This window comes from Mycobacterium sp. URHB0044, from assembly GCF_000620625.1.
Lineage (GTDB): Bacteria > Actinomycetota > Actinomycetes > Mycobacteriales > Mycobacteriaceae > Mycobacterium.
In genome coordinates this window covers 1-57,671 of record NZ_JIAW01000032.1, presented here as the reverse complement: position 1 = coordinate 57,671, position 57,671 = coordinate 1, and the positions used below count along the sequence as shown (strand labels likewise).

Sequence of the window (57,671 nt, the reverse complement as noted above, 5' to 3'; positions counted from 1 at the left end):
GATTGCCCGGGCGCACGAAGACCTCGTTGCCGCCGAACCCGACACGACCACCGCTACCGCCGTTGCCCGTAAGTGGGGCTTCGGGCATTACGGCCGATTCGCCGCCGACTATCGACGTCGATTCGGCCGCAAGCCATCTGAGACTCTCCGGGGAGGGTGATGGCGGGTCACCGACTCAATGCAGCCCGGCCATGAGTTCAGCCAGATCGTCGGGCTCGATCAAGGACGGCGGCATGGGCGGACCCCAGTGGTTGGGATCCTTGTCCAGGCCCCAGATCCCCGGATCCCAGATCTGGTCGTCGAGTATCTCGTCCATGTCCGAGTAATACTCCGACATGTTCCCGGCGGGATCCCGAAAGTACCAGAAGTAGTTCGATCCGACCCAATGCCGGCCGATCCCCCACACGTGCCGCTCGGGATGATCGGCGAGCAGTTCGTGTGCGCCGCGACCGATCTCGTCGATGTCCTCCACTTCCCAAGACGTGTGGTGCAGGAACGGCACCGGGGCCGCCTGCACCAGAACGTTGTGATGATCGGGCGAGCAGCGCATGAACGCCCCGATGTCGGCGACCTCGTCGCTGAGCTTGAGTCCCAAACCATCCATGAAGAACCGCTTCGACGTCGCGTAGTCGGTCGACCCGAAGACCACGTGCCCCAGCTTGCGCGGCCGCACCGGCGCTTCACGAAACAATGCGGGTGCCCGCACATCGGGGCGCCGTATATCGCCCGGATAGTTCTGATCGGCCACCACGATCTTCTGTTGCAGTGGCTCCACCACCGATAATTTCACCGCAATCCCGGTCGCCGGTTCCGCAGCGCGCAGCATGTCGCCGTCGATTCGCGCGTCGACATCCTGATGTGCCAATCGTGATTCGATTCGCCCCAGGTCGTCGCGATCCTGCACCCCGATTCCGATCTCGACGAGCTGCCGAATCGGCCTTTGCACCAGGATCAGCTGTTCACCGCCGTCGACGGTGCTGAACCGCCGTGACGAACCATCGGCGGTCGATTCGATTGGAGTCAGGCCGAAGTCGGTATAGAACCGCGCGGTTTCATCGAGACTTGGGACTCCGATTGTGACGTGGGTTAGCCGGTGTACTGACACCTCACGCCTCCTTTCCTGTTAATACGGCCGCACCGACGTGGTGCGCCTGGCCTCGCCCTGCCCCCGCGGCGAGGATCTGATCGAAAACTGAGTTCAATACCGCGACCGGATCATTGACGGCCTCGACTGCGCGGAACGCCACGAATCGGTCGGGGCGGACCAGTACCGCGCCATCGGGGCGGATGCCGCGGTGCTTGAGCCACGAAAGTCTCACATCGACGTGGTCGACGTCTCCGAAGCCAACTCGTGTGGCATGGAGCGGAATACCGCGCTCTGCAGCGATTTTCATCGCAGCGTCAATCCATTCCATGCCGTCTTCGCCGGCGATCAGCACGAAGTGGCCACCGTGGACAAGCGATCCCAGCGCGAGGCGTTCACCTTCACGTTCCACCCAGGCGTGCGGCAAGGAGCTTCCCGGCCGTGTGCTGGGTTCATAGATCCGTACTGGGTCGATGGGTTCCGGTACGGGCGAACCGTCGTCAACGATGGCCGCCGAGTGGTAGGTGTAGCCGAAATCGACGCCGTGTTGCCGGAATTCGAAACTATGTGAAGCCACGGCCTGGCTGAGTTGATGGCGGCGTCGTGGCGAATCGGGCAGATCGTTCCACAATGGCCTCAGGGCTTCCCAGTTCTCCTCCGCCGACTTCGCCGACGAGAGCCCCAGGGCGTTGACCACGGTGCTGTGGTTCATCGCTGCGCCGACCGCGGTGTTGACGTTGGCTTCGTCGACGGGCCGGCGCTCGGAGTCGTAGGTGTCCAGCAGGGCAGCGCCTGCCCGCCCTTGCAGCACTGCCGCCAGTTTCCAGCACAGGTTGTAGGCGTCGTGGATGGCGCTGTTGAGGCCCAGCCCTCCCGTGGGTGGATGGCGGTGGGCCGCGTCACCGAGGAGGAAGACCCGGCCTTCGGAGAACCGTTGTGCCAGTAGTCCTTCCATGACCCACTTGCCAACGTTGTAGGTCGCCTCCGGTGAGAAGTCGGGTATGCCGAGGGATTCGCCCACTCGCTGCATCACCTTTGCCGGATCAGCGGCATCGGGATGCTCGTACGGATAGGGCAGGATGGCAACCCACTCGTCGGACTGGTGCCCCCAGTGGTCTGGGCCGACGCCGATCAACACACAGCCGTAGTCGAGATGCTCAGGGCGGTCGGGGTTGTAGACCCAGCGGATCATCGGCTCGGGGTCGCTGAAGTACCTCGACAGGTCGGCCCTCATGTGAACGTTGACGACGTGACGCAGGTTGGTCATGCCCTCCACGGGAATACCGGCGAGCTCGCCGACGGTGCGGCCCCCGTCCGCGCCCAGGAGATACGAGCACCGAACACGGTATCGCCGGTCGGTGGCCCGGTCGAGAACCGTGGCGGTCGCGCCGTCGGCGTCCTGCTCAAGATCGACCAGCTCGTGGTAGAAGCGTACGGTCGCCGCCGGGCTTGCTTCCGCGTGAGCCTTCAGGATCGGCTCCAGCCGGATCAGCGGCAGGTTAGCCGAAGCGCACGGGCTGGCGGCGATGTAGTCGGGGTCGGTGTAGCCGCCACCCCAGCCCTCCGCGATCGCCAGCCGCCGGCCGTGCCGCTGCGGTGGCCCGTCGCCTGCCAAACCGGAGTACCAGGCGACATAACGCATGTTCTCCAGCGGCGTGCTACGGGTCAGGATGTCACTCGCTACACCGACGTCGGTGAAGATCTCCATGCTGCGCTGGTTCAAGAGGTGGGCCTTGGGCAGCTGCGACGTCGCCGGGTAGCGCGAAACCAGCAGACTCTCGACGCCTAACTGCGACAGCAGGATCGATGCCGTCAGGCCCGCGCCACCGCCCCCCACTATCAGTACGGGGACAGTGATGTCGTAGGTGACCATGTGGTTCTCTCCTTGGCTGAATCGGGTAGCAAGACGGGTAGTGCGGCGCTCACAGCTGCCGGGCGAATCCGACGATGTCGCGGACGGTGGCGGCGTAGACATCCGGCATTGCGGCGCGGAAGAACACCTCGGCCGCGTGAACCGTGCCCGCCACGGTGCGACCGACGGCGCTGACGCCGTTGGCGAGCAGACGACGGCAGTAGGCCAGCCCTTCATCGCGGAGCGGGTCGAGCTCGTTGACCGAAATGACATGTGGCGGCAACCCGTGCAGATCGATGTCGGCGGCGTGATACGGCCAACAGAATGCGTCAGTGCCGTGGGCGCCAAGCGGGTCGTAGACGGTTCCCATGATGGCCAACAGTGCACAGCTGATGAAGTAGCCATCATTCTCGCGCCGGGACGGAAGTGCCGCTGGCTTCTCCCAGGGGCTGGCAATCATCGGCGCCATCGCATAGACACCGTGCGGCCGTCGGCCCCACTGCTCCCGGTTGGCCTTGAGGGCCACCCCCAGCGCCAGGTTTCCACCGCCTGACTCGCCAGACACGACGACGTTGCCGATATCCAGATCGGATTGGCGGGCCAACACCCATTCCGTCGCCGCGACGCAATCGTTGAGGCCTGCCGGATAGGGGTGGCTTCCGAGTTTGCCTCCGGCGTTGCGGAATTCCACTCCAACTACCACGGTGCCATGCGCGGCGAGCTCGTCGCGCCACCGGACATAGCACGAGTCGTCGGCGCTGAGGATGACTCCACCGCCGCCGTGGAGGTGCACCACACACGGCAAGCTGGCGCCGACGTGCCAGGCGGGACGGTGGATCTGCAGCGGGATTTGGTTCCCGTCCGGACCGTAGATGGTGACGGCATCGCGTGAAACCCCGGTGACCGGTTCAAGACCCGACGCCAAGGCGTCGAACACCGCACAGAAACCTACCTCGGCGTCGGCCACGTAGCTCAGCAACTGCTCGCGTGACGAAGACGGCGACACATCGGGCTGTGGTTGCCCACGGTCCAAACCGAACGCGGCCATGGCGGCCACCATGCGCGGGTCCGCACGCGGGTCATCTCGTAGGTCAGCCATGGCGTGCGTCGACTGCTTCGGACTCTGAAACGGACTCCGCTGCGCCCGATCCGAGGTGCAGGTCCCGCTTGATGCCGTCCGCCCGCCAGGTCTCGAGTAGTTTGAGATACTCGAGCGGACCACCGCCGTACGCGGTTGCGAACACCCCTGGTGCTGCTTTCTCGTCGGCTTCGTTGTTGTAAGCGCCGGGGGTGCAGCTACGGCTGGTCTCGGGGTTGAAGTTGGATTTCTCAGCAATCACCTCGCCCCACCGCTGTTGCGCCTCGGGCCGGACTTCCGCGGTGCTGGCGCCTTGGTCCAATGCGTACTTGACGATGCTCGCGACGTGGCGTGCTTGGTCGCCGAACACCAGGGGCGAGTTGATGGACAACCCCGCTTGGTGCAGCCCGCCGATGATGAACAAGTTGGGGAATCCGTGGATGGAGATTCCGTGCAGAGATCCGAGGCTCTGCGTGCGGCGCTCCGAAAGCGTCTCCCCGCTGGGCGAATACACCTCAAACCCGCCTGACCGAGTGACGGCCACGGCGAACTCGAATCCAGTGGCGTAAACGATGCAGTCAACCGGATACTCGTGGCCGTCGAACACGATCCCGCCTTCGGTGATGCGGTCCAGGCCCCTGCCGTCGGTGTCGATGAGGGTAACGTTCGGTCGGTTGAACGTCGGCAGATAGTCGTCATTGAAGGTCGGCCGCTTGCAGAACCTGCCGTAATAGGGTTTGAGCGCCGCAGCCGTGACGGGGTCGTCGACCAGTTGGTCCACACGCGCCCGAATCCGCTCCATCTCCGCGACGTCCATCTCTTCCATCAAGGCCGCGGCAGCTTCGGGGGATTCCGCCGTTCTGGCCTGTCCGGCGCCACCCCAGATGGCAGACCACTTGTCGCCGACCATGTCGGTGTCTCGCGGGTCCCCGCCAAGGAGGACGTCGAAATTCTCCATCCGCCGACGCTGCCAGCCAGGGTCTTGGCGATCCACCCATCCCGGCTCGAGCGGGGCATTGTCCCGGCTGTCGACGACGGACGGGGTGCGCTGCACCACATACAGATGATGTGCGTAGCGCGCGACCACCGGCACGATCTGCACGCCGGTTGATCCGGTGCCCACCACCGCGACGCGTTTATCGCGCAGCTTGTCGAGCCCACCGCGCGGTCCACCGCCCGTATACCCGTAATCCCATCTGCTGCTGTGGAATTGCTTGCCCTTGAAGTCCTTGATGCCAGGAATCCCCGGGAGCTTGTGCCGGTGCAATGGACCGCCACTCAGCACGACGAACCGGGCCCGAGTCTGATCACCGTGATCGGTGTTGACCATCCACCGGTCATCCGACGCCGACCAGTGGATCTCCGTCACTTGTGTTTGGAAGTGGGAGTTTTGGTACAGGCCGAACTTCTCACCGATCCGGCACAGATGCGCCGCAATCTCCTCCCCCGGCGCGTATTTCGCCGACGGCGTGTAACCAAGCTCTTCCAGCAACGGCATGTAGATCAATGATTCGCAGTCGCACGCAATGCCGGGATAGCGATTCCAGTACCACGTTCCGCCGAAGTCGCCGGCTTTCTCGACGATACGAAAGCTGAAAACGCCGGCCCGTCGCAGCTCCACTGCCGTCAACAGGCCGGTGATACCGCCGCCTACGATCACGACGTCGACCGACTCCGACGACGGCGTTCGGGAGGGTGGGCTCTCGACGTAAGGGTCACGGCCGAACTCGGCGAACTCACCGTCGACGCTGATGTATTGCGCATTGCCCTTCGACGAAAGTCGCTTGGTCCGCTCTACGCGATACTTCTCGGCCAGCTGACGCTTGCGTTCCTCGTCGATTGCTGAATCTCCTGGACTATTGGACAAGTCCCCTCCTGATGACGTCGTTGCCGTGGCAGACCCGCAGCCCACTGGGATCTCAAGCTAGGACGCGCGAGTTTGAGGAGCCAGCCAGATTGAGCCATACATAGTCCGGGACTGGCCACGTCGATCAGGGGGCATCAGGACCGCACGGCCATGCCAACGACGGATGAAACGCGGCGGAATCCGGCTGTTCCTCCGGGTTCGTCACGCCCTACCTTCGCCAGAAGTCAGCGCATGCTGGCACGGAGGGAAACGTAGTGATGACCCGTTTCGACGACGAGGTGGTCGGCACCAGCGACATTGCGAGTGACGAAATTCCCATCGGCGGCTTCGGTCTCGACACTGAGTCATCGCACGCAAGGGTTTCGCTGCTTGAGCAACCACAGACCACACCCGACGGGCGTACCGTCGACGGATCTGGTTCCTCCTGGTCCGCTCGCTTTGACGACGGTCTGACAAGGGTCTCGGACGCGAGGGCCGCCAAACCGGTTCGCGCGATGGGCGGTTTCTTCGCGATGGCGTTGGACACGTTGGTGTTGATCCCACGCAGACCATTTGCGTGGCGAGAGTTCCTGTTGCAGTGCTGGTTTGTGGCCCGTGTGTCGCTACTTCCCACGATGCTGCTGGCCATTCCACTCGACGTCCTACTGATCTTTACGTTCAACATTCTGATAACGGACTTCGGCGCAGCCGACTACTCCGGCACCGGCGCCGCATGGGGCACCGTCACCCAAGTCGGCCCGGTCGTGACGGTGCTGGTCGTCTCTGGAGCGGGCGCCACGGCCATGTGCGCTGATCTTGGTGCCCGCACGATTCGCGAGGAGCTCGACGCGCTCAGGGTGATGGGTGTCAATCCGATTCAGGCGCTCGTCGTGCCCCGGGTGCTGGCCGCTACCGTGGTCGCAACCCTGTTGTCCTCCGTGGTCATCCTGGTCGGGTTGGTCGGCTGTTTCGTCTTCTCGGTATACGTACAGAACGTCACGCCGGGTGCGTTCGTGGCCAGCCTGACGACCATCACCCACGGCGCCGACGTCGTCGTCGCCTGGATCAAGGCCGCGGTGTTCGGACTGTCAGCTGGCCTAATCGCTTGTTACAAGGGAATTTCGGTTGGCGGTGGACCCGCGGCCGTCGGGATCGCCGTCAACGAAACGGTGGTGTTCACGTTCGTGGCCTTGTTCGCAATCAACATCGTCGCAACCGCCGTGGGCGTGAAGGTCACGATATGACAGCGAGCGTTCCCAGCAGGCGATACCCCCGCCTGCGCAGCGCAGTTGCGAGCCCGCTCGACACCTTGACCGTAATCGGAACGCAGGCACAGTTTTACGCCAAGATTCTGCTTTCGATGAAAGACGCGTTCTTGCACTACCGAAGCGAGATGGTGCGGCTGGTCGCTCAGATGAGCCTGAGCTCAGGGGCACTGGCGCTCATCGGCGGAACGGTCGCCGTCGTCGGATTTCTGACCCTGTCGGTAGGCAGCCTGGTCGGCATCCAGGGTTACAACCAATTCTCCAGCTTCGGTACCGAGGCGCTGACCGGCTTCGCGTCCGCATACTTCGTCACCCGGTTACTCGCCCCGGTGATCGCCGGTATCGCACTGGCCGCAACGATCGGCGCCGGCGCAACCGCTCAGCTTGGTGCGATGCGCATCAACGAGGAGATCGATGCCTTGGAGGTGATCGGTATTCGATCGATCGCCTACCTGGCGTCGAACCGGGTCGTAGCCGGGGTGATCGTGGTCGTCCCGTTGTACTGCGTGGCGATGTTGACCGCATACTTCTCCGCCAGGTTCACCACCACCTTCGTCTACGGACAGTCGACGGGTGTCTACGACCACTACTTCCATACGTTCTTGAATCCGACAGATCTGATTTGGTCCTTCTTTCAAGCGATTGCGATGGCCGTCGTGATCATGATGGTCCACACCTATTACGGATTCACCGCCTCCGGCGGCCCGGCAGGCGTCGGCGAGGCCGTCGGTCGATCCGTTCGCACCTCTCTGATCGCCGCGGTGTTCGTCGTCTTGTTCCTCTCACTGGCCATCTACGGCCAGTCCGGCAACTTTCACTACGCGGGTTAGCCAATGGAGGCCATGAGACGCTTTCGGGGAATACACCCAGCGTGGTGGGCTCTCGCCCTCTTCGCCCTGGTCGCGTCGATCGTCATGGTGTGTTCGGCGTTCTTCGTCGGATCGTTCAACGCTTACGTGCCAGTGACTTTGACATCGGATCGCACCGGACTCGTAATGGAGCCCGGCGCGAAGGTCAAGCTGCACGACGTCGAAGTGGGCCGTGTTGCCGCGGTCACCGGGGGTACGGGCACGACCAGCCTGAAGCTGGACATGTTCCCCGACCAGATGCGCTACATCCCGGCCAATGTGCAAGCCGAGATCAAGGCCACCACCGTGTTCGGCGCCAAGTACGTCGAGCTCACCCCTCCCGATGCGCCCACCCCGAACAGGCTGGCCGCGGGGGCGGTGTTGGTGTCGCGCAATGTCAGCACCGAAATCAACACGGTATTCGAGAACCTGGTCGGGCTGTTGGGTGAGATCGACGTGTCCAAGCTGAACGCCACGGTGACCGCGCTCGCCGACGGCGTGCGCGGGCAGGGCGAACGGATCGGCGAAGCAACGACCGCCGCCAACCAAGTGCTGCTCGCGATCAATCCACGAATGGACACCATCACGCAGGACTGGCGCTCCTTCAAGGGATTCAGCGACACCTATGCCGCTGCAGCCCAAGACATTCTGGCCACACTGGACGCGGCCAGCACCACCAGCACGACCATCACGAACCACGCCAAGGATCTGGATGCCTTCCTGCTGAGTGCGATTGGATTGTCCAATAGCGGCGTCGAACTACTCGGGCAGAACAAGGACAACGTCGTCAACGCCATCAACGGGTTACAGCCGACCACCGACCTGCTGATGAAGTACAACCCGGAGTACACCTGCCTCCTCGTCGGCGCCAAGTACTACCTGGACAACGGCGGATACGCGACCACCGGAGGCAACGGCTATTCGTCGGTCGTGGACGCTGCCGTGTTGCTCGGCGACGACCCGTACCAGTACCCGGACAACCTTCCGATCGTGGCCGCTAAGGGCGGCCCGGGCGGCAATCCCAGCTGCGGTTCACTACCCGATGTCGCGAAGAACTTCCCGGTGCGCTCCACGGTGACCAACACCGGCTGGGGTACCGGGCTGGACTTACGGCCCAACCCCGGTCTCGGGCACCCGTGCTGGGCCGACTACCTCCCGGTGACGCGCGCCGCGCCGCGACCGCCCACCATCCGCCAGTGCCTACCGGGGCCAGCCCCTGGGCCGATCCCCTACCCGGGGGCGCCTCCGTACGGTGCCCCGCTGTACAGCCCGGACGGAACGCCGCTGTGGCCCGGCGTGCCTCCAGCACCCACCCCCGAGCCGTCGCCGCCCGGGCCGCCCCCGGCCGAATCAGCGCCACCGGCGCCGTGAACAGCCCCATCCGACCGAATAGGCATCGAGGAATATGGCCATGACGAAGAGCTTGCGACGCGCCGTCATCGGCTTCGCCGTGTTCGTGGTCGTCTGCGTGGTGAGTGCGGTCTCATTGATGGCGGTCTTTGCTCAGGTGCGGATCCAAGCCGAGCGGACGTACCACGCTGAATTCACCGACGTCAGCGGCCTGACCGAGGGTGACTTCGTGCGCATCGCGGGGGTCGAGGTCGGCAAGGTCAAGAAGATCTCGATCAACCAGAACAACCTCGCAGTCGTTGAGTTCTCCGCCGACCCGACGGTGGTGCTCACTCAGGGCACAAAGGCCGCGCTGCGGTGGGCCGACCCGATCGGCACCCGTTACATGGCACTACTAGAGGGCGCCGGCGGTGTGGAAAGACTCAACCCGGGGGGCACCATCGCGGTAGATCGAACCGAACCGGCGTTGGATCTCGACGTCCTGCTGGGCGGCTTCCGGCCGCTGTTTCGTGCGCTCGACCCCCAACAGGTCAATGCCCTATCCAGTCAGCTCATCCAGGCCCTTCAGGGCGAGGGCACCACGATCGGATCGTTTCTGAGCCAAACGGCGGCGGTGACCACTACCCTCGCTGACCGCGACGAGCTCATCGGACAGGTCATTACGAGTCTCAACGCGGTACTCGGAACGCTGGGCGCCCAGCGCGACCAGGTCCGCAAGACAGTCGACTCGCTGTCGGAGATCGTCAAGGGCCTGGCGGAACACAAGACGGACATCAGCAACGCGGTGGCCTACACCGATGCCTCGTCGGCGACGATCGCCGATCTGCTCCTGCAGGCCAGGCCGCCGTTCAAGAACACCGTCGCACAAACGGATCGTGCCGCTTCGATCGCGGTCGCCGACCACGACTACCTCGACGACCTACTCAACACGCTGCCAGATTCATACAAGGCACTGGCCAGGATGGGCATGAACGGTGACTACTTCAGCTACTACCTCTGCGACATGTCCTTAAAGCTCAACGGCAAAGGGGGACAGCCCGTCTACATCAAACTCGTGGGTCAGTCTTCGGGACGGTGCACACCGAAATGAAGTCTTTCGCTGAACGAAGTCCATTCGTCATCGGAGCGATCGGCATCTCGCTCGTAGCGGGCATCGTCGCGCTTGCATTGACCTACGACAAACTGCCAATCGTTAACTCCGAGAAGCACTACTCGGCCTACTTCGCCGAAGCCGGCGGCCTGAAAACCGGAGCTCCGGTACAGGTCGCGGGGCTTCGGATAGGACAAGTGTCGTCTGTGAGGCTAGACGGTTCGCAGGTTTTGGTCGCGTTCGATGTCGATGACGGTGTGCGCCTGGGCGAGAGCAGCGAAGCCAACATCCGGACCAAGACGCTACTGGGTGCGAAGGTCTTGCAGGTGACCCCACGCGGTGGCGGCGAGCTATCTGCACCGATTCCATTGGAGCGCACCAGGTCTCCCTACCAGCTGCCCGATGCCCTCGGTGATCTGTCGACCACCATCACCGGACTGAACACCACCGCGGTATCCGACGCGCTGGCCACCCTGTCGCAGACCTTCCACGACACGCCGCCGGATCTCAAGGCGGCGGTCGACGGTGTGGCGCGCTTCTCCCAGGTCCTGGATACTCACGATCAACAGCTCCGCGATCTCTTGACCAACGCCAACAAGGCCACCTCCGTGCTCTCAGAGCGCGCCGACCAGATCGCAGGCCTCGTCGCCGACACCAACGCTCTACTCGCTCAGCTGCGATCACAAAGCGGTGCGTTGGACGAGGTTTCGGGCAACCTGTCGGCGTTTGCCAAACAGCTATCCGGCTTCATCCAGGACAACAAGGCACAGCTGCGTCCCGCCCTCGACAAGCTCAACGGTGTCCTGACGATCGTCGACAACCGCAAGGGGCGGATACAAGAGGCGATCAAATCGCTTAACGCCTATGCGATGTCACTGGGCGAAGCCGTCGCATCCGGCCCGTTCTTCAAGGCCTATCTGGCAAACCTACTACCGGGTCAATTCATTCAGCCATTCGTCGACGCCGCGTTCTCCGACCTTGGCCTGGACCCCCACGTGCTCTTGCCGTCGCAGCGCACCGACCCGCCGACCGGTCAGCCCGCCACTCCCCCACTGCCGATCCCCTACCCACGAACGGGCCAAGGCGGGGAGCCCAATCTCACACTGCCCGAAGCGATCACCGGCACGCCGGGTGACCAGGGTTGCGGGCCGACCGGGCTGCCCTTACCTGGGCCTACTGGCTGCTACCCATACCGAGAGCCGCTGCCCGCACCAACGCCAGGGGGTCCGCCACCCGGTCCGCCAGCGAACGCGGCGCCCGGCGTGGCGTCCACACCGGGGCCGAGCCCAGCCCCGGTCTACCAGACCGCCCCCAACGAGGTCCCGCCAGCCGGGCCGACACCAACGCCCTCCGAAGGAGGACAGTGATGAAAACACGCAACGCGAGGATCGGCCTTGCGGTGGTCCTGGCGCTGGCCTTGGTCGGCGGGCTCGTGGTCGCGGCCCAATCGCTGAACAAGATGGACAGAACGCACCTCGTCGCCTATTTCGACAACAGCAACGGCCTGTTTCCCGGCGACGAGGTCCGCGTCCTCGGCGTGGCGGTGGGCGCGATCGACACGATCGACCCCGAGCCCAACAGGGTGAAGATCTCATTCTGGGTCGATGACACCCTCAAAGTGCCTGCCGAAGTGCGCGCCGCGATCTTGTCGCCCCAGTTGGTCACCGCGCGGGCCATCCAGCTGACACCCGTGTACACCGGGGGCCCGGTGCTGGGCAGCGGCGCGGTGATCCCCCAGACCCGCACCGCAGTCCCACTGGAGTGGGATGACCTGCGCGCGCAGCTGGACAAGCTGACCGTGGCCATGCAACCCACCCAGCCGGGCGGTGTCAGCACACTGGGTGCCTTCATCGACACGGCGGCCGACAACCTGCGCGGTCAAGGCACGAACATCCGCGACGCCATCATCAAGATGTCGCAGGCATTCTCAATCGTCGGCGACCACAGCAATGACATCTTCTCCACGATCAAGAATCTCTCGGTGGTGGTGTCCGCCCTGCATGACAGTTCGGCGTTGCTGCGGCAACTCAACACCAACCTGGCTTCGGTGACTGGGCTGCTCGCCAACCAACCCGACGAAGTGGGACAGGCGATCTCAGACCTGAACGCCGTCGTAGGGGACACGACGAGCTTCATCGCCGACAACCGCGAAGCCTTGGGCACCACGACCGACAGGCTGTCGTCGATTTCCCAGGCCGTCAACGACAGTCTGGGCGACATCAAACAGACACTGCACGTCGCGCCGACCGCGTTTCAGAACTTCATCAACATCTACCAGCCGGCACAGGCCGCGCTCTCCGGAGATTTCGCGATCAACAACTTCGCCAACCCGATCAGCTTTCTATGCGGGGCTATTCAGGCCGCGTCACGCCTGGGTGCCGAACAGTCGGCGAAGCTCTGCGTTCAATACCTCGCGCCCATCATCAAGAACCGTCAGTACAACTTCCCCCCAATCGGCGAGAACCTGATCGTGGGCGCCTCGGCGCGGCCCAATGAAGTCACCTACAGCGAAGACTGGATGCGACCCGACTACGTCCAGCCGCAGGACAACGCGCCGGCACAGCCATCGCCACCACCGGTCAACGCGGGACCGCTGGCCGCCGAATCCACCGTCGTCGCCACCGACCCAGCACAGGGCCTGACCGGCATGATGGCGCCGCCCGGGGGAGGCTCGTGAACATCATCACCAGGATGGCATTGCGCGGCATCGGCTCTGGCGTCTCCGTGGTCGTGGTGGCCGCCGGCCTCACGGGTTGCGAGTGGCACGGTCTGAACTCATTGCCGATGCCTGGGACACAGGGCGGCGAATCGGGGTCCTATGAGATCAAGGCCCAGATGCCCGACGTGGCCTACGTTTCGCCGAACTCGCGGGTGCGAGTGGGCGACGCGAACGTCGGCACCGTCACTACGGTCGAACGGGAGGGCTGGCACGCGCTAGTCACCATGAGACTCAACGGTGACGTCGACCTGCCGGCCAATGCGACCGCCACGCTCGGCCAGACGAGCTTGTTGGGTTCACTGCACATCGAGCTATCGCCCCCGGTTGGCGTAACGCCAGAAGGAAAGCTGCACAACGGATCGGTCATTCCGTTGACGAACGCGGGCGCCTACCCGAGTAGCGATCAGACGCTTGCCGCCGTGTCGCTCCTGCTCAACGGCGGCGGTATCGGCCAAATCCAAGACATCACCGCCGCGTTCGCCACCGCCTTCGCCGGTCGCGAGCAAGACCTCAAGAGTCTCATCACCCAGATCGACGAGTTCGTCGGACATCTCAACGAACAGACCGGAGACATCATCGCGGCCACCGAGAGCTTCAATGACCTCGTGGGCCAGTTCGCCGACCAGAAGCCGGTGCTGGACAAGGCGATCCGCACCATTCCGGATGCGCTGAACGTGCTCAAAGACCAGCGAGACAACCTCATCACGGCGATCGACACGTTCGGCAGATTCAGTGCACTCGCCACGGACACAGTCAACCAAACCAAAGGCGCACTGACACAGGAGCTCAAGGATTTTGGACCAGTCTTGGAATCGTTGGCCAACGCAGGGCCCGCGATGACCCGTTCACTCAGCTTCTTGGCCACCTACCCGTGGCCCAAGGAGACCATCACCAATTGGGTGCGCGGCGACTACGCCAACCTGTCTCTCACCGTCGACCTCACTCTGAGTCGCATCGATTCGTCGTTCTTCACCGGCACGCGATTTGAGGGCGACCTCACCAAACTCGAGCTGCAATGGGGCCGCACGATCGGTCAGATGCCCAGTCCGTATACGGCCGGCAATCCGTTGGTCGTTCCCTATCGCACGGATCAAGGAAAATAGCGTGCGGCTCACCCGATGGATCCGGATCCAATTGACGATCTTCGTGGTCATCTCTGTCGTCGCCGGATCCCTGATGATCTTCGGCTACATCAAGCTGCCCGCCCTGCTGGGGGTTGGGCAGTACACCGTCACCGTGCAGTTGCCCCGCGCGGCCGGACTGTATCAAAACGGAAACGTCACCTACCGCGGCACCGAGGTCGGACGCGTCGCCGAGGTGCGCCTCACCGACACCGGCGTCGACGCAGTGCTGTCCTTGCGTTCCGACCTTCACATCCCCTCGGACCTGGACGCGCAGGTGCACAGCGTATCTGGAGCTGGTGAACAGTACGTCGCGCTAGTACCGCGCAGCGACCACGGATCACCACTGAAGAACGGCGACGTGATTCCGGTCGGTCGCACGTCGGTACCGTCGGACATCAGTACACTGCTCGACGCCACCAATCGAGGCTTGCAGGCCATCCCACGGGACAACGTGAAGACGGTCATTGACGAGTCCGCCACCGCGTTCGGTGGTCTTGGTCCGGAGATATCGCGCATCGTCAAGGGCTCCACCGCGTTGGCGATCGACGCGCGCACCAATCTGGATCCGCTCACCTCCCTGGTCGACCAATCCAAGCCGGTGCTGGACTCACAGACCGACAGCGAAGAGGCCGTCCACGCGTGGGCGGCGCACCTGGCCAACATCACCCGACAGCTGCGATCCAACGACACGGCGGTGGCAGGGTTCCTCGAGCAGGCTCCGGGCGCGGTAGACCAAGCCCGGCAATTGATCGACCGCATCAAGCCCACACTGCCGGTGCTGCTGGCCAACCTGGTCAGCATCAATCAGGTCGCGATCGCCTACCAGCCAGCCATCGAGCAGCTACTGGTGTTGTTGCCGTTGGGCACGGCCAACATACAAGGCGCCGGTCTCGCCGATCGGAACACCAAGCATCCCGGCGCCGCCATCGACTTCAACCTCAACGTCAACGTGCCGCCGGCATGCACCACCGGGTTCCTGCCGGCACAGCAGATGCGAACACCCAACTTCGAAGACGCCCCCTCCCGACCCGTCGGCGACTTGTACTGCCGGATACCCCAGGACTCGCCGATGATCGCCGTGCGCGGTGCCCGCAACTACCCTTGCCTGACGGTTCCTGGCAAACGCGCGCCTACGGTGAAGATGTGTGAGAGCGATGAGCAGTACGTGCCACTCAACGACGGCTACAACTGGAAGGGCGATCCGAACGCAACGTTGTCCGGACAAGATATTCCGCAGCTGCCACCGGGTGCTCCACCCGCAGACCGCATCCGACTGCCTGGCGTGGTCCCTCCCCCACCGGGCGCCACGTTGCCACCGATCGCAGCGGCCGAGTACGACCCAACCACCGGAACCTACGTCGGCCCCGACGGTCGGGCGTACACACAGTCTGATCTGGCTCAACAGGCACCGAAAGCGCCCACCTGGCAAGAGATGCTGACCCCACCCGCCGGAACCTGACGACATCGCGTGGTCCGCGCGGTGCTCTTCTTGGGCGCTGGTGCCGTTCAGACAATTGCGGATCGTCTTGCGGTGACGTCCGGTGCGTCGGGCGATCGCCCATTGGCGGTACCACACGGGTGGGGAAGTTCGATGAACGTTACTGCGGAATATCAGCGAGCGCCGTCAGCGAATCAGGTTCAGGACCTCGGCGCTCTGAGTACCGTCGACGTATTCGTCGATGGCGGTGATGCGTGTGCCGTCGACGGTAATGAACACGGCCGCCGGAATGACGATTGTCGCACCGGTCTTGCTGGTGAAGTGGACGTTGTGGCGCTGAATCACGCGGCCCCCGACGACATGCCGCTCTAGGATCTCGTACTTGATGCTGCCGATCTGGCAGATCTGACGCAGCATAGCCATGCTTTCATCCCGGGTCTGCGTCGCGCCGGTGAAGCTGTGCCAGATCCGAAAGTTCGCGTCGTAGATTCTGTTTAGCGAATCGATGTCGCCGCTCTCGATCGCGCTGGCGAAGTCGGTGGCCGTTCGTTCGGCGGGTGTGGTCATCAGTCGCTCGCGGTGTGACTGCCCTGTAATGCGACGAGTCGTTGTAGTGCGGCCTGGTCGCTTCCGCTGCGCGCGTGCGCTGCGCGGCGAAAGGTGTGCCGCATCTCGCCTAAGCCCTCGATACGGGTGACGAGCTCCTCGCCGGGTTGCAGGAAACGCGGGGGTTTGCGGACAAGGCCCACCCCGTCCGGGGTCCCGGTGAACACCACGTCTCCCGGCAGCAGCGGCACCATCGCCGAGAGCTCAGCCACCAACGCCGGAACCGAGAACACCAAATCCGCGGTGTTCGCCTCCTGCAGCATTTCGCCATCAAGGCTGCAACTGATCGCCAATGCGTCGGCCTTGGGCAGCGCATCCGGCGTCACCAGGAACGGACCCATCGGGCTGAAGCCCGGCAACGACTTGCCCATGCTCATCTGCGGGAGCTCACCACCACGCAGTTGCACCTCGCGATCGGACAGATCCTGGCCGACCGTCAGCCCCGCAACGTAATCCCAGCCCTGCTCGGTGGGGACGTTGCGCGCCAGTCGTCCGACGACGAAGACCAACTCCACTTCCCAGTCCACGGCATCGGAGGGCAACTCGATCTCGCCGACGGGACCGGTGAACGACGACGGGTACTTGGTGAAGATCATGGGCCACTCGGGCACGGCCATCCCGCCCTCAGCCGCGTGGCTGCGGTAGTTGGCTCCGATTCCGAACACCTGCACGGGACGCGGCGCCGGTGGACCCAGGTCCACCAGGTCGAATGGGACCGCTTCTCCCGTGGCTGTTTTGGCCCAGTCCACGAACTCCGACCACCGCTCATAAACCCCTTGTGGATCCGACGAGAACCGGCCGGTACTAGCCTTCTCGACATCGATCGCGCCCTCATCGGTAACAAGGACGAGACGACCCGACAAATTTGCAATCCGCACGCTAAACCCACCTATCTTGAACTATGCATCGCGGACTGATCAGCGGCGCATATTGGCCACGGCCGTAATCGAATCCAAACCCTCGGGGAAGTCGAGCTCGAGATCCAGCACGGTGCACATCCGGCCCAGCCCCCAGTAGAACCCAGCCACTTGCAATACCTCGACGATCTGGCGCTCACTGAGATTGCGCCGCGCCGCCGCAAAGACCGCATCGCTAACTCGTGGTGCCCGGACAACCGCGGCGACAAAAGACAGCAGCGCACGCTCCCCGACGTCGATTGGGGCTTCGAAGTCGCCGCTTCGGATCCGGTCGCGCAGATCAGCATCGATACCGACCGCCTCAAACATCGGCACGTGCTGTACGAACTCGTAGTCACACTCAGCGAGTACTGCCACTGTCAGGATCACCAACTCACGCTGGCGGTCGCTGAGTTCCAGAGCGCTGAAATTCGCCTGCGCCATCCGCAGAAACGGCTCGATCAGCGACTGCGCATGGGCAAGCATCTCGGTAATGTTGTTGTGGGGCAAGCCGTTGAGCAGATCCACCAACTCGGGCAGCAGCTGATCGCGCGCTGGATACGGTAACCGCGCCACTTACTAGGCCTTGCTCAGACTGTTGGCGACTTCGATGATGCCCGTCGTCCATTCTGTCTTGCGGTCAGCCCGCCGGGTGGTCATCGGCACGTCGCCGTTGCCGATCCGCTCCCACGCCGGATACCACGCCGTGAACTCGATCTGGGCGCCATCGGGATCCTGCACGTAGAACGACGCAGCGAACGTGTCCTCGTCAAGCTTGCCGATGTCATTGCACACCACCGCCAGATCGGCATCGGCCTTGTGGTCCATGAACGCCCACGTCAGATCCGTGCGCGACAACAGGTCCCACCACGCCTGCACATCAGCTGGATCGATGTGAACCGCAATATGATTCATGCAGCCGTCACGAATATCGTGACCTTGCTGCGCTGACTGAGCCACCTCGTCGTTCCACCAGATGTATCCCAACGTCGCATCGTTTCCGACGTCGAAGAAGAAGTGCTGACCATCACCGGTCGGCAGCGTCATCGTCTTGACCAGTGGTATGCCCAACTTCTGATAGAACTCGACGGTTCTGGCCATATCACCGGAATTCAACGCCACATGCGACACACCACGAGTCTGCGGCACACTCACCGACATCACGCCCTCCTTCGAGATCCGCTGAGAAGCACGGCCGCGGACGCGCGCCCGCGATGGGTTTGAGCGTATGCATTGCCGCAATTCCTGGACAGCCGGAAAGAGCGGTGGAGGATCCACAATTCGCGCGATGCGGAACCGTTGTGCTGAGGGACCAAGACCTGTGCCACCCTGTGGAGAAGTAGGTAGTCGAGCGAGGGCTTTGTGCCAAGAGGACGAGCATGACGATCACGCGTACGGGCGACGCACTGGCCGAGCTGTCCAGCCGTATCGGCGATGAGATGGCCGCGATCAGCGCGGGACTCACCGCGCAGGTGCTGGAATCGATCGACGTGTTGAGCATCGACGAGTTCGCCCACGAGCGGCTACTCGCCAGCGCCCAGGCGAACGTCTCGACATTCGCCCATCTGCTGCGCCACCCTGCCGACCTCGACGCGGTGGAGGTGCCGCTCGGGGCGGTACAGTTTGCGCATTGGCTCGCCCAGCGGGGGGTCCCCCTTACGGCGCTACTTCGGGCCTACTACCTAGCGGGCGCGCGCATGGCGACCTTGTGCATGCTCGAACTGGTGCGCATCGCCGACAGCAACGACGATTTCGCTCCGGCACTGGAGCAGGCGAATCGGCTCGTACACGGCTACGTCGACCGGGTATGCGAACGAATCAGTCCGCTGTACAACGCCGAACGCGAACGCTGGCTCCACCAGCAGGGCGCCGCGCGACTCGAGAACGTTCAAGCGTTGTTGACCGGTCGACAGATTGACATATCCAAGACAGAGTCCAAGCTCGGCTACGGCCTCGACGGGGTGCATGTCGGTGTCGTCGCTTGGCATACCGCGAGTAGTCACCTGGGAAATGAATCCCTACAGGTCCAGCGTGTCATCGAGTCCTGCGCCGAGCGACTGGGTTGCCGGCAGGCGCCGTTGATCGTTGCGCGTGACGAGGCGACGGCGTGGGGCTGGCTGTGCCTTACCGGGACCGGGAACAAGAATCCGACGGTCGAACTTGAGGACAGCATCCGCGCCGCGAACCAGCAGATCCGCGCATCAGTCGGTACTCCGGCCGCCGGAGTGGACGGCTTCGTGCGCACGCACCGACACGCGACGTCGGCACAGACCGTGGCGCTGGCTGGCGGCGAACGTGCTACCTCCGTCACGCCGTATCAGGCTGTCGCCAGCATTACGTTCCTGTGCCAGGATCTCGATCGCGCACGAGATTGGGTGGTCGAGACCTTGGGTGAGCTGTGCCGCGACGACGAGCAGACCGAACAATTGCGCACGACGTTGGCGACATTCCTCGACTGCGGGCGCAGCTTCACGGCGGCAGCCGAACGCCTGCAGTGCCACAAGAACACGGTGCAGTACCGGATCCGACGCGCTGAGGGATTATGCGGCCGGTCACTGCGAGAAGGGCAGCTCGATCTCGAACTGTCCTTGCTGGCCTGCCGCTGGCTCGGTCCAGTCGTGTTCGCTTAGCGATCCTCGTCCTCTCGACACAACAGTCGCGCTCGACTTCGTCCCCCTCCACAGGGCGGCACAGAATTTGGTCTCTCAGCACAACGGTTCCAAATAAGTTCTGGCATCCGCCTCATGACGAACAGGCGTCTAGCCCGTTCACTGAGCCTTCGAATCTCACGGTACGACACAGGCGAGGTGATGGGACATGTCCCCTAAGCACGAAACAACGACATCGGCTGACGTGTGCGATGTCGTCATCGTCGGAGCCGGGTTTTCGGGGTTGTACATGCTTCACCGTGCCCGGCAACTCGGACTGTCCGCACGCATCTTCGAGGTAGGCAGCGGGGTCGGGGGGACCTGGTACTGGAACCGGTATCCGGGTGCGCGCTGCGATATCGAGAGCTTCGACTATCAGTACTCGTTCTCACCGGAGTTACTCGCCGAATGGCGTTGGAGCGAAAGGTATCCGCGTCAGGACGAGATTCTGGCCTACCTCGAGTTCGTGGCCGACAAATTCGAGATGCGCGACCACATTCAATTAGACACCAGAGTCACTGCCGCGGGGTACGACGCTTCGAGCAGCTGCTGGACGGTGGAAACAAGCCGGGGAGACCAGGCCACCGCGCGCTTCGTCGTGATGGCCACCGGATGCCTCTCGACCGCGAACGTGCCCGCCATGAGTGGACTCGACGACTTCTCCGGGCCGTGGTATCACACGGGCGCTTGGCCGCACGAGGCCGTTGACTTCTCCGGCAAGCGCGTCGCGGTGATCGGCACCGGCTCATCGGGCATTCAGGTCATTCCGGAGATCGCCGAAGTCGCCGCCGAGCTCTTCGTGTTCCAGCGCACGCCGAGCTTCAGCATCCCTGCGTTCAATCGGAAGCTGACGCCCGATGAGGCTGCGGCGGAACTGTCTGGCTTCGCCGACCGCCGCCAGCATGCCCGCGAATCCCATTTTGGTATTCGGTTCCCGATGAACGACCAGTCGGCGCTCGAGGTAGATGAGCAAGAACGGTGGCAGGCATTGGAGAAACAGTGGCAGCTCGGCGGACTGGCCATGATGGGCACCTACGCGGACATCCTGACACAGCCTGAGGTCAACGACACCGCGGTTGCCTTCGTCCACGACAAGATCCGCCAGAAGGTCAGCGAGCCCGAATTGGCGGAACGACTCTTGCCCAGAGGCTATCCGCTCGGCGGTAAGCGGATCTGCCTAGACACGAACTACTTCGAAACGTTCAACCGCCAGAACGTGACACTTGTCGATGTCTCAGACAACCCGATCGAACGGATCACACCAAAGGGAATCCGCGCTGGCGTAACCGAATACGACGTTGACGCCATCGTCTTCGCAACCGGGTTCGACGCCATGACCGGAGCGATCCTCGCAGTCGACATCAAAGGACGCGATGGCGTCACTCTTCGCGACAAGTGGAGTGCTGGGCCCCGGACACTGCTCGGACTCAGCTCGGCCGGATTCCCGAATCTGTTCTTCATCACGGGCCCTGGCAGTCCTTCGGTGTTCTCGAACATGATCGTATCGATCGAGCAGCACGTTGACTGGATCACCGAGGCCATCGAACACGTCACCGTCTCCGGTCTGGACAGCATCGAGGCGACGGAGGACGCCGAGACGCAGTGGGTGCAGCACGTCAACGACGTGGCCAACAGCACGCTCATCCCGAAGGCGAGTTCCTGGTACCTGGGCGCCAACGTTCCCGGTAAACCCCGCATCTTCATGCCTTACGTCGGCGGCGTCGGAACGTACCGCCAAATCTGTGACGACGTGGCCGCAAAGGGATACGAGGGTTTCGCACTCACCAAGCAACGGCCCCATTCAACGCAGGGAGTAGTCCGATGAGCAGTCCAGAGCAGGAAAGCATCACCATCCATGACGGAATCCATTTGGAAGTAGCGTCTTTCGGCTCCGGTGAGCCGCTGGTGCTCGTGTGCGGCACCTGCCAGGACCACCGACTGTGGGTGCCGTTGGTGCCAATCCTCGCCGAGCGTTACCGGGTGATCACCTACAACCACCGCGGCATCGGTGATTCCGATCGCGGCGAGGAGCCGATCAGCATTGCATCCCTGGCACAGGATCTCGAGGCTCTGCTGGATGCGCTGGGGATAACGCGGGCGCATCTGCTCGGATGGTCTCTCGGTAGCGCCGTCCTGCAAGAGATTGCGCTGGCTCGGCCCGACCGCGTGGCTTCGCTCGTACTCGCGTTCACCTGGGCACGAACCAGCACGTACCAGAGATCGTTGTTTTCGGTGCTGGCACACCCGTGGCACAACGGCAATCGCGCCCTGGGATTAGCCGGTCTGGCGCTGGCCTTCTCGCCCGAACTGCTCGAGTCCGAGCAATTCGGTCCGCTGATGACCCAATTCGATGCAGTGTTTCCGAGCACGCCGTCGCAGATCGCCACCGCTGCCGAGCAGTGGAACGCCGATCTGCTCCACGATGCCGATGATCGGCTGCCACAGATCAGTGCGCCCACACTCGTCATCGCTGGCGAGCAGGATCTGTTGACGCCACCGTCGCTGGGCCGCAGAGTCGCCGACGCAATCCCAAATGCCCGTTATGAACTGCTCACCGGTCCCGGCTCCAGCCACTCGGCGATGCTGGAGCGGCCACAGGAGGTGGCCGCGCTGATCCTGAGCTTCCTCGGCGAGCACGCCCTCGAGTCAGCCTGATGTACCCCGGTACGTTCGCGGCGAGCACCCCCGACAAAGCGGCGATCGTCATGGCCGACACAGGCGAGGAACTGACCTATGCCGAACTCGAGGATCGTTCCATCCGGCTCGCCCGAGCACTAGCGGCGGCGGGCCTGTCGCGCGGGGACCATCTGGCCTTCGTCGCCGACAATTGTCCCGAGGTGTTCGTCATCCTGTGGGCAGGCCTGAGGTCGGGACTGTATGTCACTGCCGTCAACCATCACTTGGCAAGTGGCGAAGCACGGTTCATCGTAAACGACAGCGGCGCCAAAGCACTGATCGTGTCCGCCGCTCAGGGTGCATTGGCTCGTGAACTGCTCGACGAAACCCACGGCGTGGTGGTGCGACTGGCGTTCGGGGCCGACGTGGCCGGATACGAATCCTATGAACGCGCGCTCACCGAATCATCGTCCACGCCCCCCGCCGACCAACCGCGCGGGATCGACATGCTGTACTCGTCGGGCACCACCGGCCGACCAAAGGGCATCAAACCCGCACTGCCGCAACGACAGGTCGGCGACACTGGTGATCCGTTTCTTACCGTATTCGCTCCACGGTTTGGCTTCGACGAGGACATGGTCTACTACTCGCCGGCACCGACTTACCATGCCGCGCCGTTGCGATTCGGCGCGATAGTGCACTCCGTCGGCGGCACCGTTGTGATGACCAAGAAGTTCGATGCGGAGCAATCGCTTCAAGTGATCGACCGTTATCGGATCACCCATAGCCAGTGGGTACCGACGATGTTCGTCCGGATGCTCAAACTGGACCCCGGCATCCGCGCCGCATCCGGATTCTCGTCGTTGCGCGTCGCCATCCACGCTGCGGCGCCGTGTCCCGTCGAGGTCAAACAACAGATGATCGATTGGTGGGGCCCGATCCTGTACGAGTACTACTCCTCCACCGAAGGGAACGGGGTCACGCTCATCGGGCCCGAGGAGTGGCTGCGTCATCCCGGATCGGTTGGCCAGGCGGTCCTCGGCGTAATCCACATCTGTGCCGACGACGGCACCGAGGTGCCGACGGGCGAAGTCGGCGATGTCTATTTCGAACGCGACGAATTGCCATTCGAATACCACAACGACCCGCACAAGACGCGTGAGGCCAAGCATCCGCTGCACGACAACTGGACTACCACGGGCGATGTCGGATTCGTCGACGACGACGGGTATCTGTACCTCACCGACCGCAAGGCTTTCACGATCATCTCCGGCGGGGTCAACATCTATCCCCAAGAGGTCGAGGATTGCCTGGTTCTTCACCCAAAGGTCGCCGATGTCGCCGTCATTGGAGTTCCCGACCACGAAATGGGCGAGCAGGTGTTGGCAGTCGTTCAACCGGCTGCCGGAATAGCGGTCGATGCCGAACTCGAACGCGAACTGCTCGATTTCATGCGGCCCCGAATCGCCCGATACAAGACGCCCCGCAGTATTCAGTTCACCGATCAGTTGCCCCGCAGCGCCACCGGAAAGCTCGTCAAAGGCGCCCTGAAATCACGGTATTCACAATCCGATTCGAGGAGCTGATCATGATCAGTACAGCGGTACGCAACTTCCCCATGCGGATCGACGGCCGACCAGTCGAAACGTCGCAACTTTTCGAGATCAGGGACCCGTCCACTGGTGGGGTCGTCGCCACGGCGGCCTGCGGCGGCGCCCGTGACATCGACAACGCGGTCGAGGCAGCCAAACGAACGTTCGCGACCGGCGAGTGGTCGCGCAGCAATCCAGCCGAACGCGTCAAGGTGCTGCGGGCGACCGCGGCAGCGATGACCGAGCGGATCGACGAGCTTGTCGAGTTGGAAATCATGGCCAACGGCGCGACGGTTCGCCAGGCCACCGCCCTGCACATCGGGTACGCCATCTCGCATCTCGAGTATTTCGCCGGCCTCGCTGAGCGCTACCAGTTCGAGCGCACAATGCCGCGCACGACCGGCCCGACGCTGGCACAAGCGGTGGTGCGGCGCGAACCGATAGGCGTCTGCGGCGCAATCGCGCCGTGGAATTTCCCCCTGCTACTGGCGATGTGGAAGGTGGCGCCCGCGCTTGCCGTCGGCAACAGTGTCGTAGTCAAGCCGGACGAGAAAACACCGTTGACGATGCTCGAATTCGTGCGCATTGCCGAAGACTGCGGCCTGCCGCCCGGAGTGCTCAACGTGATCCCAGGCCTAGGCCCGGACGCGGGCGCGCGGCTTGCCGCCCACCCCGACGTCGGGAAGATCGGCTTCACCGGATCCACCGAGGTCGGTCGCGAAGTCATGCGGCTTGCTTCGGACGCGGTCAAGCACGTCACGCTGGAATTGGGCGGAAAGTCGCCGACGATCATGCTCGACGATGCTGATATCGAGTTAGCCGTCGACGGCGTTCTGTACGGCTGCATGCTGTACTCCGGCCAGGCCTGTGAGTCCGGCACCCGACTGCTGGTTCCAGAACACCTCCATGACGACGTGGTCGATCTACTGGTGGAACGTGCGAAGACGATCAAGCTGGGTCCCACGAGGGACTGGGACACCGACATGGGACCGGTGATGTCTGCTGAGCAGCATGCGCGGGTATTGACCTACGTCGACAACGCCCACGCCGAGGGCGCCAGGCTGGTATGCGGCGGCGGAATACCGGACGGCACCGAGTTCAACCGTGGGTTCTGGTTGGAGCCAACCATTTTCACCGACGTGAGCCAGTCGATGCGAATTGCGCGCGAGGAGATCTTCGGGCCGGTGCTGTCGGTGCTGCGGTACTCCGACGATGCCGAGGCGGTGCGGATTGCCAACGACACCGACTACGGTCTGGTCGCCACCGTGTGGAGTACCGACAATGCCCGGGCGCTCGACATGGCCGAACAGGTCCAGGCCGGCACGGTGTGGATCAACGACCACCACATGATCGACTGTCAGTTGCCCTTTGGCGGTTACAAGCAAAGCGGCGTGGGGCGTGAACTCGGCCCCGACGCACTCGATCCGTTCACCGAACAGAAAACCGTATTGCTCGACCTGAGCGGCAAGCGAGAACGGCGTGCGTACGGGTTGTTGCTCAGCCACGCCGAAGAGTAGATGCATCAGGACTTTCCGACTCCAAGGAGGACACTCGAAATGGATCGCATCGCTGCGCTTCGTGACGAACGCAATGCAGTGCTGCAGTTCTGCCGCACGCTCACCATCCCCCAATGGGACCTCGACAGCACCGCGATGGGCTGGCGGATACGGGACGTCGTGGCGCACATGGGCGGCATCGCCAAAGAACTGTTCACTCCCCGCATGTTCGCAGTCATGGCCAGTTCCAGCATCGAGCGCTACAACGACGGGACGGTTGAACGCCGCAAACATCGGACACCGGACGAGATCATGGACGAATACGAGCGCTGGAGCCGTCGGCTCGGTCACCTGCTAACCATTTGCGACAAGACACCACTCGGTGCTGCGCCATTCAAACTCTCCGAACTGGGCCTCTTTCCGATGCGCCTGATTACCGGTGCAGTCCTTTTCGACACCCATACTCATCTGCGCCACGACATCGCCCCGGCGCTCGGCCTCGTGCCCCCGCCGACTGACGCCAACCGGATGTCCGCGGTGATCGACTGGATGGTGGTCGCTATGCAGCGCTCTCACCCGGAGGCCATGCAGTGGCTCGACCGGCCGATCGGGCTGACCCTCACCGGGCCAGGCGGTGGCACTTGGCGCATCGAGCGTGGAACCCAGGGTGGCCGCCTCACGGCGCGGCCCGATGATCCGGGCGCGACGGCCTCGCACGTCACCGGGCTTGCAGCAGAGTTCCCGATCTGGGGTACCAAACGAGCGGACTGGCGCGAGCACACCGTAAACATCGACGGAAACGCTGAGTATGGCTCGCGGTTCCTCGACAACCTGAACATCGTCTAACAAGAGGTAGGAAACAACATGTCGCAGTATCTGAAGGACAAGGTCGTCGTCGTCACCGGCGCCGCTAGCGGATTCGGCAAGTTGATCTCGGAAAAGTGTGCCGCCGGTGGCTCGAAGGTCGTCGGCGTGGACGTCAACGCCGAGGGCCTGACAGAGGTCGTCGAAGGCATACGAGCGGAGGGCTTTGAAGCCACCGCCTTTGTTGCTGACGTCACGGATATCGATCAATCCAAGGCATCGGCACAACACGCTCTCAACACTTTCGGCGCCATCGATGTGCTCGTGAACAATGCCGGCGTGATGCCGCTGGCCTTCTTCGCCGACCACGAGCGCGCGTGGGAGAAATGGCACAAGGCCATCGACATCAACATCAAGGGCGTAGTGAACGGCATTTCGGCTGTCTACGACCAAATGATCGAGCAGGGCCGAGGTCAGGTGGTGAACATCTCGTCCATCTACGGCAATTACGGGATCGAAGGCGCGGGCGTCTACAGCGCGACAAAGGCGGCAGTTGCGGCGATCTCGGATTCGTTGCGAGTGGAAACGCAGGGCAGGATCAAGGTCACCACGGTCAAACCGACCGGCATTTTCGGAACCAATCTCGCGAGCTGGATCGTCAACGAGACGGCGATCATGGGCCTCGCGGCACAGAAAGGCGTCCAGTACGTCGAAAACGTTGGCAACTTCCAGAACGGAAGTCTTCGACCCGCGCAAACCGACGTGGACTCCGTCGAGTACTGGCTAATCACTCCCGATGACCTGGCGAACGCCGTGGTGCACGTCATCGACCAGCCCTGGGGCATCAGCCTTTCCGACGTCACCGTCCGAGCGAGCGGCGAAAACTACGTCTACTGACATCACGCACACCAATTCCGAAGTAGCGCACAATGGGTAAATTTGACGGCAGAGTAGCCATCATCACCGCCGGTGGTCGGGGTCACGGTCAGGCGCACGCGGTCGCGCTCGTCTAAGAAGGCGCGGACGTCGTAATCGCAGACCTCGACGGGCAGATCAATGGGATCCCCTACCCCATGAACTCGCCGGGCGACATGGACGAAACCGTCGCTCTGGTGGAGAAATTCGATCAACGATTGCGTCCCGGTCGTCGCCGACGTCCGCGATCTGGTGGTGATGAAGTCCGTTGCGGCAACGGCGATCGGCGAATTCGGTCAGATCGACATCTTGGTCGCCAACGCCGGCGCGTACATCAGCGGCCCGATCGCTGAGAAATCGGCTGAATACTGGGCACTCATCATCGACGCCAACCTCAACGGTGTGTTCAACTCCATTCGTGCCGTTGCGCCGCACATGATCGCTCGGCAGTACGGGCACATCATCGCCAGCTACGCCGCATCCAAATGGGCCGTCATCGGATTGGTGAAGTCGGTAGCCAAAGAACATGGTAGACACCATATTACGGTCAATGCCATCAACCCTGGTTTGGTCGACACCTTGATCGTCCGAAACGACCATATTCGCAGGCTGTACAACCCTGAACTCTGCTCAGCCCACCGACGACGACATTGACCGCAAAATCTACGAAGACAATGTGCACTACATTCCCGGTGTCCCCCGCATTCCACCGGCTGACATCGCCAATGCAGTGTTCTTTCTGGCGACCGACGACGCCCGTTACGTATCCGGCGGGACGCTCGACGTCGGTGCCGGCTTTGCGGCCAACCACACCTGACGCAAAGCGGCTCGAGCCCGAAACGGGTCACGACACCTATTCAGCAGGGTTCGTGCCACCTTCGAGCGTATCGACGCGGCGCCAGACCAGTCTGGCGTTTCGTTGTGCGCCAACCTGGTCAGCGCAAACGGGTAAGGACGTTGCTGGCTTGGGCGCCGTCAACGTATTCGTCGATCTCGGTGATGCGGCCGTTGTCAACAGTGATGAAGATCGCGGCGGGCATAGTCACCGTTGCCCCCGCACGGCTGGTGAAGTGCACGTTGTGACGCTGGATGACGCGGTCCCCCACGATCCGCCGTTCCAACACCGCATAGTTCAAACTGCCCTCTTCGCTGACCTGGCGCAACGTGTCGATGTTCACGTCCCTCGGCTGTGTCGCGCCGCTGAAGTTGTGCCAGATGCGAACATTCGCGTCATAGATTCTGTCCAACGCGTCGAAGTCACCATTCTCGACAGCGCTGAAGTAGTCCGTGACCGTCTGATCGATACTCATTTCCGTCCATCCAGTCGTGCCCAATTACGGTGGGAGACCCTCATTTTGAATCAAGGGCCTCCCACGTGGTGACCGCCGGTCACGCTGCATGCGGTCGGTAGCTATGCGTTGCTTGGCGCAGGGGTGCCTTGAAATGCGGCAAATCGCTGCAGAGCAACGTCGCGGCGTTGTTCGGCAGCGGGACTGTTACGCAACGTATGTCGCATCTCGCCGATACCCTCGATGCGGCTGACTAGGAGCTGGCCCGGTTGCAGAAAGCGCGGGGGGTTGCGGGTCAGACCCACACCCGCCGGGGTCCCGGTGAACACCACATCGCCAGGCAGCAGCGGCAACATCGCCGACAGCTCGGCCAACAACGCCGGGACCGAATAAACCAGATCGGCGGTGCTGCCCTGCTGCACCGTTTCCCCGTCGAGTGTGCAGCTAAGCGTCAGAGCGTCAGGGTCCGCCAGGGAGTCCGGCGTAACCAGGAAAGGACCCGTGGGGCTGAAACCCGGCAGCGACTTCCCAATGCTCATCTGTGGGATCTCACCGCGCATCTGAACCTCGCGGTCCGAGAGATCTTGACCGACCGTCAACCCCGCAACATAATCCCAGCCGCGCTGCGCCGGTACATTGCGCGCCAGCTTTCCGACGACAAAAACCAGCTCCACTTCCCAGTCCACGGCATCCGACGGCAGCTCGATCTCGCCAACCGGACCGGCAAACGACGACACGAACTTCGTGAAAACCATCGGCCATTCGGGTATCGCCATACCGGCTTCGGCCACGTGGCCGCGGTAGTTGGCGCCGACCCCGAAGACCTGCGCCGGCCGCGGCGCCGGAGGACCCAGCTCATCGGCGCTGAATTTCACCGCGGCACCCCGGGCGGTGCTGGCCCATTCGACGAACTCAGACCAATGTTCGTAAACCCGTTGGGGATCCGATGAAAACCGGCCATCGCTGGCATTTTCCACATCGACCGCTCCCTCATCGGTGATGAGGACCAGACGACCCGATAAATTGGCGATCCGCACGAACTACCTACTTTCAACCAGGGACGGGTTCCACCGTTGTGATGCAACGGCGGACCACGATGGGCGATCAATCAGATTCTGCGGGGCAAAGCTTGATCAGCTGCGCATGCCGGACACGGCGGCAAACCTGCCGAGATCATCGGGGATGTCGATCTCGAGTTCGAGGATCGTACATACCCTGCCGATGCCCCAATAGATCCCGCTCAGCTGCAGGACTTCGACGATCTGACGGGCACTGAGGTGGCGCCGCGTGGCCGCAAAGAGCTCATCGCTGATGCGCGGCGCGCGGAAAACTGCCGCCACAAACGCCAGCAGCGCACGCTCACCAGGATCATCGGGGGCGTCGAAGTCGCCCCCTCGGATCCGGTCGCGCAGATCAGTGTCGATCCCGACCGCCTCGAACATCGGAACGTGCTGGGCGAACTCATATTCGCATTCAACGAGGCAGGACACCGCCAGGATCACCAGCTCACGTTGCCGGTCAGTGAGCTCCAACGAGGTGAGAGTGGCCTTCGCCGTTCGCAGGAACGGCCCGATGAGCGACTGGGCCTGCGCAAGTATCTCGGTAATGTTGCTGCGCGGCAGGCCATTTAGCAGATCGGCGATCTCGGTCGGCATCGCGTCGCGTGCCGGGTACGGCAACCGCGCCACCGGCTACACCTTGCTCAGCTTGGCGGCGGCCTCGATCAATGGCGGAACCCAGTCGACGGGTGTGCGGTCGGAACGCTGGGTCCTCATGCCTTGATCGCTGTTTCCGATCCGATCCCACGCTTTGTACCACGCCGTGAACTCGAGCACGACGCCATCAGGATCTTGAACATAGAACGACGCTGCGAACGTGTCGTCGTTGATCTGCCCGAGGTCGCTGAAGGTCAACGACATCTCCGCATCAGCCTTGTGATCGACGAACACCCACTTCAAATCGGTGCTGGAGAACAGATCCCACCACGCCTGGACGTCATCGGGGTGAATGTTGATCGCCACATGGTGCATGCACCCGTCACGGATGTCATGACCCTGCTGACTCGGCTGGGCTGCCTCGTCGTTCCACCAGATGTAGCCCAGCAACGAGTCGTCATTGCCGATGTCGAAGAAGAAGTGTTGACCTCCATCCGATCCCTGCGGCGTCGTCATCGTCTTGGCCAGCGGGATGCCCAGCTTCTCGTAGAACTCCACGGTCTTGGCCATGTCACTGCAATTTATCGCCACATGAGACACACCATTTAGCCGTCGTTTCTTCGCGTTATCCGACATCTACAACCTCCACACTCTTGCACCGGCACAGCACCGGCTGCTTGTCAGGCCCAGTGAACCACCTTATTAATGCATGCGCAAGGGTTGAATTTGCATGCGCGCGCATTCATTTGTAGGGTCTGGAACGACATGGACGAGACGGAGGTCGGGGTGCTTCGAGAAGAAGGTAGATACCGGTTTGTAGGGTCGTTGAGCTCTCCACGACCCGTCACGGTCCATTGGGTCCGACAGTGAGCGCCACGGTGCTCGTAACGGACTACGCCTGGCCCACCATCGACGTCGAGCGACAGGTCCTTGGCAATGTGGATGCCGAACTGTTGGTGGCGAGGACGGGAGATGAGGCCGAGCTGTTGGAGCTCGCTCCTCGGGTCGACGCGATTCTGACCTGCTGGAAGCCGGTCACGGCCGCGGTCCTGAATGCGGCACTGGCGTGTCGAACGGTGGCCAGGTACGGCGTGGGGTTGGACAACATCGACATCGCCGCCGCCACGGAGTTGGGGGTCGTCGTGAGCAACGTGCCGGAGTTCTGCACCGAGGAGGTCGCCGACCATGCGATAGCCCTGGTGCTGTCGCAAGCGCGGCATGTTGCGCGGTTCGCTACCCAGACGGCCGCCGGCGATTGGGACAACCGCGCATGCGGTCCGATGCGCCGGTTGCGCGGACAGGTGCTCGGGCTGGTGGGCTACGGTCGCATCGCGCAGGCGGTCGCCGCCAGGGCCGTAGGGTTCGGTTTCGACGTGCTCGCCTTCAGCCCGTCGCGGAGGTCGTCCGGCCGCACCGACGACGTCCGATTCGCTGCCAACCTCAGCGAGTTGCTGTGTACCTCCGACGTTGTGTCGCTGCACCTTCCGTCGATTCCGACGACCAAAGGTCTAATCGGGGCAGAGGCGCTGGCCGCCATGAAGCCGGGCGCGGTGCTGATCAACACCTCGCGAGGCACGCTCGTCGAGGAGGATGCCTTGGTAGACGCGCTGCGGTCCGGACGGTTGGCCGGCGCGGCGCTCGACGTGTTGGCTGACGAGCCGCCCGACCCGGCTCATCCGCTGCTCGCGATGCCGCAGGTCACCGTGACACCACATGCCGCTTTCTATTCGACCGAGGCCATCACCGAACTTCAGGAGACCGCCGCCTCCAACGTGGCTGCCGTTCTCGCCGGCGAACTGCCGAAGTCGATCGTCAATCCCGAGGTCCTCTCCCGGCCGAACCTGCGGGTTCCAGTCCGGAGCGGACGGTGAGCACAGTGGACGGCAATCCCCCGCCGGGTGCGGTGCTCGTCGGATCCGAAGCCGACGAGATCACGACCCATCTCCGTCGGCGAGGGCTCCTCGATGGAACTCCGGTCACCGTACGACAATTGGCGGGCGGGGTCTCCAACGATGTGCATGCCGTACATGGTGACGGTATCGACGTGGTAGTCAAGCGTGCGCTCGGACGGTTACGAGTCGCCGAGGAATGGCTGGCCGATCCCGATCGGATCCTCACTGAGGCATCGGCGCTTCGCGCGGCGGCCGCCGTTCAGCCGATGTGGGTTCCGCCGGTAATCGATGTCGACGAAAGCGCGCTCGTCCTGGTGATCGGGCACGCTGGCACCGATTGCCACGATTGGAAGGCTGACTTGCTGGACGGTGTGGTCGACCTTCGTGTCGCCAGCCACCTGGGAGAGGTCCTGGCGAAGTGGCACACCACGACGGCAGCAGACCCCGCGATCGCCGACCGATTCGCCGGCACCGAGGCGTTCCGGCAGCTGAGGATCGATCCGTTCTACCGCTGGGTCGGCATACGTCACCCGAACTTGGCCACCGAACTCGATGCGGCGGCCGCGGCTCTGCTCGATCGCGGACTGTGCCTAGTTCATGGCGACTTCTCGCCCAAGAACGTCCTGACCAGCGACACACGCACTTGGGTCATTGATTGGGAAGTGGCCCACTATGGAGACCCGGTCTTCGATGTGGCGTTCATGCTGAGCCACCTGATGTGCAAGTCCCTGTTACGGCCTCGGTTGCATGCGGACTACCAGGCCGCCGCGGAGGTCTTCCTGCGCCGATACCGCGCCGCCGCGGTCGGATTACCTTGGGACGAAGGCCATCTCACGCTGCACTCTGCCTGTCTGCTACTGGCCCGAATGGACGGGAAGTCCCCGGTCGACTATCTCGACGAAACCGCACGGAGCCGGGGCAGGACGATCGCGTCCGCGGCAATTGCTCACCGCGGCATGACCATTGACGAATTCTGGAGGAGCACACAATGACCGGTGTCGGTGAGATCGGCGAGATCTTCGCATGGCAAGCGCTGGACTCGCGGGGCAGCCCGACGGTCGCGGTCGAGGTGACCCTCGGCGGCGGCGCCGTCGGAACCGCGATCGTTCCCTCCGGCGCGTCGACCGGCCGACACGAGGCCCGCGAGCTCCGCGACGGCGGTGACCGCTACGCCGGCCGCGGTGTTCAGCGGGCGGTGGCGAACGCGGCGGGCGAGCTGGCCGCGGCCGTGCGTGGTCTGGACTCCGTCGACCAGGTCTCGGTGGACACGGCACTGCGGAGAGCAGACGGCACGGCCGACCTGTCGCGGCTCGGGGCAAACGCCGTGCTGGCGCTGTCGGTGGCCACGGCCCGCGCCGCTGCCGACATGAGCGGACAACCGTTGTACCGCTTCGTAGACCGCGGGGACGGCGAGCAGTTCCTCCTGCCAATGCCGATGGTGAACATCATCTCCGGTGGCGCTCACGCCGCACGGGCCGTGGACGTGCAGGATTTTCTGGTCGTGCCCGTCGGAGCGGACACGTTCACGTCAGCGATGGAAATCGCATGGCGGATTCGCGCGGCGACGGCGCAGGTCGCGGGGGAGGAAGGGCTCAACGTAGCCCTTGTCGCCGACGAGGGCGGGTTGGGACCGGTCCTGCCATCGAACCGCCACGCGCTCGAGTTGCTCGCCGCCGGCGTCGAGCGCGCAGGCTACCAACTGGGCACCGACGCGGCCTTCGCGATCGATGTCGCCGCCACGCAGTTTCACGACCCCGTCAACAACCGCTACCACCTTGCCGCCGAGGACCGCACGGTCCAAGCTGCGGAGTTGGTAGCCGAATTCGCGAAGTGGTGTGAGGACTTCCCCATCATTTCGATCGAAGACGTTCTGGCCGAGGACGACTGGGGAGGCTGGACGGAAGCGGCGACGGTGCTGGGCAACATCCAGCTGATGGGCGACGACCTGTTCTGCACGAACGTCGCCCGGCTCAACCGAGGCATCGAGGAGAACGCCGCCAATGCGGTGCTCGTCAAGCCCAATCAGGTCGGCACCTTGTCCGACGCACGCGCGGTCGTGGATCTGGCGTCTCGGTCAGGCATGGCCACAGTCTTGTCGGCGCGCTCAGGCGAGACGGAGGATGACTGGTTGGCTGATCTGTCCATCGGCTGGCGCACCGGTCAGATCAAGGTGGGTTCCACCATGCGTTCGGAGCGCACCGCCAAGTGGAACCGCCTGCTCGGAATCGAGGCCCGCCTGGGCGAGGCTGCAGTGTTCGCCGGGACCTCGGGGTTGGCGCCACTGCGGACGGCCACCCCCCGGTCAACGGCTTTACGCGGTATGGGATGAGCCGTCGACGAGCCGGTATCGGACGCTGCTGAAGTGGTGGGCCTGGGCCGCTGCCGACACCGCTGCAGAGTCACCAGATGCCACGGCATCGACCAGACGGGCGTGCACGGCCAGGCGTTCAGTGAGGTACTGCGGCAAGTTGCTGGTCGTGACCACCGTGTCGAGATGGGACGACACGACGTCGAGCAGCGCAAGGTAGGTCGTACGTAGCACCTTGTTCTGGCACAGACCCGCGATGACCCGGTGCAGATCCCAGTCAGCGCGGAAGAAGTCCTCGGGCGAGTCGATCAAGGTGGTCATCCGCGAGACCGCCGCACGTAAGTCCGTCACCGCCGCCGGCGTCACATGCCTGGCGGCGTCGGATAGGACCAACGGTTCCAAGGCGTCGCGCACGACGACGGCGTCGCTGACTGTGACCGCATCCGAGGTGAGCGACAGCACGCTCTGCCCGAAGCTCATCAACTGGTCCAGCCGATCATCGTGTTCGGCCGCCTTCGGGTCGACGGTCGCGGTGACCACCTTGCCCAGCCCTGACGTCACGGCTGTCAGCTCCTTCTTCGACAACCAGTCCCCGAAGTGCCGCTGGACGGCTGCGTGATGCACGGGTGTTGCCCGAAGAAAGACGTCACGACCACGCTCAGTGAGCACGACGTAGACGTTGCGGCGATCATGCGGAATCGGTACGCGCTGCAGCAGGCCCGCAGCCTGCATCTTCGAGACCATGCGGCTGATCCCGCTCTGGCTCAGCCGTAGATACCGCTCCAGGGCGTGCTGGGGAAGTCGGCCGTCCTCCCCGAATTCGTAGACGTGCAGGAGAATCCCGTACCACTCCAACAGCAGGCCGGTCGTCTCTTCGAGTTCGGCAGCGATGCGGGCCTCCACCGCCTCGCTTGCGTCCTGAACGAGCCGCCACGCAGATAACGTGAGCGCATCGAGGTCCAGCTGCGCACCTGTTGTGTCGCGGGACGTCTCGGCCACAAAGTCAATGTATCCCCGAGGAAGGGAAAACACGATCTTGCGCCGGCTACGGGTGTCGGCCCCCACTCAAGCGTTGGCGACCAGGTGTCGGCTTGCGAGCTGCCCCGCGCTGAGGACCTCAACCTCGGGTGACGCCACCGCGCCCGCCAGGAAGTCGCGCACCGCCCCGTACCGCTCCTCGTCGCCGGCAAAGGACACGCCGGGGTGCATGATGAACGTGACGAGGCCGTGGGTATCGATCGCGTGGTCGAGGGTCGCGTTGAACTGCGCGAGAGCTTGGGCAGGGGTGCGTTCACCCTCGGGATGCAGGTAGTAGTGGTACGCATCGATCATGTTCCAGGCGAACGGGATGTTGGTGATGCCCTCCGGCAACCGCCTGACCGCGATCGGTTCCGCCTCCGACTCGTGGTCGATGCTTGCGTCGAAGGAATAGCCCAACTCACGAAGCACCGCAGCCGTTCGGCCGCCTCGATATCCGCCTGGGGCGCGGAATCCGGCCGGCTCGACGCCGGCAAGGCGCAGCGCGGCAGTCCCGTCGAACAGCAGAGCCTCTCTGTGGCCGTCGGAGAGGGACTCCCACTTCTCGTGAGCCCAACCGTGTAGCCCGATCTCGTGTCCCCGCGAAATGACTGAGCGAATCACCTCGGCGTGGTGCAGCCCGTTCCAGCCCTCGACGAAGTACGTCACTGTGATCCCAAGCCTGTCCAACAGGTCCAGCATGTGCGGCACACCCTGGATGCCCGCCTCCTGCGGATCGGGGCGGCTGGCCGCACCCATCGTGATCGCGGCCGCCTGGCCCAGGTTGTCGGCGGTAACACATAGAACGGCTTTAGTCGGCACGTTGGTCACTTCCCTCCGTCGGCGAAGCGCCGTCGAGCGTGTAGGAATTCAAGCCTGCACGGCGGAAACTCAGGACAAAAGCCGGTATTCGCCGACCTCGATCCGCTATTCGCAGCCACGTCACCTCAACAGTGTGCGGGCCATCACGACGCGCTGGATCTCGTTGGTGCCCTCGTAGATTTGCGTCACCTTGGCGTCGCGCATGAAGCGTTCGACCGGAAAGTCCTTGGTGTAACCGGCCCCGCCGAACAACTGCACCGCGTCCGTGGTCACCTGCATCGCGACGTCCGAGGCGAAGCACTTTGACGCAGCCGAGGTGAAGCTCAGCGGCTCCTCGTCCCGATCAGCGCGGGCCGCCGCCGCGTAGACCAACATTCGTGCGGCTTCGATCTTCATGGCCATGTCCGCGAGCATGAACTGTACGCCCTGAAAGTCCCCGATCCGCTGCCGAAATTGCCTGCGCTCCTGGACATATATCAGTGCCGCCTCCATGGCGCCCTGTGCGATGCCGACCGCCTGTGCGCCGATGGTGGGTCGAGTGCGGTCGAGGGTGGCCAACGCGGTGCCAAATCCGGTGCCCGGATCGCCGATGAGCCGTGCGCCCGGGATGCGACAGCGCTCGAAGTACACCTCCGTGGTTGGCGAGCCCTTCAACCCCATCTTGCGTTCCGGTGGGCCGACGCTGAAGCCGGCGTCGTCCTCGTGCACCATGAACGCCGAGATGCCGCGTGCGCCGCTATCGGGATCCGTCACAGCCATCACCGTGTACCACGCCGACCTGCCGCCGTTGGAGATCCAGCACTTGGAGCCATCGAGAACCCATCCGTCACCGTCGGCGCGCGCTCGAGTCCTCATCGCGGCGGCATCGCTTCCTGCCTCACGCTCGGAGAGGGCATACGAGGCCATCGCCTCACCCGAGGCTATCGCCGGCAATACCTCGTCCTTGAGCTCCTCCGAGCCCCGCATGATCAAACCGGTGGTTCCAAGCTTGTTGCAGGTGGCAATCATTGACGAGGATGCGCACACCCGTGCGAGCTCCTCGACGACGATGCAGCTGGCGACGAGGTCCCCGTCTTGACCGCCGTACTTCTCCGGGATGTGGACGGCGGCCAGACCCGCGTTGATGAGCGCAGAGAGCGCCTCATCGGGATAGCGCGCTTGCTCGTCGACGTCGGCGGCGTGTGGGGCGACGTGCTTCTCGCACAGCTCGCGCACCACGGCACGGAGTTGTTGGTGTTCGTCGGGCAGTGCGAACATGCCGAACCCGGTCATCGCCGATCTCCCGTCAGTTCGAGGAAAGCGCGCAGCTCCGAGGGTATTTCGACCGGCCGCCGCCTGAGACGGTCGATATAGACATGGACCCACCGCGCCTCGGCGGCCAGATGCCGAGGTTGACCATCGGGTCCCGCTGCACCAAAGAGGGCGGCATGATAGGTGACACTCGTGCGTCCGATGGAGTCGACGCGCAATCCGACGGTGAGTGCCTCCGGAAAGCGCACCTCGCGGTGGTAGTCACATTCGTAATGCGCAACGACGCCGATGATTCCCGCGCGCTCGGGTTCGTAGCCGGCTTCCTGGACCAGCCAGCCGTTGATCGCGGTGTCGAACAACTGGCCATAGACCGAGGCAGTCATGTGCCCGAAAAGATCGATGTCCGCCCATCGGGTCGATACGCTGCGCGTTACGACGAAGTCCGCCACATCGGATCTATGCGTGCCGGTGTTGCCGTGTGTCATCCATCCAGCCTTCAGCTGTTCGACCACACGGGCGGACGCTTCTCTGCGAAGGCCTTGGCACCCTCGCGCGCGTCCGCGCTGTTGAAGACTCGACCCATGGCGTCCTGATTGAGCGCCCACACCGGCGGATCCCACGTCGAACTATGGGCGGCCTTGTGCAGCAGGGTCTTCGACTCACGCACTGCAATCGGCGCGTTCTTCGCAATGGTCTCGGCAACGTCGAGCGCGGCATCGAGCGCGGTGCCCGCCGCGACGATCTGATTGATCAAGCCCAGACCGTGCGCTTCTGCCGCGGTGATCGGCTTGCCTGTCAGTACCATCTCGGCCGCGATTTTGAACGGAATCTGCGTCTGCAGCCGCAGTACGCCGCCGGCTGCCGCGAACAGCCCACGGGTGACCTCGGGCAATCCAAGCTTGGCGTTCTCGTCGACCACCGCGAGGTCGCTGGCGAGCACGAGTTCTGTTCCCCCGCCCAACGCAAAGCCGTTGACCGCTGCGATGGTCGGCTTTTCGATCCAATGGCGCGTGTAGCCGGCGAAACCCCACTCGGGATGCCCTGGCGCGTCGAGCGACTCGCCCGAAGCAAGGGCTTTGAGGTCCGCTCCGGCGCAGAAGGCACGGCCGGTTCCGGTCAACACCACGACGCGAACCTCGTCGTCGGCAGCGGCTTGCTCGATCAACTCCCCCACGGCCGTCGACAATGCGGCGTTGACTGAGTTCAACGCTGCGGGGCGGTTCAACCGAATGATCGCCACGCCGCCGCGGCGCTCCCCCACCGCGGCGGGTTCCGTCGCTTCGGACAGATGGATGTTGGAGGGCTGGCCGCTCATCTCGGTGCCATCCGCAGAGCGCCGTCCAGCCTTATGGTTTCACCGTTGAGGTAGTCCTGCTCGACGATACTGACCGCGAGCGCTCCGAATTCGGCTGCGCTGGCAAGACGTTTGGGAAACGGCACCGATTCGCCGAGGGCCGTGCGGAATTCATCGGTGACGGTGGCCAGCATTGGGGTATCGACGATGCCGGGTGCGATCGTATTGACCCGGATGCCGTACTGGGCGAGATCGCGGGCGGCCGGTAGCGTGATCGCATGCACGCCGCCCTTCGACGCGGCGTACGCCACCTGCCCGATCTGTCCCTCGAACGCCGCTACCGAAGCGGTGTTGATCACCACGCCCCGCTGACCGGCGTCGTCGACCGGCTCGCTGCCGGCCATCGCCGCGGCGGCCAGCCGCAGAACATTGAACGTGCCAAGGAGATTGACGCGCAGCACGGTGGCGAACAGCTCGATGTCATGTGGCCCCCTGCGGCTCAAGACCCGGGATGACGGACCGATCCCGGCGCAGTTCACCACGACACGTAGAGGCGCGCCTCCGCGCCCGATCTCAGCGAGTGCAGCGCTGACGTCGGCGGTATCGGTAACGTCCGCCTCCAGCAGTGCCGCGCGTCGATCGACGTCCTGCGCCTTCTTGACCGCGTCGGGCAGATCCAGGCCGAACACGATTGCGCCGCGCTCAGCCAAGGCCGCCGCCGTGGCGGCACCCAGCCCCGACGCCCCTCCCGTGACGAGCGCCGCAACACCTTTGATTTCCATTGGTTCTCCTTGATCTTCGGTCTTAATCCCGTACACGCACGACGAGTGCACCGGCCGTGTCTCCGGCCGCGCAGCCCGTGAACAGGCCCACACCACCGCCGCGGTTGGTGAGTTCGGTGACGAGTTCAGCGAGTGCGCGCGTCCCGGTAGGCGCCTGCGGATGCCCCCAGATCAGGCTGCATCCATAGTTATTCATCGCAGCGAGGTCACGCCCGGTGCGCCGGGCGAACACGACATCGTTGACGGCGAACGGGTTGTGGGTGGTCACCGCGTCGACCTCGTCCATGGTCAGGCCGGCGTCTGCGAGCGCTGCCATGGCCGCCGGCACGGGCGCTTCGGGCATGCGGCTGCGCGCTACTCGCGCAAACCCGGACGCGAGGATCTCGACCACGCCGCCACCGGATATCTCGCGAGCGCGTTCGGTGGTCGTCACGAGCGCCCCGGCGGCGCCGTCGGCGGGATGTGTCTGTGTCGCACCTGTGTGAAGCCCGTCTTTGGTGGCGGCAGGTAGTGATCGAATCTTCTGGGCGTCGATGGGTCGGATGCCTTCGTCCTGCTCAACGGTGACAGTTCGCCGACCCTGTCCCACTTCGACCGGCACCATGTAGGCGCGCTGGAATGCACGATCGCCGGCGAGCGCGCGCTCGTACTGCTCGTAGCGCAGTGCCGCCACGTCATCGAGTTCCTGCCTGCTGACTCGCTGCTCGGCGGCGACGATCTCGGCCGCAGCCATCATCGAAGTTCCGGCCCAGGGGTCGCGGGCGAAATTCTCCTGGACCACGTTCTCGACCACGGGCGATCCACCGGGCGTCGATGACGATGGGTAAATCAGGTTGGGCCCGTTGCTGGTTCGATCGGTGGTGACCACCAGCGACACACCGCCGCTGCCGGCAACGGTGGCGGCGGCGGCATGTAGGGCCGCCACCCCGGTAGCGCAGGCCCGAGCGATCATCGGCCCGGCCACATCCGGCATCCCCATCTGTGCGGCAAGTGTCGGCGGACCGAAGAACGACCCCGGCTGCGGAATCGTGATGCCCAACACGAGTTCGTCGATCATCTCCACGTCGATGGACCGCTGCGATAGTGCCCGCGTAGTCACAGCCGCGGCGACATCGAGGCTCGAGGAGTCCGCAAGTGCGCCCTGCCAGCGCACGAATGGCGAGGACCATATCGCGCCGGTAGGCAGTGAGACGTTTTCATACTTCATGCGTTCTCCTCGGTGTCGGGCTCGTTACTCATCTGTTCGGCGGCCGCCGCCACTGCGTCGACGATTCCCACGTAACCCGTACAGCGACAGATGTTGCCCGACAGCTGCTTACGGATACACTCCCGGTCGGGACTCGGGTCACGGTGCAACAGGTCCAGCGCCGACATCAGCATGCCCGGTGTGCAGAATCCACACTGGAGACCGTGGTGGTCGCAGAAGGCTTCCTGCAGCGGATGAAGCGTGCCGTCATCGGCGGCCATGCCCTCGACTGTGGTTACCGAGCTTCCGTCAGCCTGCACGGCAAGCATCAGGCATGCGCGCACCGGGTCGCCGTCGACCAGCACAGTGCACGCCCCGCACACCCCATGTTCGCAACCAACATGGGTGCCGGTGAGACCCAGATCCTCCCGCAGCGCGTCGGCAAGCGTTCGACGGGGTTCGACGTCGATGCCGTGCCGTTCACCGTTGACCGAGAATTCGGTCTTCATGCCGCCACCTGTCTTCCGCTCTGGCGCACGGCCCGCCGGGTGAACTCCCGTGTCATCGCTCGCCGATATTCGGCCGACGCGTGAATGTCGCTGGACGGGTCAATCGCCGCAGCCGCCGCATCCGCAATCTGCTCGGCCGGCGCACCTGCGTTGAGTAGCTGTTCCGCCTCCCCCGGACGCACCGGAACACCGGCCACCCCGCCGATCGCCAGTCGCCAGATCCCCCCGACCTCGGCGGCGACGACGGTGACAAGGCCGAAATCGCCATGGCGGCGGGCCAATTCGGAGAATCCCCAGCGGGACGGCCGCGGCATGTCGACGGCTGTGATCATCTCGTCGTCCGCCAGGACGGTCTCGAGTGCACCGGTGAAGAAGTTTGCGGCCCCGACGACGCGGTCGCCGCCGACGCCTGAGATGTGGATCTTCGCCTCCAGGGCGGCGGCCACTGCCGGTAACTCGGCGGCCGGATCGGCGTGCGCGATGCTGCCTCCAGTTGTACCCCGCGACCGGATGGCGGTATGCCCGATCCAGCCAGCCGCCTCGGCCAGCAACGGGTGGTCGGTCTGTTCGGCCAGCATGCAGTGGCGCACCAGCCCGCCCAACCGAACCCCGCCGTCCAGTGGCGTGATCGAGGACAGCCCTGGAATGCGGTTGATGTCGATCAGCACCCGCGGCCGGGCCATGCGCAACGCGAGAACGGGCACGAGGCTCTGTCCGCCGGCAAGCAGCTTGGCGTCGCCCCCGGCGTCGACCAGCGCGCGCACCGCTTCGGCGACACTGCCGGGCCTGAGGTAGTCGAACGGGGCAGGTTTCATCGTCAGCGTCCTCGGAACTGCGGTGCGCGTTTTTCGGCGCGGGCTCGCGTGGCCTCGGCGAGGTCCTCACTGCGCCAGCATCCGTCGAACGCGACGTCGAGCGCGGGCTCCCAGTGGTCGGGTTCGAAGAGCTTGTCCAACGCCTTCTTCGAGTACCGCAGGGAAAGGGGTGCGTATCCGGTGATCTCACTCGCCCAGCGCAACGCGGCCGCAAAGTCGCCGATGCGGTCGACGAGTCCGCGTTCCAATGCGCGTTCGACGTCGAACCGCGCAGCGCCGAGCAGCATCGCGCGAGCGGTCGCGCCGCCGGCAAGGACGGCGAGTCGCCGCACCGTCCATGGGTCCACGGCCAACCCGTTGCGTGCCGTGGGCACCGCGAAAGCGGCTGAGGCATCGCCGACTCTGAGGTCGCAAGCAATGGCGAGCTGAGTCCCTGCGCCTATAGCGGGCCCATTGACGGCTGCGATGACAGGGATCGGCAATCCGGCGATGGTGTGCAGCATGCCGTACAGCGCCGCGCGGAATCCGTCGTCGTAGACGCCGCCGAGATCCGCGCCCGCGCAAAAGCTGCTGCCGCGACCGGTGATCACCAACGCCCGTGGGCCGTTGGCGGCGAGCGTCTCGACCGCGTCCCGTAGAGCGTCGCAGTGCTCGACGTCGAGCGCGTTGCGTCGCTCGTGCCGATCGATGCGGATGATCCCAACGGCAGCGTGTCGGTCCGTGGTGATCACCGCAATGCCTCCCAGACCGCCGCCGGCGTCAGCGGCAGCCGGGTTATCTGCACACCCAGTGCGTCGCCGATCGCGCCGGCGAGGACCGCGTTCGGTCCAAGAGTGCCGCCCTCTCCGACGCCACGCACGCCAAGCGGATTGTCCGCGGCTTTCGACAAGTGGTCGATGATCAGATCGGGCACCTCCGCGCTGGTGGGCATGAGGTAATCCATCAGGGTGCCCGTGGACAGATTTCCGGCCTCGTCGTAGATCAAGTGCTCATACAGCGCACCGCCGAGGCCTTGGGCGATCGATCCTGCGATCTGGCCGTCGACCACCTGTGGGTTGATGACCCTGCCGGCGTCTTCCACGCAAACCCACTTGAGGATCGTCAATTGCCCTGTAGCGCAGTCTACTTCGACGACAGCGGCTTGTGCGCCCGCGGAGAACGCACCCAGGATGGGATCGAAGAACTCGGTGGCTTCCAAACCCGGTTCGATGCCTTCGGGCAGTCGGTGGGACTCCAGATAGGCGATGCGGCCGAGTTCTGCCAGTGCGCCCAGCGGCTTCTCCTCGCCGCGGGCATGGATCTGCCCGGCGCTGATGGTGAGTTTCTCGACGTCGGATTCGTAGAGTGAGGCCGCGAGCCGCAGTATCTTGTCCCGCACGGCCGAGCCGGCACGGTGCGCGGCACCGCCGCCGATAACCGCCTGCCGCGAGGAGAACGCGCCAAAGCCCCAAAGGGATTCGTTGGTGTCACCGATGCGGACATCCACGTCGTCGTACGGCAGGCCGACCGCGTCAGCCACCACCTGAGCAATGGTCGTCTCCAGCCCCTGGCCCTGCGACGTCACGCCGGACAGCACGGTGGCCCGGCCGTCCGGATTGACCCGTACCGTGCATGCGTCGTGACCCGTGCGGAATGGCATGCGTGGGCCGGCGGCGGCGGCACGGCCGAGACCCGTCAGCTCGTTGTAGCATGCGACTCCCAGTCCGATCGGGTTCTCACCGGCGGTGCGCCGACGCCGCTGCTCGTCGAGGAAGTCGTCGTAACCGATTGCCGCCACGGCTCTTTCGAGACATTCGCCGTACCAGCCGGAGTCGTCGACCAGGCGCGACGGCATTCGGTACGGGATCTCGGCGCGCGTGATCAGGTTGCGGCGCCGAATGTCCAAACCCGTCATTCCGAGTTCTCGGGCGGCGGCGTCCAGTACCGATTCCATCGCGAACACACTGGCCGGCCGGGCGACTCCGCGGTATGGCCCCGACGGCGAGGTGTTGGTCGCGACGCCACGCACCGTGCACCGGTAGTGGCGAAGCCGGTAGGGCCCCGACAGCAGGCCTCCCGCCATGAGCGGTTCGATGCCTGCGGTCCACGGATACACGGAGTAGGCGCCGACGTTGCACGTCACCTCGGCGTCGAGGGCCAAGAGATCGCCGTCAACGCCGAATCCGGCCCTGATGCGATACCGGTGGTCACGGGCGTGGGTGGCCGCGAGCAGGTGTTCGGCTCGGTCTTCCACCCACTTGATCGGAGTCCCACGCATCGCGCGCGCTATCAGGCACAGGGCGACGTCCTCGGGATAGAGCACCGCCTTGGTGCCGAATCCGCCTCCGACGTCGGGTGCGATCACACGAATGTTCCCCTCGGGCAAGCCGAGAAGCTCCGCGAGCATGTTCCGCACGATGTGTGGTACTTGCGTTCCAGACCAGAAGGTGAGCTTGTCCTCGCCTGCATCCCACAACGCGACGCCTGCGCGGCATTCCATCGGGTTGCCGGCGTGCCGGTTGGTGACGAGCTCCTTCTCGATCACCACGTATGCGCCGTCCAGGGTCGCCGAAACGTCGCCAGTGTCGAAAGTCCGCTCCAGCAACACGTTGTCGGGGGCTTCGTCGTGCACCGGTACGGCTGGCGCCGCCCACGCCGTGACCGTCGCCGGAAGTGGTTCGTAGTCCATGTCGATGCGCTCGAGGGCATCCTCGGCCAGATAGCGGTCGTCGGCAACCACGGCTGCTACCGCCTCCCCGGAGAACCGCACCTTGTGACGGGCCAGAATCGGCTGCTCGGTCTCGACATACGAGGGCAGGGCCGACTGCGCGCGCAGCGCGAGCGGCGCGAAGTCCTCGCCGACGAATACACCGTGCACTCCGGGCATCGTCAGCACCACAGAGGTATCGACGCCGGTGATCCGCGCATGCCCGTAGGGACTGCGCATGAAGGCGACGTGACGCATGCGTGGCAGCTGGAGGTCTGAGACGTACCGACCGTGGCCGGTGATGAGCCGGGCGTCTTCCTTGCGGCGTACTGCCCGGCCCATCGCCGCCACGGTTCCGACTTCTTGGACGTCGTCTGCTGTCATGGCATTGCGTAGCCGCCGTTGACCGAGACCACCTGGCCGGTGGTCCAGGACGACAGCGGCGAGGCCAGTAGCAGGATCGTCGGGGTGATGTCCTCGGGTCGACCCAGCCGTCGCAGCGGGTAGGCCGAGAGGATGCGCTTCATCTTCTCGTCGTCGGCGCTGCCGGTGTGCGCGTCCAGGCTGTTGGTCTGGACGAGCGCGATGGACACGGCGTTGGCGCGAATCTTGTAACGGGCGAGCTCTTTTGCCAGCGACTTGGTCAGCCCGACAGTCGTCGAACGTGTGGTCGCGGTGACGAGGAGCCGGGATTCACCGACGCGGCCGGAGTCGCCCATCAGGCTGACGATCGAGCCGCCGCCATTGTCGACCATCTGCCTGGCCACCGCCTGGGTGATGCGCAGTGTCCCGGCGACGGTTACGCCGATCTGCGGCGCCCAGTCTTCCTCGGTGGTCTCCAGGAACGGCTTGCTCTGGGTAGCGGCGGCGTTGTTGATCAAGATGTCGGCCGGACCGAGTTGAGCCTTGACGTCCTCGACGACGGCCGCGACGGCGGCGTGGTCCTGCAGGTTCGCGCCCACCGCTATTGCATTCACGCCGAGCTTCGCGGCTTCCTTGGCCGCGTCCTGCGCACCCTCCGCCGACGAGTTGTAATGAAAGGCGACGTTGGCACCTTCATGCGCGAACGCCATGCCGATGGCCCGACCGAGCCCCTGGCCGGCACCCGTGACGAGCACGTTCTTGTCGGTGAGTTTGAGGTCCATGGTGTGTTGCCTTCCCTAGATGAAGTGGAATTGGCGCTCACCGTTGACGGTGATCAAGCGCCCGAACCGGAGGTCGGGGAAATGGGCAGCGGCGAGCACGTCAGGCCGGTCAGTGAGTTCGTCGATCAGCCGGGCCCGCGCCTGTCGGGCCGCAGAGCGGTCGACGTCGAAGACGGCTTCCCACGTGGGATCGGTGAGTTCGACGGCCGAGTGCGCGACGTCGCCGAGCAGCAACGCGCGCTGCCCTTGGCTCGACACCACGAAGATCGTCGACCCTGGGGTGTGGCCGGGCACGTGTCTGGTGTCCAGTCCGGGCGCAATCGTGGTGTCGGCGCCGAACGTCTCCAACTGGTCGGCGAGCGGCGACAGTTTTCGTACCGCACCGGGATCCGCGTCCGATCCCTCGATGAAATGCGCCCAGTCCGCCTCGTGCACACGATAGGTCGCGCTGGGAAAGACGACCTGGCCCTTCTTGGTCGCCCAGCCGACGTGGTCGAAATGCAGGTGCGTGAACACCACGTCGGTGACGTCTTCTGGTTCGACGCCCAGCGCGCGCAGGCTTTCCAGGAACTGACCGCCGCGGTATTTATCGTTGTTGATCGTGCCCACGCCCGCGTCAATCAGGACGACCCGGTCGGCGGTGCGCAGCAGGAAGCCACCCACCGTCAGCTTCAGGTTGCCCCTCGAATCGAGCAGGTGCTCGTGGCAGGACCACGCGTCCGGTACACCCGGCCGGGTCAATGACTCGCGGGCCGGTTCCAGGCCGGTCCCGTCGTCGACCGGTTCGACGGCCAGCGCGCCGATCTTCACCGTGCCCCGGAGGGTGTGATCAGGGTGCGGATGCCCTGTCCGACAACCATATCGGCCAAAGCCCGTTCGACGTCACCGAGATGGCCCTGGCCGGTCACCATTGCCGCGAGGTCCAGGCGGCCGGCTCGCACGTGCTCGAAGTAGCGCGGCATGTCGTGGGCCGCGTCCAGCGAACCGGCGACGCAACCGGTCAACGTGCGCGCGAAATGGAACAACTCCAGCGCGCTGAAGACGACCTTGTCGTCCTTGCCGCCGATGCCCACGACGCAGACGCTGCCGCCCCGGCGTGCCATTCCCCACGCAGCCCGGATCGTCGTCGGCGAGCCGACGCAGTCGAAGGCATAGTCGGCGCCCTGACCTCCGGTCAGCCCACGCACGGCCTTGCGGGTGTCGTCATCGGCAGCCACGAAATGGTCGGCACCGAGTTTCAGGGCCAGATCGGCCTTGGCCGGGTTGCGATCGGTCGCGATGATCGTGGACGCGCCAGCGAGTTTCGCCCCCTGCACAGCCGCAAGACCAACACCACCGAGACCGACGACCAGTACCGATGAGCCCTGCGTTACGGCGGCCGTCTTGGTTACCGCACCGACTCCCGTCGTGACGGCGCAGCCCAACAGCGCCGCCTGCGCCGACGTTATGTCGTCAGGAACCTTCACCACGGCGGCCGCCGGCACCACCGTCTGTTCGGCAAAGGAACCGACCGACAAACCCGGATAGATCGGCTCCCCCGCGGCGCTGAGCGCGTACGGTTCGGCGCCGCGCGCGGAACCGGTCACACACAGGTGCGCCTCGCCGCGGACGCAGTGCATGCAGTCGCCGCACGGTGTAATCCACAGCGGGATCACCCGCTCCCCCACCGTTACCCCGGTGACCTCCGAACCGATTTCCAGTACCGTGCCACACGCTTCATGCCCGAGCACGGCAGGCAGCGGCTGCGCCAACACTCCGTGTGCTAGCGACAGATCCGAGTGACACACACCCGTGGCATCGATGCGCACTCTCACATCATTGGGCCCGACATCGCGTAACCCGATGCGCTCCACCACCATCGGCGCATCCGGCGACCGCATCACGAGCGCGTCGATCTCGACGCGATACCCCTCGCTCACCGTTGGACCGCCTTGATCTCGAGGACGTCGGCGATGCCGTAGTCGCCCATCTCGCGGCCCAAGCCGGACTGCTTGTAGCCGCCGAACGGAGCGCGAGGGTTGAACGGTGCACCGTTGATGTCGACCTGGCCGGTGCGGATACGTGCCGCCCAATCCAGCGCCCGATCGGTGTCATCGGTCCACAAAGCGCCCCCGAGCCCGTAAATCGAGTCGTTGGCCTGCTCGATGGCGTCGTCATCGGACTCGGCGACCAGAATCGACAGCACCGGGCCGAAGACCTCTTCCTGTGCCAGCCGGGAATCGGGGGCCACCTCGCTGTAAACCGTGGGCGTGACGTAGTAGCCGCGGTCAGGCAGTTCGTGCGGCCGGCTGACGATCTTCCCTGGGGTGATGAAGCTTTCGACCTCTTTGCGCTGTCCGGCGGAGATCAGCGGTCCCAGCCGTTCGCCGGGAACGTACCTGTCGGTGGCTGCCGCGGCGAGTTCTTCGGCCTGAGCGAGCCGATCGGCGGGCACGATCAGCCGCGACAACGCGGTGCATGTCTGACCACCATTGAGATAGCAGTTGGCCACAGTGACCTTGACCGCCTTGGCCAGCGTCTCGTCGGACACATCCGACAGCACGACACTGGCCGACTTGCCACCCAGCTCCAAAGTCACGCCCTTGACCGTTTCCGCGGCAGCCACGGCGACCTGCCGGCCCACCGCCGTGGAGCCGGTGAACGACACGTGGTCGACGAGGGTACTGCGCGTCAACTGGTCACCCACGTCGCGCCCGCCGCCGGTGACGAGGTTGATCACGCCCGCCGGAAACCCCGCGACCTCGAACGCGCGGGCCAGTTCGAACGCCGTCAGCGGGGTCAGCGCCGCCGGTTTGAGGACGACCGTGCAGCCGGCGGCCAGGGCGGGAACGACTTTGACGATGATCTGGTGAAGCGGAAGGTTCCACGGGGTGATCGCGGCAACCACACCGACCGGCTCCCGCAAGATGACCGAGTTGGCGAGCTCCGACCGGAACGTGAACTCCTCGACGGCCTCCGCGGTTCGCGCCAGGACCGACAACGGCGTGTCCACGTGCACCCTGCGCGCCACCGGTGGCGGGGATCCTTGCTCGCGATGGATCAAGGAAGCGAAGGTCTCGGCCCGCTCGGTGATCACGTCATGTAGACGGCGTAGTGCGGCCGCCCGCTCTGCAACCGGCGTGGCGGACCAGCCGTCGAACGCGTCGCGCGCAGCGACCAACGCACCGTCGACGTCTTCGCGCGAGGCCTGCGTGACGATTCCGATCGTCTCTTCGGTGGCGGGATTCTCCACTTCGCAGTCAGCGCCACGACCGGGCACCCATTCTCCGCCGATGTACAGTGCGGATTCACGAACCAGTTCAGTCATGACGATGTCGCCTCCTCGAAATCCCACCGGCGAAACGACGCCGGGAGGGTCAGATTGATGACTGTTGGCGGGGATACCGGAACGGCTCTTCGGGTCGCCTTGCGCGCCAAGACAATCCCCAGTATCGCGGCGAAAAGGCCGGCCAAGATGGGTATCATCCTCCTTGCGATCGTCCCGCCCATGCTCGACATCACGTCGAGCGGCTCGACGTCAGCCAAGGAGACGGGGTTCGGTCTTCCGGCCGCTTGCGTTGTCCCCGAGGCGACTTCGGCCTCCAGCCGTCGGACGAACTGACCGATCAACTTGTTGGTGACGTCTGCGACCACGCCGCGCCCGAACTGAGCGGCCCGGCCGGACAAGCTCAGATCGGTGCGGAGGTCGACCTGTGTTCCCTGGCCCTGCTCGGTGAGGACCGCCGTCACGGTGGCGGCGGCGGTGCCCTGGCCGCCGACGTCCTTACCCTCGGCGCGGATCACCGCCCGCATGGCCTGATCGTCCTTCTCGACGAAACGGGCGACGCCCTGGTACTGCGCCGTCACCGGACCGACCTTGATCTTCACCGCACCGCGGTAGGCATCGCCGTCCACGCCGAGTAGGACTGCGCCTGGCAGGCACGGGACGACCCGCTCCAGGTCGGTGAGCACCTTCCAGGTGTCTTCAACCGGCAGGTTCACGGTGAAGCTGTTGGTCAAATCCATGAGAGTCACCTTACTAACGAGCGTTAGTTAGCACGCTACCGGTCGGCGGCGGCGCACGTCAACTGCCTCCTAGCGGGAGTGCGTCAGCTGTGTCCGGCGATGCGCAGGGCGAACTCGCTGTACTTCTCCGCCACCTGCTGTGCGGATAGCGGTGCATCGTCGCGGAACCAACGGGCGATGCTCACGCACATCTCGAGGATCGCGAACGCCGCGATGGCCGACGCTTGCTCACTGAAGTGCCCGCGCTCGACACCGTCGTCGATCAAGCCCTGGATCGCCCGCGCATGGCGACGGCGCAACTCCAGCACGTGCGAACGAGCCGGTTCCTCCAGGCTGGCGATGTCCCGGTTGACAATCAGCGCCTCGCGACGGTGGGTGGCGTGCCGCAACGCATACACCCGTGCCGCGCGCCGCAGTCGCTCCACGACATCATCCACACCGTCGACGGCCTTCTCGTAGTCTGCCCAGACCTCCTCGGTCGTCTGGATGACGATGTCGCGCAGCAGGTCTTGCTTGGAACGCATGTGGTTGTAGAGACTCGGCGTGCGGATGCCAAGCTGGCTCGCCATCTGGCTGACCGCGGTGCCGTGATATCCCCGGTCGGCAAACAACGTCAGCGCCACGTCACGCACGGCGGCACTATTGACCGTCGACTTCGACTCATCCCCCGGCGCATCGGTCGTCATCGACTCATTGTCTCAGCCGCCAGCGAGACGAAGGCCCATCGGGTCAGTGGCTTCTGCAGTCGCTCGTCCACCATCGCAGCGTTCCGATGCCGATAACGCCGCCAGCCTGGCGAGGGCGGAGTCCGATTACCTGCACACCGGCGTGGCGTCCGTGCGCTTCGTCCTCCGCGTCACGGTCAGAGAGCGACGTTGACCGCCTTGGTCTGCGTGTACAGATCCAGCGCGGTGGCACCGAGTTCGCGTCCCCAACCCGATTGCTTGTAGCCGCCGAACGGCAGCGCGGTGTCGAAGCCGTTGTACTGATTGACCCAGACCGAGCCGGCATGAAGTCTCTTGGCCACTCGGTGTGCCTTTGAAATGTCACGGGTCCAGACGCCGGAGGCCAGCCCGAACTGCGAGTCGTTGGCGGCAGCGATCGCTTCGTCTTCCGAACCGAACGGAAGAGCAACTACCACGGGGCCGAAGATTTCTTCACGAACCACGGAGAACGACGGCTTGACATCGACGAAAACCGTTGGTTCGACGAAGAATCCGCTGTCACCGTGGCGGCGACCGCCAGTCAGTGCCCGAGCACCGTCGCGCAGGCCGGCCTGAAGGTAGGCGGTGACGCGGTCGAACTGCTCCTGGGAGGCCAACGGTCCCAGCTGTGTATCTGGGTCGAGGCCGGAACCGATCTTCACCTGTGCGGCGGCATCCGCGACGGCTGCGGTGAAGTCATCGAAGATGGTTTCCTCGACGAACAATCGAGTGCCCGCGACACACGACTGACCATGGTTGAACAACCAGGCGTTGAGCGATCCCGCGACGGCCAGGTCGAAATCTGCATCGGCGAACACGATGTTCGGACTCTTACCGCCCAGTTCCAGCGAGACCTTCTTGAGGTTTCCCTTCGCAGCATCGACGATGAGCTTGCCGACCTCGGTCGAGCCGGTGAAGGCCACCTTGTCCACCCCCGGATGTGCAGCCAGCGCGGCGCCTGCGTCGCCGTGGCCCGTCACGATGTTGACGACGCCGGGCGGGAATCCCGCCTCCTCGAAGAGCTCGCCAAGCAACAGCGCTGTCAACGGAGTCTCCTCCGCGGGTTTGAGCACCACGGTGTTACCGGCCGCCAGGGCGGGCGCGATCTTGAACGTCGCCATCAGCAACGGGAAGTTCCAGGGCACGATCTGTCCACACACTCCGACCGGCTCGCGCAGCGTGTAGGCGTGAAAATCCCCCTCTGCGAACGGCATCGACACGTTGACCGTCGACCCTTCGATCTTCGTTGCCCAGCCGGCGTAGTAGCGGAACACGTCAGCCGACCAGGCGGTATCCACGACTTCCGCAACTAGCGCCGATTTGCCGTTGTCGAGCGATTCGAGCTGACCAAACATCGTCGCTCGTTCCGACAGGAGGTCGCCGATCCGCCAGATCAACCGCTCGCGCTGATTCGCCTTCATCCTCGACCATGGCCCTTCGAATGCCGAGCGCGCAGCCTGCACCGCCGCATCCACGTCGGCGACGTCGGCATGCGCTACATCGGTCAACTTCTCCCCCGTCGCGGGATCGAAGGTGGGAAATGTGCGCCCGGATCGGGCCTGCACCCATTCTCCGTTGATCAACAGTTTCTTGCTGGTAGCGAGAAACTGCTGTACCTCCGGCCGTAAACGAGCGTCTTTGACTGCCGTGGTCATCGTTGTGTCTCCTGGAGTTTGCCGGGTCGTCGGTGTCGGGCTGGAATCGGAATCAGCTTTGGTGCCTGGACCCCAAGACGTCGTGAAATAGCGCATCCCGCAGGGCGGCTTGCCGCGGATCGAAGAAGTGGAAACCCATCTTGTTCATCACGTAGGAGAATCCGACGCCGGTGTCGGGATCAGCGAATCCGCCCGAGCCGCCCAGTCCAGCTGTTCCGAAAGCAGTGTCCGAAGAACCGAATACGAAGTGCCGGTCCGGTTTGCTGAAGCCCAGTGCGAATTTCATGTCCAGATTGACCACCTTGTCGCGGAGCCCGTTGGTCGGCGGTATCGCAGGTGCCTTCAGCGCGTTGAGGGTATCTGGGGTAAGGCCGAGCTCAGAACCACCGGTCGCCGCGCTGCCATACAGTTTGGCGATCGACCGGGCAGTACCAATGCCGTTGCCCGCGGGCATTTCAATCGCCCGCAGATACTCGCCATTGAAGTCCTCCGACGGGGCATGGACCCCTTCGATGACGGTGAGAGCGTCCGCAGTCATACCGAACGGATTGAGCGACGCGGCAATGAGACCCGGGGGCAGCGCATAGAGGTGCAGCATCGACTGCAGCTTGGAGGGTATGTGTAACTTTGCCACGCGGTCGCGGTCCACCGAGGCGGGCAGACCGATGTAGTAGTCCAAATCCAGTGGCTTGGCGACCTCGTCGGCGAAGAACTGGCCGAATGACCGCCCTTCGGGGTCTGTTCGACGGATCAACTCCCCGGTGTACCACCCCAGTGTGATGGCATGGTAACCCTGCCTGGTTCCGGGACTCCACACCGGGCGCTGCGCCTCGAGCTTCGCCGTCATGCGTGTGGGGTTGGCCAAGTCATGGCGCGTCAGAGTGGGCTTCAAGAAGGGCAGTCCGGCTTGATGTGACAGGAGTTGCCGCACCGTAATGCCTTCTTTGCCAGCCTGTGCGAACTCCGGCCAGTAGTCGGCGACTTTGGCGTCATACGACAGCAAGCCGCGAGAGACAGCCACCGCGACAGCAAGCGACGCAACGCCTTTCGTGGTCGAAAACACCAGGGCGATGGTGTCCTCCTCCCAGGGCGCTTGAGTACTGCCGTCGCGATAACCGCCCCACAGATCGACGACCTTGCATCCGTCGCGGTAGACGGCGACCGCCGCGCCGATCTCCTTGCCGGCGTCGAAGTTGCGGCGGAAGACGTCGGCTACCTTCCCATAACCCTCGTCGACGTCTCCACTGATCAGATCTGGCGAGACGTTTACCTTGGGAATCACGTTGCCTCCATTATCAATTGGATGAGTGTTCTGATGGCGCGGCGCGATCAGTAGGCGTACATGCCCGTGCTGCCCGCAGGCCCCCAGGCGGGGACCGCCATCTCCGCGTCATCACTGATCGCTTCGATGACCGTGGGCTGCCCAGAAGCCAGCGCCGAACGCACCGCGTCGCCGACGTCGGCCGGATTCTCCACGCGAATGCCCTGACATCCGAATGCCTCCGCCACCGCGGTGAAGTCGGCCGAGCGCATCCGCCAGAGATGGTCGAAGGCAGGATTGCCCTGCCACAAAACCTGCTCTTGGTTGAGCGACGCGTTGTTGTTGACCACGACCACCACGGGCAGCTCGTAGCGCACCGCGGTTTCCAGCTCGGAAAGGTGGTAGTAGAAGCCGCCGTCGCCGGTGAAGCAGACCACCGGGCGGTCGGGCATCGCGCACTTCGCGCCGAGTGACGCGGGAAAGCCCCACCCAAGGGATCCGTGCGAGCGCAGGAACGACTGATTCGCCGACCGCGACCGCAGGTTCTGCGACAGCCATGATGCGGCGTGGCCGGTGTCGGTCACCAGGATGCCGTCGTCGGGAAGCGCGTCGGCCAGTTCACGCGCGAGACGCTGCGGTGTCATCGGCGTCTTCTGAGACGTCTCGGCCGGGGCGACCTGCGCCAGCCACTCGTCCCTCATGCCTGCGACGCGGTCCAACCAGACCGACCGCGATGCACGGCCGCCGTCGAACTCCAATAGCTGACGCAGGACGGTGCGGGCGTCACCGAGCACACCCACCGAGTGCGGAAAGTTGCGAGACAGGTTGAGTGGGTCGATGTCGATGTGGACCACGCGGGCGTCGACGGCCGGTACCGAGAAGTTGTGTGTAACAAGGCCACCCGTCTGGCTCCCGACATACACGACGAGGTCGGCCTCATAGACGGCGCGATTGGCCGCAGTCGTCGAATACTCCCCGACCACCCCCAGCGCCAGCGGATCGTTCTCGGCCACAATGCCCTTGGCGTTCATGCCCGTGACGATCGGAGCGCTCCAGCGCCGCGCCAGCGCCAACAGTTCTTCTCCCGCGCCCGACGTGCGGGCGCCACCGCCGGCGACGATCACCGGTCGATCGGCCAACGCGAGCGCCTCCACGGCTGCCCGAACATCCTCGGGCGGCGCCGGCGGTCGGACCGCCGGATAACGTCCGAAGCGCCCATCCGGCGGCGGAGCCGTTACCTCTCCCGCTGTGCCGATCTCGCCTAACATCCCGCTGAGTTCGAGGTGTACCGGCGCCGGCGCGCTCGTGGTGGCAGCACGAAAGGCGCTGCCGAGCATGTCGGGTAGCCGGTCCGGCGACCAGACGGTCCCGTTGAACTTGGTGATCGCCTCGAAGATCGGCATGTCATCGATTTCCTGATACTGGCCCCGATACTGGTTTTCGATGCGCTTGCCACCCGTTAGCGCAACGATCGGAATCCGCGCCATAAACGCATCACGCAGGCCCGCAGCAAGATTCGTGCCACCGATGGCCTGGGCGCCGCACACGCCAACTCGACCGCTGGCTCGCGCATAGCCGTCGGCCATGTATGCCGCAGCCTTCTCGCCGTGCGTCATGACCGGGGTTACACCGATATCCACCATCTCGCGCATTGCGGCAGGGACGATGACCGGTACGTGGAAGAAATGCGTCACACCATAGGTTCGGAGCGCCTCGGCGAGATAGCGGCTCGTCGACATCGACGACCATTGCGGCCGTGGGGATTGCGTCGTACCCGTCAGCAGGGCGGTGTTCATTCGTCGTCATTCCTTCGTTGTCGAAACGTGCAAAACAGGCGGGCCGACTGCCACGAATCCGTCGCAGGGGCGTCAGATCAAGATCTGGTACTCAGCGGCGCTAGCGGACGTGCGAATTCTTGAACACCACGTCCGCGTGAGATGAGTCGAAAGGATCGCACGCCCAGTTCGGCCAGCACGGCAACCGTTTCGTCGTCCGAGGTGGATGATCCGGCGTGGATGACGACACCCTGGCCCTCAGCGGCGATTCCACTCATCGCATCGTGCAGGTCTCGATCGCGGGCGGCGGACGGGTGCTCGGTGTGGACGTACACCGGAACGTCGTACTTGCCTTCCACTTCTCCCGAGACCACGCAGCTGTATTCGGCCCCGGTATGGACGCTCTCGTAACCGATGACTCGCATCATCCCGTGCTCGGTGGGAATCGGCGTAACCGCTGCACGCCGGACTTGCGGCTCGTTCCGGCGCCGGAAGGTGATCAGATCGGCGATCGAGACAAGTGGGAGTCCATGCTCGGCCGCAAATTGATCGAGTTCGTCGCCACCGGCCAACTCGACTGCTCGCTCCTCCGAAACGAGTTCGCTGAAGGCGCCTGCGGCGGGGAGTCCCGCCAGGCGCGCGAGATCCACGGTGGCCTCGGCCGTCCATGGCCTGCGCAACACGCCGCCGGCGTCCACCTGCACCGGCACGACGTGACCCGGCCGGCAGAAGTGCGCGGCGGCCAGCTCTGGCGAGGCGAGAGCCGCGATGGTACGTGCGCGGTCCGCGGCGGAGATCCCGGTTCCCGCACCCAGCAGATCGACGGTGACGCGGTATGCGCCCGGCTCCGAGCCGTCACCGCCGCGCTGCATCGGCGGTAGATCGAGGCGATCGCATGCCTCGCCGGTGAGCGCGGTGCGGATGAAGCCCGAAGTGTGCCGGACCGCGAACGCGACGAGCCGCGGCGTCGCATGGCTCGCGGCGAACGTCACACTGCCGTGGGCGCGAGCGTGGTCGACCACCACCACAGCGCGCCCGGCCGCCATCGCAGCGATCGCGCGCCGGACTCTGTCAGCCGCGCCGTCGGCTTGCGGTGACTGAAGCGCCACGCTGGGACGTTCCTTCGTGATCACGACGGTTCGCCTCGCACGAGAGATCCACCGACGGAGACGTCGGGGTCGATGGACCCGACGGTTGAGAAGGCGCGGTCGTGATAGACCAACGGCGACCGCCGATCGACTTCAGCGTGTTCGGCAATTCCGAGCACCACCAAGTGGTCGCCGCCCTCGAGGAGCTCCGCCGTCCGGCAGACCAGCCAGAGGGCACAACCGGGCAGTCTGGGCAGTCCCGCATCGAGCCGCCACTCCGTGGACGCGAATTTGTCGAGGCCCTTCTTACTGAAGGTGGTCGCCAACGCCGTTTGGTCACTTGCCAGCACGTTGACACCGAAGTGCTGTGCGCCCCGCAGCTTGGCCAACAGATCCGACTGCCGGTCGAGAGCGATTGAGATCATCGGCGGCTCAAGCGATATGGACGTGAACGCCCCCACGGTGGTGCCGTGCGGCCCCTCCTGGGAGAGCACCGTGACGACGACGACTGGCGTCGCGACCTGGGACATGGCGAGACGAAACGCCTCGGGTCCGACCATCACTGCTCCTTGCATCGCGTACCGCTTATCTGTCGACAGAGTAGACGGTGCTCGGCCAGTTTCCAAGAAGTTTCGTCCAGCACTCTGCTTGACATGCCTTAAAACTGTCGACAGAATCGGGTTCGTGAATGCTTCGAGCGGAGAGGGGGTGATGGCGATGGTGGAGCAACCGTCCGGCTCTGTGACGGCGCCGGAGGCGGGTCGGGAAGCCGTCGGGCTCGATGCGGTGCACGACCTGTTGCGGGATCGGATCCTGCGCGGGGACTTGGCGCCGGGCTCGGTGGTCTCACAAGCCAACCTGGCCCGCGACCTGGGGGTGTCGCGCTCCCCGATCCGCGAGGCGTGTCGGATGTTGGAGCGCGAAGGACTGGTCGTCTCGCGCCACAATCACCGCATCCAGGTGGCCGACTTCTCTTCCAGCGACCTCGAACAGCTCTACGCCACCCGACTGGTCTTGGAACCGCTGGCGCTGACCGTGCGGGTGCCGTTGCTGACCGCGGCCGAACTCGACGAGATGACCAGTGTGCTCGACGAGATGCGCCGCGCCGCCGACGCGCGGGACTACGACCGCTTCACCGTCCCGCACGAACGGTTCCACGAGTTCTTCCGCCCCGACGCCGACGGCGGCCGCCTGGAGTTACTGATCCGCCAACTGTCCGATCACGCCCGCCGCTACCGACGCGTCTACACCACCCAAACCCCCAG

56 protein-coding genes (1 of these 56 running past the window's edge) are annotated in these 57,671 nt (G+C 64.3%); 22 read left to right on the top strand and 34 right to left on the bottom strand.

Annotation, left to right across the window (positions count from 1 at the left end; all coding sequences use genetic code 11):
* A protein-coding gene (locus tag N536_RS42745) for an AraC family transcriptional regulator (RefSeq protein ID WP_081809519.1) crosses the window boundary here: on the top strand, positions 1-160 show its end. The gene continues 866 nt to the left of window position 1, outside the view; 160 of the gene's 1,026 nt are visible here — the last part of the coding sequence; its start codon lies beyond the left edge, outside the window; it ends in the stop codon at positions 158-160.
* Positions 161-175: 15 nt separating this feature from the next.
* Here the strand turns inward: N536_RS42745 and N536_RS0135225 are convergent, their stop codons facing one another.
* Genes N536_RS0135225 through N536_RS40430 form a run of 4 tightly spaced genes read right to left on the bottom strand, consistent with a single transcriptional unit; the run spans position 176 to position 5,881 of the window.
* Entirely contained in the window at positions 176-1,105 is a 930-nt protein-coding gene (locus N536_RS0135225) for a VOC family protein (RefSeq protein ID WP_029117905.1), read from the bottom strand.
* 1 nt (position 1,106) lies between these two features.
* On the bottom strand, positions 1,107-2,957 hold the full coding sequence (locus tag N536_RS40435; RefSeq protein ID WP_064751622.1) for an FAD-dependent monooxygenase: 1,851 nt from the start codon (positions 2,955-2,957) through the stop codon (positions 1,107-1,109).
* A 49-nt stretch (positions 2,958-3,006) separates the two neighbouring features.
* A complete protein-coding gene (locus N536_RS0135215) occupies positions 3,007-4,035 on the bottom strand; it encodes an alpha/beta hydrolase fold domain-containing protein (RefSeq protein ID WP_029117904.1) in 1,029 nt (342 codons plus the stop codon).
* A complete protein-coding gene (locus N536_RS40430; RefSeq protein WP_064751621.1) occupies positions 4,028-5,881 on the bottom strand; it encodes an NAD(P)/FAD-dependent oxidoreductase in 1,854 nt (617 codons plus the stop codon). Before N536_RS40430 ends, N536_RS0135215 begins: the two co-directional genes overlap by 8 nt.
* Positions 5,882-6,375: 494 nt before the next feature.
* On the opposite strand from N536_RS40430, the gene N536_RS0135205 reads away from it, so the two are divergent.
* From N536_RS0135205 to N536_RS0135170, 8 genes are read left to right on the top strand one after another with little or no spacing between them, the layout of a single operon-like run.
* Entirely contained in the window at positions 6,376-7,104 is a 729-nt protein-coding gene (locus tag N536_RS0135205) for an ABC transporter permease (RefSeq protein WP_197040315.1), read from the top strand.
* Positions 7,101-7,955: an ABC transporter permease gene (locus N536_RS0135200; RefSeq protein WP_029117902.1), complete on the top strand. Its 855-nt coding sequence runs from the start codon at positions 7,101-7,103 to the stop codon at positions 7,953-7,955. The genes N536_RS0135205 and N536_RS0135200 overlap by 4 nt, the downstream gene beginning before the upstream one ends.
* Positions 7,956-7,958: 3 nt before the next feature.
* Complete coding sequence (locus N536_RS0135195) at positions 7,959-9,344, top strand: MCE family protein (RefSeq protein ID WP_029117901.1); 1,386 nt, start codon at positions 7,959-7,961, stop codon at positions 9,342-9,344.
* 40 nt (positions 9,345-9,384) lie between these two features.
* Entirely contained in the window at positions 9,385-10,413 is a 1,029-nt protein-coding gene (locus tag N536_RS0135190; RefSeq protein ID WP_029117900.1) for an MCE family protein, read from the top strand.
* Positions 10,410-11,780 (top strand): MCE family protein, encoded by a 1,371-nt coding sequence (locus N536_RS0135185; protein WP_029117899.1) that lies wholly within the window; start codon positions 10,410-10,412, stop codon positions 11,778-11,780. The genes N536_RS0135190 and N536_RS0135185 overlap by 4 nt, the downstream gene beginning before the upstream one ends.
* The gene (locus tag N536_RS0135180) at positions 11,780-13,090 is read left to right on the top strand and encodes an MCE family protein (RefSeq protein WP_029117898.1); all 1,311 of its coding nucleotides are present in this window, start codon (positions 11,780-11,782) and stop codon (positions 13,088-13,090) included. The genes N536_RS0135185 and N536_RS0135180 overlap by 1 nt, the downstream gene beginning before the upstream one ends.
* A gap of 14 nt (positions 13,091-13,104) precedes the next feature.
* The gene (locus N536_RS0135175) at positions 13,105-14,235 is read left to right on the top strand and encodes an MCE family protein (protein ID WP_036438794.1); all 1,131 of its coding nucleotides are present in this window, start codon (positions 13,105-13,107) and stop codon (positions 14,233-14,235) included.
* Between the two features lies 1 nt (position 14,236).
* The gene (locus tag N536_RS0135170) at positions 14,237-15,715 is read left to right on the top strand and encodes an MCE family protein (RefSeq protein ID WP_029117896.1); all 1,479 of its coding nucleotides are present in this window, start codon (positions 14,237-14,239) and stop codon (positions 15,713-15,715) included.
* Between the two features lie 165 nt (positions 15,716-15,880).
* On the opposite strand, the gene N536_RS0135165 is transcribed toward N536_RS0135170, so the two are convergent.
* The 4 genes from N536_RS0135165 to N536_RS41045 are packed head-to-tail and all read right to left on the bottom strand — an operon-like array spanning position 15,881 to position 18,474.
* Entirely contained in the window at positions 15,881-16,261 is a 381-nt protein-coding gene (locus N536_RS0135165; protein WP_029117895.1) for a nuclear transport factor 2 family protein, read from the bottom strand.
* Positions 16,261-17,178: a fumarylacetoacetate hydrolase family protein gene (locus tag N536_RS40425; protein WP_051575004.1), complete on the bottom strand. Its 918-nt coding sequence runs from the start codon at positions 17,176-17,178 to the stop codon at positions 16,261-16,263. The genes N536_RS0135165 and N536_RS40425 overlap by 1 nt, the downstream gene beginning before the upstream one ends.
* Before the next feature lie 39 nt (positions 17,179-17,217).
* On the bottom strand, positions 17,218-17,772 hold the full coding sequence (locus N536_RS0135155) for a carboxymuconolactone decarboxylase family protein (protein WP_029117894.1): 555 nt from the start codon (positions 17,770-17,772) through the stop codon (positions 17,218-17,220).
* A gap of 3 nt (positions 17,773-17,775) precedes the next feature.
* Complete coding sequence (locus tag N536_RS41045) at positions 17,776-18,474, bottom strand: VOC family protein (protein ID WP_155948875.1); 699 nt, start codon at positions 18,472-18,474, stop codon at positions 17,776-17,778.
* 101 nt (positions 18,475-18,575) lie between these two features.
* Between N536_RS41045 and N536_RS0135145 the strand changes: the two genes are divergently transcribed.
* From N536_RS0135145 to N536_RS42735, 9 genes are all read left to right on the top strand, one after another.
* Positions 18,576-19,826, top strand: a complete 1,251-nt coding sequence (locus tag N536_RS0135145; RefSeq protein ID WP_029117893.1) for a CdaR family transcriptional regulator — start codon at positions 18,576-18,578, stop codon at positions 19,824-19,826.
* 187 nt (positions 19,827-20,013) lie between these two features.
* Positions 20,014-21,669: an NAD(P)/FAD-dependent oxidoreductase gene (locus N536_RS0135140; protein WP_029117892.1), complete on the top strand. Its 1,656-nt coding sequence runs from the start codon at positions 20,014-20,016 to the stop codon at positions 21,667-21,669.
* Entirely contained in the window at positions 21,666-22,499 is an 834-nt protein-coding gene (locus N536_RS0135135; protein WP_081809516.1) for an alpha/beta fold hydrolase, read from the top strand. Before N536_RS0135140 ends, N536_RS0135135 begins: the two co-directional genes overlap by 4 nt.
* Complete coding sequence (locus N536_RS0135130) at positions 22,499-24,046, top strand: acyl-CoA synthetase (protein WP_029117890.1); 1,548 nt, start codon at positions 22,499-22,501, stop codon at positions 24,044-24,046. The genes N536_RS0135135 and N536_RS0135130 overlap by 1 nt, the downstream gene beginning before the upstream one ends.
* Positions 24,047-24,048: 2 nt before the next feature.
* On the top strand, positions 24,049-25,569 hold the full coding sequence (locus N536_RS0135125) for an aldehyde dehydrogenase (RefSeq protein WP_029117889.1): 1,521 nt from the start codon (positions 24,049-24,051) through the stop codon (positions 25,567-25,569).
* Positions 25,570-26,394: a maleylpyruvate isomerase N-terminal domain-containing protein gene (locus tag N536_RS0135120; RefSeq protein ID WP_064751619.1), complete on the top strand. Its 825-nt coding sequence runs from the start codon at positions 25,570-25,572 to the stop codon at positions 26,392-26,394.
* Positions 26,395-26,412: 18 nt separating this feature from the next.
* On the top strand, positions 26,413-27,249 hold the full coding sequence (locus tag N536_RS0135115; RefSeq protein WP_029117887.1) for an SDR family oxidoreductase: 837 nt from the start codon (positions 26,413-26,415) through the stop codon (positions 27,247-27,249).
* A 228-nt stretch (positions 27,250-27,477) separates the two neighbouring features.
* Positions 27,478-27,921, top strand: a complete 444-nt coding sequence (locus N536_RS42740; RefSeq protein WP_255358535.1) for an SDR family NAD(P)-dependent oxidoreductase — start codon at positions 27,478-27,480, stop codon at positions 27,919-27,921.
* A gap of 22 nt (positions 27,922-27,943) precedes the next feature.
* Positions 27,944-28,084, top strand: coding sequence for a hypothetical protein (locus tag N536_RS42735; protein WP_197040309.1), 141 nt, complete (start codon positions 27,944-27,946; stop codon positions 28,082-28,084).
* A 118-nt stretch (positions 28,085-28,202) separates the two neighbouring features.
* Here the strand turns inward: N536_RS42735 and N536_RS0135105 are convergent, their stop codons facing one another.
* From N536_RS0135105 to N536_RS40405, 4 genes are all read right to left on the bottom strand, one after another.
* Positions 28,203-28,601, bottom strand: a complete 399-nt coding sequence (locus tag N536_RS0135105; protein ID WP_155948874.1) for a nuclear transport factor 2 family protein — start codon at positions 28,599-28,601, stop codon at positions 28,203-28,205.
* A gap of 77 nt (positions 28,602-28,678) precedes the next feature.
* Positions 28,679-29,593, bottom strand: a complete 915-nt coding sequence (locus tag N536_RS40410) for a fumarylacetoacetate hydrolase family protein (protein ID WP_064751618.1) — start codon at positions 29,591-29,593, stop codon at positions 28,679-28,681.
* Between the two features lie 96 nt (positions 29,594-29,689).
* On the bottom strand, positions 29,690-30,244 hold the full coding sequence (locus tag N536_RS0135095; protein ID WP_029117885.1) for a carboxymuconolactone decarboxylase family protein: 555 nt from the start codon (positions 30,242-30,244) through the stop codon (positions 29,690-29,692).
* A 3-nt stretch (positions 30,245-30,247) separates the two neighbouring features.
* Positions 30,248-30,847, bottom strand: a complete 600-nt coding sequence (locus N536_RS40405) for a VOC family protein (protein WP_081809515.1) — start codon at positions 30,845-30,847, stop codon at positions 30,248-30,250.
* A 230-nt stretch (positions 30,848-31,077) separates the two neighbouring features.
* Here N536_RS40405 and N536_RS0135085 point away from each other — a divergent pair, with 230 nt between their 5' ends.
* Genes N536_RS0135085 through eno form a run of 3 tightly spaced genes read left to right on the top strand, consistent with a single transcriptional unit; the run spans position 31,078 to position 34,432 of the window.
* Positions 31,078-32,082, top strand: a complete 1,005-nt coding sequence (locus N536_RS0135085; protein WP_036438754.1) for a C-terminal binding protein — start codon at positions 31,078-31,080, stop codon at positions 32,080-32,082.
* The gene (locus N536_RS0135080; protein ID WP_029117883.1) at positions 32,079-33,095 is read left to right on the top strand and encodes a phosphotransferase family protein; all 1,017 of its coding nucleotides are present in this window, start codon (positions 32,079-32,081) and stop codon (positions 33,093-33,095) included. The genes N536_RS0135085 and N536_RS0135080 overlap by 4 nt, the downstream gene beginning before the upstream one ends.
* Positions 33,092-34,432: a phosphopyruvate hydratase gene (gene eno / locus N536_RS40400; RefSeq protein WP_051575000.1), complete on the top strand. Its 1,341-nt coding sequence runs from the start codon at positions 33,092-33,094 to the stop codon at positions 34,430-34,432. Before N536_RS0135080 ends, eno begins: the two co-directional genes overlap by 4 nt.
* On the opposite strand, the gene N536_RS41035 is transcribed toward eno, so the two are convergent.
* The 22 genes from N536_RS41035 to N536_RS40380 all read right to left on the bottom strand — a co-directional run bounded on the left by N536_RS41035 (position 34,415) and on the right by N536_RS40380 (position 56,966).
* Positions 34,415-35,410: an FCD domain-containing protein gene (locus N536_RS41035; RefSeq protein ID WP_051574999.1), complete on the bottom strand. Its 996-nt coding sequence runs from the start codon at positions 35,408-35,410 to the stop codon at positions 34,415-34,417. The genes eno and N536_RS41035 overlap by 18 nt on opposite strands.
* Positions 35,411-35,476: 66 nt before the next feature.
* A complete protein-coding gene (locus tag N536_RS0135065) occupies positions 35,477-36,250 on the bottom strand; it encodes a polysaccharide deacetylase family protein (RefSeq protein ID WP_155948873.1) in 774 nt (257 codons plus the stop codon).
* A 120-nt stretch (positions 36,251-36,370) separates the two neighbouring features.
* Positions 36,371-37,522, bottom strand: a complete 1,152-nt coding sequence (locus N536_RS0135060) for an acyl-CoA dehydrogenase family protein (RefSeq protein ID WP_029117881.1) — start codon at positions 37,520-37,522, stop codon at positions 36,371-36,373.
* The gene (locus N536_RS0135055; protein WP_051575007.1) at positions 37,519-37,986 is read right to left on the bottom strand and encodes a thioesterase family protein; all 468 of its coding nucleotides are present in this window, start codon (positions 37,984-37,986) and stop codon (positions 37,519-37,521) included. The genes N536_RS0135060 and N536_RS0135055 overlap by 4 nt, the downstream gene beginning before the upstream one ends.
* Before the next feature lie 11 nt (positions 37,987-37,997).
* Positions 37,998-38,816, bottom strand: a complete 819-nt coding sequence (locus tag N536_RS0135050; protein ID WP_036438751.1) for a crotonase/enoyl-CoA hydratase family protein — start codon at positions 38,814-38,816, stop codon at positions 37,998-38,000.
* Positions 38,813-39,577 (bottom strand): SDR family NAD(P)-dependent oxidoreductase, encoded by a 765-nt coding sequence (locus tag N536_RS0135045; protein WP_029117878.1) that lies wholly within the window; start codon positions 39,575-39,577, stop codon positions 38,813-38,815. Before N536_RS0135045 ends, N536_RS0135050 begins: the two co-directional genes overlap by 4 nt.
* 22 nt (positions 39,578-39,599) lie before the next feature.
* Entirely contained in the window at positions 39,600-40,784 is a 1,185-nt protein-coding gene (locus N536_RS0135040; protein WP_029117877.1) for a thiolase family protein, read from the bottom strand.
* A complete protein-coding gene (locus N536_RS0135035; RefSeq protein WP_029117876.1) occupies positions 40,781-41,272 on the bottom strand; it encodes a (2Fe-2S)-binding protein in 492 nt (163 codons plus the stop codon). Before N536_RS0135035 ends, N536_RS0135040 begins: the two co-directional genes overlap by 4 nt.
* Complete coding sequence (locus N536_RS0135030; protein ID WP_029117875.1) at positions 41,269-42,087, bottom strand: xanthine dehydrogenase family protein subunit M; 819 nt, start codon at positions 42,085-42,087, stop codon at positions 41,269-41,271. The genes N536_RS0135035 and N536_RS0135030 overlap by 4 nt, the downstream gene beginning before the upstream one ends.
* A 2-nt stretch (positions 42,088-42,089) precedes the next feature.
* The gene (locus N536_RS0135025; RefSeq protein WP_029117874.1) at positions 42,090-42,818 is read right to left on the bottom strand and encodes an enoyl-CoA hydratase; all 729 of its coding nucleotides are present in this window, start codon (positions 42,816-42,818) and stop codon (positions 42,090-42,092) included.
* Complete coding sequence (locus N536_RS0135020) at positions 42,815-45,157, bottom strand: xanthine dehydrogenase family protein molybdopterin-binding subunit (protein WP_029117873.1); 2,343 nt, start codon at positions 45,155-45,157, stop codon at positions 42,815-42,817. Before N536_RS0135020 ends, N536_RS0135025 begins: the two co-directional genes overlap by 4 nt.
* The gene (locus N536_RS0135015; RefSeq protein ID WP_029117872.1) at positions 45,154-45,918 is read right to left on the bottom strand and encodes an SDR family NAD(P)-dependent oxidoreductase; all 765 of its coding nucleotides are present in this window, start codon (positions 45,916-45,918) and stop codon (positions 45,154-45,156) included. The genes N536_RS0135020 and N536_RS0135015 overlap by 4 nt, the downstream gene beginning before the upstream one ends.
* A 15-nt stretch (positions 45,919-45,933) precedes the next feature.
* On the bottom strand, positions 45,934-46,728 hold the full coding sequence (locus tag N536_RS0135010) for an MBL fold metallo-hydrolase (protein ID WP_029117871.1): 795 nt from the start codon (positions 46,726-46,728) through the stop codon (positions 45,934-45,936).
* Positions 46,725-47,837 carry a zinc-binding dehydrogenase gene (locus tag N536_RS0135005; protein ID WP_197040308.1) on the bottom strand — a complete coding sequence of 371 codons (1,113 nt, stop codon included), beginning with the start codon at positions 47,835-47,837 and terminating at the stop codon, positions 46,725-46,727. Before N536_RS0135005 ends, N536_RS0135010 begins: the two co-directional genes overlap by 4 nt.
* The gene (locus N536_RS0135000) at positions 47,834-49,225 is read right to left on the bottom strand and encodes an aldehyde dehydrogenase family protein (RefSeq protein ID WP_036438746.1); all 1,392 of its coding nucleotides are present in this window, start codon (positions 49,223-49,225) and stop codon (positions 47,834-47,836) included. The genes N536_RS0135005 and N536_RS0135000 overlap by 4 nt, the downstream gene beginning before the upstream one ends.
* Positions 49,222-49,923 (bottom strand): SRPBCC family protein, encoded by a 702-nt coding sequence (locus N536_RS40390; RefSeq protein WP_064751617.1) that lies wholly within the window; start codon positions 49,921-49,923, stop codon positions 49,222-49,224. Before N536_RS40390 ends, N536_RS0135000 begins: the two co-directional genes overlap by 4 nt.
* 83 nt (positions 49,924-50,006) lie before the next feature.
* Positions 50,007-50,609: a TetR/AcrR family transcriptional regulator gene (locus N536_RS0134990; RefSeq protein WP_029117868.1), complete on the bottom strand. Its 603-nt coding sequence runs from the start codon at positions 50,607-50,609 to the stop codon at positions 50,007-50,009.
* A 176-nt stretch (positions 50,610-50,785) separates the two neighbouring features.
* Positions 50,786-52,282, bottom strand: coding sequence for an aldehyde dehydrogenase family protein (locus tag N536_RS0134985; protein WP_029117867.1), 1,497 nt, complete (start codon positions 52,280-52,282; stop codon positions 50,786-50,788).
* A 52-nt stretch (positions 52,283-52,334) separates the two neighbouring features.
* Positions 52,335-53,564 (bottom strand): EstA family serine hydrolase, encoded by a 1,230-nt coding sequence (locus N536_RS0134980; RefSeq protein ID WP_029117866.1) that lies wholly within the window; start codon positions 53,562-53,564, stop codon positions 52,335-52,337.
* A gap of 47 nt (positions 53,565-53,611) precedes the next feature.
* Positions 53,612-55,339, bottom strand: a complete 1,728-nt coding sequence (locus tag N536_RS0134975; protein ID WP_051574998.1) for a thiamine pyrophosphate-binding protein — start codon at positions 55,337-55,339, stop codon at positions 53,612-53,614.
* A gap of 77 nt (positions 55,340-55,416) precedes the next feature.
* Positions 55,417-56,451: a 3,4-dihydroxy-2-butanone-4-phosphate synthase gene (locus N536_RS40385; RefSeq protein WP_051574997.1), complete on the bottom strand. Its 1,035-nt coding sequence runs from the start codon at positions 56,449-56,451 to the stop codon at positions 55,417-55,419.
* Complete coding sequence (locus N536_RS40380) at positions 56,448-56,966, bottom strand: flavin reductase family protein (RefSeq protein ID WP_081809513.1); 519 nt, start codon at positions 56,964-56,966, stop codon at positions 56,448-56,450. The genes N536_RS40385 and N536_RS40380 overlap by 4 nt, the downstream gene beginning before the upstream one ends.
* A 124-nt stretch (positions 56,967-57,090) precedes the next feature.
* Between N536_RS40380 and N536_RS40375 the strand changes: the two genes are divergently transcribed.
* A partial coding sequence (locus N536_RS40375; protein WP_197040307.1) for a GntR family transcriptional regulator occupies positions 57,091-57,671 on the top strand: 581 nt, incomplete at its 3' end.

What these genes read in the sequence shown, in the direction of transcription:
- N536_RS40435 (WP_064751622.1), bottom strand. Translation starts at nt 2,957, where the DNA reads ATGGTCACCTACGACATCACTGTCCCCGTACTGATAGTGGGGGGCGGT.
- N536_RS0135215 (WP_029117904.1), bottom strand. Translation starts at nt 4,035, where the DNA reads ATGGCTGACCTACGAGATGACCCGCGTGCGGACCCGCGCATGGTGGCC.
- N536_RS0135205 (WP_197040315.1), top strand. Translation starts at nt 6,376, where the DNA reads ATGGGCGGTTTCTTCGCGATGGCGTTGGACACGTTGGTGTTGATCCCA.
- N536_RS0135200 (WP_029117902.1), top strand. Translation starts at nt 7,101, where the DNA reads ATGACAGCGAGCGTTCCCAGCAGGCGATACCCCCGCCTGCGCAGCGCA.
- N536_RS0135195 (WP_029117901.1), top strand. Translation starts at nt 7,959, where the DNA reads ATGGAGGCCATGAGACGCTTTCGGGGAATACACCCAGCGTGGTGGGCT.
- N536_RS0135190 (WP_029117900.1), top strand. Translation starts at nt 9,385, where the DNA reads ATGACGAAGAGCTTGCGACGCGCCGTCATCGGCTTCGCCGTGTTCGTG.
- N536_RS0135185 (WP_029117899.1), top strand. Translation starts at nt 10,410, where the DNA reads ATGAAGTCTTTCGCTGAACGAAGTCCATTCGTCATCGGAGCGATCGGC.
- N536_RS0135180 (WP_029117898.1), top strand. Translation starts at nt 11,780, where the DNA reads ATGAAAACACGCAACGCGAGGATCGGCCTTGCGGTGGTCCTGGCGCTG.
- N536_RS0135175 (WP_036438794.1), top strand. Translation starts at nt 13,105, where the DNA reads ATGGCATTGCGCGGCATCGGCTCTGGCGTCTCCGTGGTCGTGGTGGCC.
- N536_RS0135165 (WP_029117895.1), bottom strand. Translation starts at nt 16,261, where the DNA reads ATGACCACACCCGCCGAACGAACGGCCACCGACTTCGCCAGCGCGATC.
- N536_RS0135145 (WP_029117893.1), top strand. Translation starts at nt 18,576, where the DNA reads ATGACGATCACGCGTACGGGCGACGCACTGGCCGAGCTGTCCAGCCGT.
- N536_RS0135140 (WP_029117892.1), top strand. Translation starts at nt 20,014, where the DNA reads ATGTCCCCTAAGCACGAAACAACGACATCGGCTGACGTGTGCGATGTC.
- N536_RS0135135 (WP_081809516.1), top strand. Translation starts at nt 21,666, where the DNA reads ATGAGCAGTCCAGAGCAGGAAAGCATCACCATCCATGACGGAATCCAT.
- N536_RS0135130 (WP_029117890.1), top strand. Translation starts at nt 22,499, where the DNA reads ATGTACCCCGGTACGTTCGCGGCGAGCACCCCCGACAAAGCGGCGATC.
- N536_RS0135125 (WP_029117889.1), top strand. Translation starts at nt 24,049, where the DNA reads ATGATCAGTACAGCGGTACGCAACTTCCCCATGCGGATCGACGGCCGA.
- N536_RS0135120 (WP_064751619.1), top strand. Translation starts at nt 25,570, where the DNA reads ATGCATCAGGACTTTCCGACTCCAAGGAGGACACTCGAAATGGATCGC.
- N536_RS0135115 (WP_029117887.1), top strand. Translation starts at nt 26,413, where the DNA reads ATGTCGCAGTATCTGAAGGACAAGGTCGTCGTCGTCACCGGCGCCGCT.
- N536_RS40405 (WP_081809515.1), bottom strand. Translation starts at nt 30,847, where the DNA reads ATGTCGGATAACGCGAAGAAACGACGGCTAAATGGTGTGTCTCATGTG.
- eno (WP_051575000.1), top strand. Translation starts at nt 33,092, where the DNA reads ATGACCGGTGTCGGTGAGATCGGCGAGATCTTCGCATGGCAAGCGCTG.
- N536_RS0135060 (WP_029117881.1), bottom strand. Translation starts at nt 37,522, where the DNA reads ATGACCGGGTTCGGCATGTTCGCACTGCCCGACGAACACCAACAACTC.
- N536_RS0135055 (WP_051575007.1), bottom strand. Translation starts at nt 37,986, where the DNA reads ATGACACACGGCAACACCGGCACGCATAGATCCGATGTGGCGGACTTC.
- N536_RS0135050 (WP_036438751.1), bottom strand. Translation starts at nt 38,816, where the DNA reads ATGAGCGGCCAGCCCTCCAACATCCATCTGTCCGAAGCGACGGAACCC.
- N536_RS0135045 (WP_029117878.1), bottom strand. Translation starts at nt 39,577, where the DNA reads ATGGAAATCAAAGGTGTTGCGGCGCTCGTCACGGGAGGGGCGTCGGGG.
- N536_RS0135040 (WP_029117877.1), bottom strand. Translation starts at nt 40,784, where the DNA reads ATGAAGTATGAAAACGTCTCACTGCCTACCGGCGCGATATGGTCCTCG.
- N536_RS0135035 (WP_029117876.1), bottom strand. Translation starts at nt 41,272, where the DNA reads ATGAAGACCGAATTCTCGGTCAACGGTGAACGGCACGGCATCGACGTC.
- N536_RS0135030 (WP_029117875.1), bottom strand. Translation starts at nt 42,087, where the DNA reads ATGAAACCTGCCCCGTTCGACTACCTCAGGCCCGGCAGTGTCGCCGAA.
- N536_RS0135020 (WP_029117873.1), bottom strand. Translation starts at nt 45,157, where the DNA reads ATGACAGCAGACGACGTCCAAGAAGTCGGAACCGTGGCGGCGATGGGC.
- N536_RS0135015 (WP_029117872.1), bottom strand. Translation starts at nt 45,918, where the DNA reads ATGGACCTCAAACTCACCGACAAGAACGTGCTCGTCACGGGTGCCGGC.
- N536_RS0135000 (WP_036438746.1), bottom strand. Translation starts at nt 49,225, where the DNA reads ATGACTGAACTGGTTCGTGAATCCGCACTGTACATCGGCGGAGAATGG.
- N536_RS40390 (WP_064751617.1), bottom strand. Translation starts at nt 49,923, where the DNA reads ATGGATTTGACCAACAGCTTCACCGTGAACCTGCCGGTTGAAGACACC.
- N536_RS0134990 (WP_029117868.1), bottom strand. Translation starts at nt 50,609, where the DNA reads ATGACGACCGATGCGCCGGGGGATGAGTCGAAGTCGACGGTCAATAGT.
- N536_RS0134985 (WP_029117867.1), bottom strand. Translation starts at nt 52,282, where the DNA reads ATGACCACGGCAGTCAAAGACGCTCGTTTACGGCCGGAGGTACAGCAG.
- N536_RS0134975 (WP_051574998.1), bottom strand. Translation starts at nt 55,339, where the DNA reads ATGAACACCGCCCTGCTGACGGGTACGACGCAATCCCCACGGCCGCAA.
- N536_RS40380 (WP_081809513.1), bottom strand. Translation starts at nt 56,966, where the DNA reads ATGGTCGGACCCGAGGCGTTTCGTCTCGCCATGTCCCAGGTCGCGACG.